The sequence below is a fragment of the Emticicia soli genome (genome assembly GCF_037860775.1).
GTDB lineage: Bacteria > Bacteroidota > Bacteroidia > Cytophagales > Spirosomataceae > Emticicia > Emticicia soli.
Genome location: NZ_JBBEWC010000002.1, coordinates 1 through 57,671 on the forward strand (window position 1 = coordinate 1; position 57,671 = coordinate 57,671).

A 57,671-nucleotide genomic window follows, 5' to 3' on the forward strand; every position below is an offset into this window, starting at 1 on the left:
AAGTTATTTGACATGATGGAAGAGAGAATAAAAGAGATAATGTAGGAGCTACATAAGGGCGTACGGAGGATGCCTAGGGTCTCAGAGGCGAAGAAGGACGTGATAAGCTGCGATAAGCTACGGGGAGAAGCACATTTTCTGTGATCCGTAGATTTCCGAATGGGGCAACCCAATAGTTTGAAGAACTATTACCATGCCAAGCATGGAGCTAACTCGGTGAACTGAAACATCTAAGTAACCGAAGGAAAATAAAACAACAGTGATTCCGCAAGTAGTGGCGAGCGAACGCGGAGAAGCCCAAACCATTTTTGTTACGGCAAAAGTGGGGTTATAGGACTGCATTTAGGATTTGTATTTAAGTTGAATGATTTGGGAAAGTCATCCATAGAGTGTGAGAGACACGTAAACGTACCGATACAATGACGAGCAGTATCCTGAGTAGGTGGGGACCGGTGGAATCCCCTCTGAATTAAGCGGCACCATCCGCTAAGGCTAAATACTCCTGAGACACCGATAGTGAACGAGTACTGTGAAGGAAAGGTGAAAAGCACGGGGAGTACCCGGGTGAAATAGAACCTGAAACCGTACGCTTACAAGCGGTCGGAGCAACTTTATGTTGTGACGGCGTGCCTTTTGCATAATGACCCTACGAGTTACGGTCACCGGCAAGATTAAGTATTTCAGATACGAAGTCGAAGCGAAAGCAAGTCTGAATAGGGCGAATAGTCGGTGGCTGTAGACGCGAAACCTTGTGATCTACCCATGGTCAGGTTGAAGGTTGGGTAAAACCAACTGGAGGACCGAACCAGTTAACGTTGAAAAGTTTTTGGATGAACTGTGGGTAGGGGTGAAAGGCTAATCAAACTGGGAAATAGCTCGTACTCTCCGAAATGTATTTAGGTACAGCGTCGAGGTTGAGTTATGTCGAGGTAGAGCTACCAATAGGATGCGGGGGAGTCAAATCCTACCAAATTCTGATAAACTCCGAATGCGACATAATATACTCGGCAGTGAGGGCTTGGGTGCTAAGGTCCGAGTCCAAAAGGGAAAGAACCCAGAACTACAACTAAGGTCTCTAAATCTATACTAAGTTGAACTAAGGAGGTCTGATTGCAGAGACAGCCAGGATGTTTGCTTGGAAGCAGCAATCATTTAAAGAGTGCGTAACAGCTCACTGGTCGAGCGAGGCGGGCATCGATAATAAACGGGCATCAAGTATAGTACCGAAGTTTAGTCAAGAGATAATCTTGGGTAGGAGAGCATTCTATTTGCGGTGAATGTGTGCTGTGAGGCATGCTGGAGCGGATAGAAAAGCAAATGTAGGGATAAGTAGCGATAATGTATGTGAGAACCATACACACCGAAAGACTAAGGATTCCTCAGCTACGTCAATCAACTGAGGGTTAGTCGGGTCCTAAGGATAATGCGAAAGCAGAAGCCGATGGCAAACAGGTTAATATTCCTGTACTGGTGATGGTGCGATGCGGGGACGGAGTGTCGGAGTGAATACGTCCTGACGGAATAGGGCGTTGAGAGGAGGCTTAGGCTGAATCGAATTCGTGAAGAGACTTCCAAGAAAAGCCGCTAAGCTTCAGCCATTAACCACCCGTACCGTAAACCGACACAGGTAGTCGAGGCGAGAAGCCTAAGGTGCTCGAGTGAGTCACAGCTAAGGAACTCGGCAAATTAACCCTGTAACTTCGGGAGAAGGGGAGCCTACAGCGATGTAGGCCGCAGAGAAATGGCCCAGGCGACTGTTTAACAAAAACACATGGCTTTGCTAAGTTTAATGACAAAGTATAAGGCCTGACACCTGCCCGGTGCTGGAAGGTTAAGAGGGGATGTCATCGCAAGAGAAGCATTGAATCGAAGCCCCAGTAAACGGCGGCCGTAACTATAACGGTCCTAAGGTAGCGAAATTCCTTGTCGGGTAAGTTCCGACCTGCACGAATGGTGTAACGATCTGGGCACTGTCTCAGCTGTGAGCTCGGCGAAATTGTAGTAGCGGTGAAGATGCCGCTTACCCGCCACGGGACGGAAAGACCCCGTGAACCTTTACTATAGCTTAACGTTGAATTCGGGTAACTGATGTGTAGGATAGGTGGGAGGCTGTGAGACGGTGTCGCTAGGCATCGTGGAGCCAACGTTGAAATACCACCCTTTGGTTATTTGGATTCTAACTCGCGAAGCGAGGACACCGTTTGGTGGGTAGTTTGACTGGGGTGGTCGCCTCCAAAAGAGTAACGGAGGCTTCCAAAGGTAGTCTCAGCACGCTTGGTAACCGTGCGTTGAGTGCAATAGCAAAAGACTGCTTGACAGTGAGACCAACAAGTCGAGCTGGCTGGAAACAGGGGTATAGTGATCCGGTGGTTCTGTATGGAAGGGCCATCGCTCAAAGGATAAAAGGTACTCCGGGGATAACAGGCTGATCTCCCCCAAGAGCTCACATCGACGGGGAGGTTTGGCACCTCGATGTCGGCTCGTCACATCCTGGGGCTGGAGAAGGTCCCAAGGGTTCGGCTGTTCGCCGATTAAAGTGGCACGCGAGCTGGGTTCAGAACGTCGTGAGACAGTTCGGTCCCTATCTGTGGTGGGCGTTGGAAGATTGAGAGGGTCTGACTTTAGTACGAGAGGACCGAGTTGGACGTACCGCTGGTGCATCTGTTGTCCTGCCAAGGGCATGGCAGAGTAGCCAAGTACGGACGGGATAAACGCTGAAAGCATCTAAGTGTGAAACCCTCCTCAAGATGAGTCTTCCATTGAGATTCGTTATAGACGATAACGTTGATAGGCTACAGGTCTAAAAGTGGTAACACCCAGCCGAGTAGTACTAATGAATCGAGGGCTCCTATTTTTTTCAATCTCTTTTGTTCTCTCTCCATTTAAGTCATAACATAACTTGAAGATATTGGCAAGACAATCAAAGATTGTTAAGCTAGAAAAGCTTCATGGCGTCCATTGGGCGGGTGTTCACCTCTTCCCATCTCGAACAGAGCAGTTAAGCCCCGCACCGCTGATGGTACTGAGTTCATCCTCGGGAGAGTAAGTAGATGCCAGGATTTTATTGTAAAGCCTCTAAGAGCAATCTTAGAGGCTTTTTTTATGTACAAAAAGCAAGAAAATGACGCCAAAAATCGCTCGAACTGGTCCGTGCAAGGTCATTTTAAAAATTTTGATGATAAAATAATTGCGAATCAAGCCTAAACGTTGTGGATTTAAGCCGGGTTTTGATGGCTCAAGCGAAAAGCTGGGGACTACGCATAAATCTTAGCGAGTCTGAATAAGAAGAAAGTAATATATCTCCCCTTCTAAACAGATTCTTCGCCCTTTTACCCTGGAATTAATGGATTTTAGAATCCTCAGTATTCTGAGAGTGATTTGCTACAACGAAGCATTATCTGCCCAAAGACTTTTAAATCATATTTTTTGCTTTTTCATTCCATTTAGGTACTATAATTGCTAATAGAAAAGTTCGTTTTACTTGCTGAATTCTGCCTATTCTAACTTTAAGTGCTTAAAGTTGAAAAACAACCAATCTTCCCCTGCTTTCTTCTAAACATCGAAAACTCTGCCCGTACTTACGATAATATTTACACTTTTGTACGAATTAAGTTTAGAAGCAATCATTCGCTTGAAAAGTATTTTTTTTAATATTTCTTTTTAAGGAATTTCTAATAACTGGCGCAATATTTGTTCGATCTAAGTTAAAGTCAGGTGTTTTTCAAACTACAAACGATGAATATTTATCTATCACTATTATGAAGAAAACAAACAATTACCATTTTTTCTTATTTCAATTAACACTTGTTGTCATATTTTGTGCAAGTTGCTTCAAAATGGACATCCCCAAAGATACAGATACAGAGAAACCTTCACCAACATTATTTACTGACGGAGCAACAATCCCTTCTGATTTTAAATGGTCATCGGTTAAGACTATAGATTTTATGGTAACTGTTGATGATAAATTTGACGGAAAGTATTTTTATAAAGTAGAGTTGTTCGACAATGACCCAAAACTTGGTACTAAAGCTACGCTCTTAGGTTCAGGTATGGCTAAAAGAGGACAGAATTATACAGGCAAAATTGTGATGCCAGCATTACTAGAGTATGTATATTTAAGACGTACATCTCCGGTTGGAATCGTTTCTGTTACGATGGTAAAAGTCTCTGGCCCTTCTGTAATTGTTTCTCAGAACATGACCAGTGACGGTAACATGCTTGCAACAACTAGTGAATTTTCGGCTGCAAGAGTTGCCTCAGCTACTTCGGTTGTTGTACCCGCTGATGCTATTCCGATTTCGGGCAGTGTAACAGTTGTGGTAGAGTCTAATAAATCTTATGTGGTTAAGTCAGGAGTGACTTTTACAGGGCAAATCAATGCTAATAATGGTACAAGTGGCGCAAAAATATATATTGAAGGAGCTTGGGTTAATAAAGGTTACACTTTTCAACTAGGAAGTAACAACATGCTTTATACTACAACTGTTGGCAGACTTGAATTGAACAATGTGATTCAGAACACCGAGGGTGGGTTCTCAAATTATGGTACAGCTACACTTGTTGATTTGAGTACTTCTAATGCGGCATTATACGTAAACTACGGTACTTTAAATGCTGATAAAGCTACTTTCTCTAACGGAAGTTTTACAAATTTTGGTACTGCTAAATTTGAAACGCTCACTAGTACTACTGCTTCAACAAAGATTCGTAATGAGGGGAACCTGACTGTAACAACAACTGATCTTACAAATGCTACTTTAGAGGCGGCATGTTATACAAGTATTGGTACGCTTACTACTAACAATGCCATTGTAAATGTTACAGATAAAGCATTATTGACAGTTGGCACTATAAACGCAGGCGGAACAAGATTTAATCTTATATCGGCTGCTATTCTGGAAGTAACAGGTACTGCTAAATTTAACAGTAATAGAAACTATATGGCTGGAACCGGAACGAGCAGATCGGTGGCTAGAATGAAAAAAGTAGATGTGCAAAACCAATGGCAGGCCATTACTTACTCAGGTAACCTGGAAATTGCTTGTTCAGACCATACGGCTAATGAGCAATGGAGTACATTTTACATCATTGAAAGCCCGGCAACGTTGGTGGCTTATGATAAATCTTCTGTTGTAATTGCCTCTACTACTTGTAATGCAGGTGGTAATAAAGATGCAGGTGCAGGTACTACGCCAACTGACCAAACTGTATCTGAAATTAATATTGGTACATTCTCATACGCATTTGAAGATAACTGGCCAGAAATTGGTGATTATGATATGAATGATGTTGTGGTTGATATGAACATTGTTAAGTTCCAAAATACTGCAAATAAGGTTACTAAGGTTGTATTAAAAGGCAAGTTGCTATCTGTAGGTGCTTCTAAGCGCAATGCAGTTGCTGTACAATTAGATGGTATATCTGCCGGAAGTGTAAAATCAGTTACTTATTCTCGTTCGAATTTAGTAGGCTCTGTTCTAAAATTAGGTTCTAATGGTGTAGAATCTGGGCAAACAAATGCTGTTGTAACTATTGTTGACGATGCACATAAAGCTTTTGGGGTATCTGATACACCATTTATATCAACACAAGATGGTAAATATAATCCGGTAGAAGTTGTGGTTACGATAGAGTTTACTACACCGTTAGATAACTTTACTTCTCAAAACCTTGATATGTTTATTATTAATTCAGCCGAAGGTACTAATGGTAGAAGCGAAGTGCATTTAGTTGGTTATAAAGGCACAGATAAAATAGATAAAAAACTGATAGAAAGTGTGTCGGGAACTAAATTGTCAACAACAGACCCATTCAAGTCGACTTATAATGAGCCTTGGGCTTTAAGCATTCCGGTAACATTTATCTATCCGTTGGAGTCAAAAAATATCAAAGATGTATATCCTAAGTTTGCAAGCTGGGCTGTAAGCGGAGGCACTAAAGATACAAATTGGTACCTGGAGAGAAAATAAGAATTAAGTAAATCAGTCAGGGTACATCGAAAAAATCAATACGATCGTACCCTGATTTTTTTTGCCATTTATAAACTTCCTATACATAAAAAGGCCGCACAATTGTGCGGCCTTCATGTTTATTATCTATCAAAGCTATTACTTTACTGCTTCTTTCGCCCAGGTATCTTTTAAGCCTACTGTACGATTGAAAACCAGTTTATCTTCGCTCGAATCTTTGTCTAAACAGAAATAACCTTTGCGTAAGAATTGGTAATTGGTTCCTAAAGATGCCTCTTTCAAAGATGGTTCAACATAAGCCGTAATAACTTGTAAAGAGTCGCTGTTGATATAATCTTTAAAATTACCGTCTTCGCTACTTGGGTCTTCGACCTTAAAAAGTCTGTCATAAATCCTTACTTCTGCCTGTAAAGCATCGGCTATCGATACCCAGTGAATAGTGCCTTTTACCGATATACCCGATGTATCTTGTCCGCTTTTTGAGTTTTCAATGTAAGAGCAATGTATTTCTGTAATTTCGCCGTTTTCATCCTTAAGCACATCGTCACAACGGATAATATAGGCACTTTTCAAACGTACCATTTGACCTGGTGCGAGGCGGAAATATTTTTTAGGAGGATTCTCCATAAAATCTTCTTTCTCGATATAAATCTCACGGCTGAATGGCATATTACGAGTACCACCTTCAGGGTCTTCGGGGTTATTCTCGGTAGTTAATATTTCCGATGCTCCCTCAGGATAATTCGTAATCACTACTTTGATAGGGTCAAGCACAGCCATTACCCTACTGGTAGTTTTATTCAATTGCTCTCTTATGCAAAACTCAAGCAAACCTACACTTATCAGGTTATCACGTTTGGCTACGCCAATTCTATCACAAAAATCACGGATAGCCTCTGGTGTATAACCTCTGCGGCGTAGGCCCGAAAGCGTAGGCATACGTGGGTCGTCCCAGCCACTTACATAGCCTTCATTTACCAATTGTAAAAGTTTGCGCTTGCTCATAACAGTATATGTCAGGTTCAGGCGGGCAAACTCATATTGTTTCGATGGAAATATCTCTAAACTGTCAATACACCAATCGTATAACTCACGGTGCGGCACAAATTCTAATGTACAGATAGAATGCGTAATGCCTTCGATAGAGTCGGATTGACCATGAGCAAAATCGTACATCGGATAAATACACCATTTATCGCCTGTGCGATGATGTTTTGCAAATTTTATTCGGTAAAGAATAGGGTCACGCATCAACATATTGGGTGATGCCATATCTATTTTTGCTCTTAGTACTCGTGAGCCTTCTGCAAATTCACCGTTTTTCATTTGTTCAAACAGTGTCATGTTTTCTTCAATGCTTCTGCTTCTGTACGAGCTATTTATACCAGGTTCTACAGGGGTTCCTTTCATAGCTGCCATCTCTTCTGAAGTGCTATCATCAACATAGGCTAAGCCTTTATTGATAAGTTTTTTTGCAAATTCATAGAGTTGATCAAAATAATCTGACGCATAAAATTCATTTGCCCAGTTGAAACCTAGCCATTGCACATCATTTTTAATAGACTCAACATATTCTGTATCTTCTGTAACCGGATTTGTATCGTCGAAGCGTAGGTTTGTTTGTCCACCATATTTCTGGGCAACGCCAAAATTCAAACAAATAGATTTTGCATGCCCAATGTGTAAATAGCCATTAGGTTCAGGAGGGAAACGAGTTAGTACTCGCCCGTTATTTTTTCCTGATTCGAGGTCATTTTCAATGATTTGCTCGATAAAGTTCAAAGATTTTTCAGTCGCTTCTGCCATGAGTCAATGGTGGTATTGTTGCTATGTCTGCGAATTTAATATTTTTTTATTGTAAAGAATTTGAGTCTTATCGCTAAAAATGTATTTTATTCATTAAATGTTAAAAAAAATTGGAATACTTATATTTTATTTTCAGCTTTCTCTTTTACCATATAATTTGTTTTAGTTTATCAACCGGCTAATTATATAAAAACAAGTTTTAGGATATACTTCTAGTTATTTGCAGTAATTTTAAAGCCAGATTTAACCTTGCCTCATAATGAGCTTTAAAACAACTATAAACCGTATTCTCTCTAATAAGTATCTGGCTTTTGCTGTCACGCTTATTATTTTTGGATTGTGTACTATGCCAAGTAAAAAATTGCCTCTTGGGCATGATTTTAATGATAAAACAGCGCATTTTCTTGCCTTTGCTGCATGGGCTTTTTGCTGGCAGGCAGCATTTGGTAAATATACGCAAACAATTATTTTAGGGTTTGTTTATGGCGTTCTGATTGAATTCTGGCAAGGTATATTGCCTGAGGAATTTCATAGAAGTTTTGATTGGTACGATGCCCTGGCCGACGGCATTGGTGTAGTAATTGGTGTTGTTTTATGGAAAGTAAAAGAACTGCTTAAACTATAAATTATCTGCTTTTGATGGCTGGGGTATTAATTCCTCACTGCCTGTAAACATCTGCTAAAAACTGCTTTGGAATAGTTTTTTTGTAATTATTAAAGATTGAACCCCCATAAAAACTTTAATATTATGAGAAATTTCATTAGCAGTATGATGCTATTGATACTATTTTTTACAGTAGCAGCATCTTATTCGCAAGAAGCCTCAACGAGGCGTTTTAATCAGAACTTCGCACTACAAAGTACTGCATCGGCTTCAACGCCTATGTTTCATGTTTTTACCAACCACAAGCAGATGAATTATTTCTTTAAGCCTGCTATTATTAATGAGGCAAATGCTGCTCCGATAATTGGTAGTAAAGATTTTGTAAATCAGTTTGTAGTAGCTATATCAGGCTCAACAGCAGCTAATAAAACACCTGTTATTTCTACAGTACATGCAAAAAACAACAACTTGTATGTGTATTATGAAGAAGTAGAATCATCAGATACTGAGAAATCGGCTGTAATGGCTATCTCGAAAGATAACTTTAAAGATGTTGTTTTTATAGACAGAAACTCAGGCAAGCAGAAGAAAATCTATTATACTGATGTGCCACCAACAATTGCCAAAATTGTGTTGTCTTATTTAGATATGCCCGCTTCTGAAAGCTACAAAAACGAATACCAGATTTCGATTGATGAAATGGGAGAGGTGATTGTGGTAAAAGATGAAAATGGCGAGATAACCAACCGACTTGATTTTACTGTATCGGAGAAAACCTTCAACAACTTGAAAGCAAGTACGGTTAATCTTGATAATGGCGGAGAAAAAATAAACCGTAACCTAGTGTATGGTAAAAAATACAAAGAGATTTTGTTGCTTGATGAGTTTAATCGGGTTGTTTATTCACTAACTTGGGATAACAAAAATCAGGTAAATGAATTTACGCAGAAATTTGTACAAATGATAGAAAACATAGTGCCCGAAAAGTCTATCAGTTTCAGAAAAACCAGTGAAACAGAAGTGGCTAAGAATTAGAAGAATTAGCTTTTAAAGATTAAAGCATTTTGCTATTTAATTTAACAGATACTAATCATGGAAACCGAGAAAATAGTAAGAGAGGTAAATTATATCATTATTCATAACCTCGATGCACAGGAGGCATACAACGATGCCGCCAGCAATGTAGATAATGATGAACTACGCAATGCCATGCTTGAAGAAGCAGAACGCAGAGGTGTTTACGCAAGAGAACTACAAAGAGAAATTAAAGATTTAGGCGAAGACATAGCTAACGATACAAGTATGGAAGCAGAGTGGCGCAGAATTTGGCTCGAACTCAAAGGTATATTTACCACAAAAGATGATGCTGATATTATAGAAGAATGTAAAAAAGCTGATGATGAAACTATTATTGCCTATGATACAGTATTGCAGATAGGGGAGCCTTTTTTGCCTTCAAGAATCTACAATATTATAACGAAGCAGAGAAAAGAAATAGGCTTGACGTATCAAGCCCATTTGAAATTCCATGAAGCTAAAGTAGTACATTAATCAGGGTTTAAGCAAGGTTTTTCCTGTTTGTACTTTTTCAATATCGGTGCGGTTCATTAATTCGCCACGTGAGCCGCCCTCAACAAACATACGGGCCTGGTCGTTGTAATGCTTACTCATTACATTACCCGACTGCCCCGTAGGAAGCACGCTTCTGCCTTGCTCTGGATTTGCAAAGTCAAGAATACGACGCAAGGCAGGGCCATAACTTACCTGATAGATACCGGTGGAGTCAATCGGGAAGTCAAGGTTATTAATTGTTTCACGCCCACCCGGTACCGGAAAAGGCCCAACGTTGAAGAAACTCCCCACCACAGGCAAAATACCTAAAGGGTGTTTGTGTGTAAGCGTGTGTACTTTTTCCCATTGCCATTTATCAATATCTCCCCCTAATTGCTTTTCAAGGCTTGCTGCGGCTTCATTCAATGATTTAGTCAATATTTGTCGACGAGTCTCTTTTTCTGGTGTATGGATATTATCCCACCACGGAGAATCCTCTTTTTTAATCATCGAAATCATATTTCTTTTGAAATTGGTATTGTGTTCAAAAGATAAGAAAACTTCGTTGCCTAGTTCATCTTTTACAGTATTTACAAAAATATAGTAGAGAAACCTGTAAAAAATAGTAGGCTCAACTTCTTCCAGATTATGCGTGCCATTCCAGGGAATGAGTTTTTCGATAGATTTTTTTGCCAATGGCGATAGTTCTTCGGCAAATATAATAGGGATAATATCTTTCAATAAACCTTTATAATTGGGCGATGTAACATCGTTGATTACTGTTCGCACTTGGTCGGTTGTCCAGTCTTTTTTATCTGTAAATAACAATTGCTCTATGCGTTTGGCTCTGTCGGCCGGTACATAGTAGCCTGGTACAAAGCCCGTTCCCATATCAGCAGGTTGGTTATTTGCAGTGTATAGTACACCTCGTTGTGGGTTTAAAATCTGCGGGTTTTCAGAGAAATCATACCAGCCCATTGGGTCGTCGTTACCAGTAGAGCCATCTAAAATCAACATCGGATTCACATGCTTAGGGCGTTTGGGTAGTTTTGCTGCTGCCCACCACGCAATGTTACCTTCGGTATCGCCCCACATAAAGTTAAGGCCAGGTGCCGATAAATTGCTTACAGCCTTGGCCGCTTGGGTAGCGTTTTTAGCATGAGATATATCATAGAAAACTTCTAACATATGGCTCGGAAACTGATGAAACACCCACCACATAGCAATTGGGTCTTTCTGGTCGGCCATTTTATCAAAGCTCTCGTTCATAATTATTCCGTGTCTTGAGCTTTTAATTGCCAGTTTTACATCTGCCGCATCTTTTACCTTTATGGTTTCTTCATACACTTTCAAATCTTCCCAGTGGTCTTTGTACCATACTTGGTTCTGATTTTGAGGATTAGCTTTTTCTCTGAAAAAATCAACATCATCGTTTTCAAACATCGTCAGTCCCCAGCCGCCATATTGCGAATGCCCCAATGCTGCCAGCGGAGTACCTGCCAGAAAATTACCATAGAATTTAAAGCCCGGGCATTCAAGATGTGCTTCATACCATACCGAAGGCTGAGAGAACGCAATGTGCGTATCGTTAGATAAAATTGGTTTGCCTGATTTGGTTTTAGAACCACTAATTACCCAACCATTAGAACCATGAAAAGGCGGAAACGGCGCTGTTGCTTCAATAACAGCTAACTGATTGGCCATAGAGGCAAGGTTTCTGGCTACTTTTGAGGTAGAGTCTTTCCCTTTTACAGGTATTGTTGGCCCACCCTTAGGCCACTGCGACCACACATCTTGCAGGTAGGCTTCGCCGTATTTATCATGTATAAAAGTAGCAATAGCCTCAGCCCTGAATGCCTCAGCAAAAGTAAAACCCATATAGCCCGAAATAATATAAGAGTCTTCTAAGGTAAAAGGCTTTTTCGGGATACCGGCCAGCGTAAATTCAAGCGGCATTTTGCCTTGTTCAATATAGGCATTTATGCCTTTAATATAGGCTTGTGAGGCTTTTACAAATGGTGCGTCAGGGTTTTTACTTACCAATGAATCAAGCGTCCACTTGGCATGTTTGCGAAAGCCTAATGTACGGAAAAACTTATCAGATGCTACTGCTTTTTCTCCAAAGAGTTCAGCTAGTCGGCCATCAGCCAAACGGCGGAGCAGTTCCATCTGGAATAATCGGTCTTGTGCATGGGCGTAGCCGAAAGCATAGAATAAGTCTTCTTCGTTTTGGGCATAAATATGCGGAACCCCATAATCGTCATACAATATTTCTACTTCATTTTTAAGCCCTTTTAGGTGGAGCTCGGCGTTAAGGTCGGGTTTAAAACTATTGAGCCATAAAAACACACTTATGCCTATTAGTATAATAAGTATGAATAAACCAATCAGTATTTTTTTGAAGAGTTTCATAGTATTTAGGGAAATTTTGCTGTACTAGCATTTTGTCAGAACAGATACACAGAATGGCAAGTTAAAAAAAACTTTCAGAAAGTACCTTATGCTAATAAGATATAAATCAGCCTAATCGCTTTAGTAATTACATGAGAATATCAGATAAGCTCCCAACGATGGGCGAAGTTAACAATACTGGCTACATTGCGAGCATTGAGTTTGCGGGTAATATTTTTGCGATAGGTATCAACTGTAAATTCGCTTACACAAAGTTTGTGGGCAATTTCTATCGATGAAAATTCGAGAGCTATTAATTTTATTACTTCCAATTCACGATTTGTGAGCCTATATTTGCTGATGAGCTCTTGCTGAAGTGGCGTTAATGAATAAACGTATTTGTTTCTGGTTGAGGATTTTATTTTTTTACCCTGAAAAATTTCCTGAATTTTATGGTGAAGGTCAGTACTATTCGATACTTTTGATAAAAAACCGTCGACATCGGTTTGTATTTTTTTTAACTGAGCAAGGCTGATAGAATCGTGTAAAATCAGTATTTTATTTGGGTAATTACGCTTTAAATCTTGTATCAAGGGGATACCCCCTTGATACAACAGATTGTAGTCTACCAGCAAAATATCACACAGATTTATTTTCAGGCCAGCCAAGAGTTCTTGTTGGTTATTAGCATAGCCAACGATTTCAAACTTTTCGGATGAGGTAAGGATAATAGATAGCCCTTCCATAAATAAGGAATAGCTATCTGCAAGAAAAAGTTTGATTTTTAGTGTCATAGCAAGGGCCATTTTGGAACCTTCGGGAATGATGATACAAAGTTCATACATACCAAAGATTTGTTCAATACTGCTTTGGAGGTATTTTATCTACTGTCTGGACAGTAGATATTTGAAAAATATTAAAGAATATAAGCTATTGACTAAATGAAAAAAAGAATTCTTCTAAGCTTTTTCTGTTTATTTACTCTTCATTCGTTTGCTCAATCCAAAACAAGCCGCGATAGTTTGCATGTGCTTATGGCAGAGTTATTATCGAAAAAAAAAACATTTAGTACAGACACCTCTCTTATAAACGTATATTGTGAGTTAGGCGCAAAGTATACTATCTTAAAAAATGATTCTGCAATATACTATCTTAAAAAAGCCCTTGTAACAGGCGGAAAAATTAACCATGTTGAGGGTTTGTTGAAAGCTAATGTACAAATGGGTCGATATTATTTTATGCAGTTTTGGCCTAACAGAGCTATTGAATATTGGTTTAAAGCCTTGTTGATTGCAGAAGAATTGAAACTGCCCGAAGACATAAAGTATTTGCATGGCAGAGTAGCCACCTGCTATATGCTTATCGGAAATTATAAAGATGCACTTGACTATTTTCAGAAATACTCTGATTTGTGTAAAAAATCAGGTATTACAGAAGAATACCTCATGAGTCTGAATAATATTGGGGTGTTACATTTCAATAATAAAAATTATACCAGTGCTATGCATTATTATAACTTGTGTGATAGCCTGAATTATAAATTAAAAAGCCCAAAGGCGCAAACCGCTGTTTTAATTAACAAGGGTAAAATGCACGTAGAACTAAAGAAATATGACGAAGCATTGCAAGGATTTAATGAGGCTATCAAGATTGAAGACGAGTACGACGACCGCCTGGCTTTTGTGAACAATGAAATAGCCAGGGTTTATTTACTGAAAAATAAACCTGACGAAGCCTTGAAGTATGCTAAGAAGGCTTTTGCTAACGTAATTAAAGCCAATGCTGAAATGACAGGTGAAATTGCTAAGACGTTTTCGGATGTATATGAAAAACTTGGTATGGTTGGCTTAGCATATAAATTTTATAGAGATTATGCAGAAATTAGGCTAAGTGAAGATTCTACTAAAAACTCAAGGCTTCATAAGCTTGTGCAGGTAGATTATGACAATGAAAAAAGTATCGCAAAAATAGCCAATTTGAATGCAGATTTAGAAAAAAAACAAGCTAACGCAAATTTAATGCTAGTTGGGTTATTGGCGTTGTTGATATTGGTTATAGTGATTGCCATTTATTCTCAATACGTTGCTAATAAAAACAAGGTAATTGAAAAACAAAAGACTGAGATTCAGAAATTGAATGAGTCTTTAGAGAACAAAGTAGCCGAGCGAACAGCCGAACTGACTACTGCCAATCAGGAACTAACCATGAAAAACCAAGAAATAAGCGAAGCATTATTAAAAGGGCAAACAATGGAGCGAGAGAGGGTTGCGTCAGAGTTACACGATAGTATAGCAGGCACTATCTCAGCTTTAAAGTGGCGTTTTGAAGCCTTAGATAGAGATAAGTTATCAGTTAAAGAACAAGAGATTTATGATGGAATATTGAGTAACCTTCATAAAGCTTATGCCGAAGTAAGGTTGTTTTCGCATAATATGCTTCCAACCGAGTTTGGCGAGAAAGGACTGGTAGCAGCTTTAAACAGGCTTTTGGGAGATATGAGTATTATCTCGTTGCAAACGAGGTTTGAGCTTGATACTACGCAATTGCACACAAATGTAAGGCAAGAGGTGGCATTTGAGGTTTACACGTGCTGTTTTGAAACCATAAACAATATAATGAAACATGCCAAGGCTACAAAAGTAATGCTTACTGTGAAGGAAACTGAAAATCACGACTTGGAAGTGATTATTGAAGATAATGGAGAGGGATTTGATACTAAACTGGCGAACAGAGGCAAAGGACTTAAAAATATTGCCAGTAGGGTAAGCAGAATCAATGGTAAGCAGGAAATTATGAGTGAAAAACATAAAGGTTCTAAGTTAATTATAACAGTGCCTGAGTCGTTTTGGGAAGCATAGAAAATAGCTCAGAATAGGGTATGATTCATTAATTTTAAAAGAGCATCTTTAGAGTAATAGGGTTTTAAATTTGCACCTTCGCAAGCATTGTTTTCGAAAAGAGCCAGTAAAAACAGACCAATAGCAGCATAACCTTTATTGATAATTGGCTGTGGGGCATCATTACTAACAAAAAAATAGGTAGTTGTATTATTTAGTAGTATGTCAATCTCGTCTTTCAATGAAATTAAATCTTTAGTAAGCCAAAATTCTTTATTTTGTTTTTTGTTTAATACTTTCTTCTTTGGCTTCAAATAAGTGCTTATTTGTTTTATATATTCTGCTGTCTTGTTATCTGGGTACTCTTTAGCTATATTAGCCATTACTATTTTGCATATATCTTTAAATATATACTCTTGTGGAAAATAGCTATAAAGCTTGGCTAAAAAATAGATAATGCCGAGGCGACCCTCATAAAAGCTATCATCTATACGACGATATTCTGTTTGCTGAACTTCATCTTCAATAAGGCTCCACCAGAAACAATTGGGTTTATTTGCTTGGTTGATAACAATGGCTTGTTTACAGATAAGCTTTCCGGCGTTTAAAGCCCACACAAGGTATTTGTCTGGGAAATTGTTTACTTGAGATACTGTAGTTTGTGATTTTTGATTGAAAACCGAAAAATGGTAGGGATAATAGGTGTTTGGATTCCTGAAAAAATCTTTCATGCTGAACCCTATTTGTAGTAATTTTTGTAACAAGAAACTCTCAAGCCTTTTTGTGTTTTTGTTTGTGCTCTGGCACTTATAGTAATCAATGTAAATGTCTGCCATAATATCAGCTCTGTATCTGCCAAAGCTAGAGCTTCTTATCGGTGGTTCTTCGCCGAAACTTATACCTCGTAGATTTATTCTTTTGGTAAATGAAAGAATATCTTCTCCAAATAAATCGGTATACTGGGCGTCTGCACTTAATCGTCTAATAATATGAAAAACAATGTAATAATGCTCACGTGTAGTGTAGAGCACGCCCTTATCGTATCGCTCAGTTTTTTTTGTAGCAAATTTATATTCAAATGGTATTCCCCAATTATTTAAAGCATTGTACAAATCCTTTGAAAACGAAACAATTTTTTCGAAATCATAATTGAAGTTAAAGTAGATACGAGTCAGAAATGCAGTGCCCAGATACTTATTACCCCTGAAATAAAACCACGCATTATTGCTTATTTCTACTCGCTTTATTCTCAGGTCAACATATTTATGATGAGTGTTGCTGTCTGAAGATGAAATAAATTCTTCAGGTGAAACTAATTTATATTCACCACTTTTAGAGATACAAAATTTACCAAAACGTTTAGCATATACGGTTGAGTTTTCATCAAATGTCCAGTTTTTATCCCAATAAGCAATATTGTCTTTCGATTCATAAAATTGTTCCATCAGCCATTCGAGCGAGCCTTTATAATCAGTATTGTTGTGGTCAGTTTTGTGTTCATTGGCATATAAGCAATAAATCCAGTCGCTAATGGCATATTTCTTCTCATATAAATCTTCGTCTCTTTTTGCACTTGTCATTATAGCATTAAAGGCAGCATCCAAATCGGCAATAATATGCCGAATTTCTTGTTTGGCTTTCGGAGTCATAGCAATTGGGGTTATTTAATCAGAACTCAAAAATTTCAAATCTTCTTTCGCTAGAATCGTAGATTTGTTCGATGTAGAAATTTGTTTTGGTAAACAGGTTTTTAATCACATCAAGGCTTTTCAGTAAATAGTTGAAATTGCCATCATACAATCTGAATTTCTCTAGTTTGCGGATAGCCCAGAATTTTAGTACTCTATACAGAAAATCACGATGTTCGGTTTCATTGACGTCGAGTTGCTCGCAATAAGTGTTCAGATATACGGCAAAGAAAAAGAATCTTTTCATCAGCGATTCCTTACGTTTTTCGGCAGTGGCATCTCTTCGTAATGGGAGCTGGTAAAGTACCGATTCTAAAAAACAGGCAAAATCCCATGCGTTATCGCCTTGTGTTACATTTTCAAAGTCGATAAACTTAAGCAAATCATCATCTTGCTCCTGCAGTAGGTTTTCAATCTTTAAATCTCCGTGTATCAGGTGGTTTTCTGACCACTTATTAGATAAATCGTTAATAGATTGAAACAGCGTTTCGTTGTTTAGGAAATTATGAAGAATAGCTCTTGTGGGAGCAATACTAGCAAATGCAGGAAAAACCACTTCATCAAGCAACTGCGGACGTTTGTAGCCTCTTTGTAAAAGACTTATAAAATTACCATAACTAGAAACTGAATAGGCACAATTAGCCTGAATAAACTTCTTTACGTTTGGATTGTCTTTAATATTTAAAGATTGATGCAAAAGTGCTAGCGAGGTAGCCGCCTGCCTAGCATAAGTTTGTAATTTTGTAGCGCAACCGATTACCTCGTCTAAAGCCGTAAGGCTATGTAAATAAGGTAATACCAGCACTTTGTAGTGTTCGTCGAACGAATATTGTTGAGCTTTCACTTTTAGTTTCGGGAAAGCCTCATAAAACAAATATTCATTAGTTATCAGCCAGGTGCCACCATTTGTGAGATACTTGGGTTGCTTAAATACAAACGATTGTTCTCCTGCCGTGCATTTCAGTAAAATATTTCGGGGATTATTCTGGTCTACATTTTCTATCAGGCACAAATTACCGCTTGAAAAGAAATTACTCAATGCACTGAATCTTTTATCTGCACTTTTTTGCAGAATATAATTAGGCAGATTGTAGGCAGTGAGTAACATCTTTCAGAGAGTAAAATAAGGATTAATATTCGTGACCACTAGGAGTATACGTAGGCATATATTCCCTGAAATTGCGGGCCTCTTTAATAGGCATTTTGTGGTACTCGTCATGTCTCTTTTTTACAGAGCATTGAGCTTCCTCAAAAACATCAACATAAAGTGCCGGATACTTGCCATCTGAGTCGGCTTGTGGTTGAGTAAAGTTTACTAAGGCTTCGCTTTCCATGAAATAAGTCTTTGCTTTACCTACCGAATCATTGATTTCGATAAGGGCATAAGGGTTCTCCATACCTAAAGATTTTTTCAGGCTCTCTTTAGTAATAGGTTTAAGCTGGCCAAATAGGGTAGTAACTTTGCTTTTGTCGATACCGATTGACGACATAAAATGAGGGCCGGGGTTAATTGTTTTAGTCATTGCATTGTAAATAAAATAGTGAAAGGTTTATTTAACTAAACCATGCCTTAAAGCATATTTCATTAAGCCAAGTGCAGAACTTACGCCAAGTTTCTTCATCAGATTCCTGCGATGTGTATCTACAGTTGTAGGGCTAATAAAAATCCTTTCGGCAATCTCTGCGCTGGTCAATTCTTGTATGATTAATTGCATGATTTCTATTTCACGAGGCGTGAGTGGTATATGCTCACCTATTTCATCTTTCCCGCTTGCCGTAGCCGGATTCGGCACTTCTGCCAAGCGCATAACCACTGCCTGGCTGTAATATTTCTGCCCATTTGCTACTTGTCTTAGGGCATTTTGTAATTCCTTTTTCTCTATGTTTTTCATCATATAACCATCGATTCCGGCAACCAATGCCTCTTTAATAATGGCTGCTTCTTCTGACATTGTGAGAAGCATAATTTTTATATGTGGAAACTTCTCCCGAAGGCGAATAGTTGTTTCTATTCCATTCATTACAGGCATGTGTAAATCGCTCAGAACGAGGTCAACCTCATTCGTCTCCACAAAAGATAACACCTCCCAGCCGTTGTTTACTGTACCAATCACCTCAAAATCATCCATCATGTTTATAAGAATTGCCAGGCTTTCGGCAACAATCGGATGGTCGTCGGCTAGTAAAATTCTAGTTTTTTTCATTTTAGTATAAAAAGAGTAAGTATTGAGAGTTGTATTTTTTGACTAACTATATCCTCATTAAATCCTGAGAGTACAGATTAATAAATGTCTTAAAACTTATCTTCTTTACCAAATTGGTAGTATGTGAATATTAATAAAATACCTACTAGTAGTGAATTTTTGCGTTTTGTGCGGCAGATATTTTTATTATCAGTTAAAACCCATAATATTTATGTCAGATGGTTCTATCTTCTTTTTTAATCAACTTGTGTTTTGTTGATACAAATGTACAGCATATATATAACCATAATCCACGGTAAAAGTACGGTATTGTATTAGGTGTTTTTCTCTTTTGCAATGGGGAGAATGGCGGAATTTTTATGTTTTTGTATTTATAATATGTTGATAATGAATTAGTTGTGTTATTTGTTTTCTTTTTGCTATTGAACGTATATATATAAAAGAACACCTTTGTTTAATTAAAATATTTCTTAACCCTTTAATTTAAAAAAAATGAAAAATAATATCCTATTCTTAATTTTATCATTCTCGATTTTAATATTTTCCTGCAGAGATAAAGAAAAGCCTGAAGATGATAAACCAAAGAAACTCTCAGAAGAGGAAGTTATAAGTATTCTGAAAAAAAATAACTTAAAAGATGATACTGAAGAGTATAAAAAAATAAATAGTACGCCTGATACTATAAGACTTGAAAGAAGATTTTCTAAGTCATTAAGCAAAAATGATGCGATAAGAAGAATACAACGTTTTTATGAGACAATAATAAAACATATTATTGATAATAAAGATGCTTCTGTAATTGATTTAGTACAAAATTCTTATGGATTTGATTATGGCCCAATTGCAAAGATTATAAAAAAGCATAATATTAATCCTGATAGTACGCTTATAAGATTATATCCAGCTTTATCTCAAGATGGATTTATGACCATGATAGTAACCTTAGAAGATTTAGAAAGTAATGAAACAGTTACAGCCGAGTATCCTGTGAAATTGTCTCGCAGGGCTCCTAACGACAATGCCATTCAGGATGAGATATCGGATGATATTTGTCCTTCAGCTCCAAGTTGCCCAAAAACTAATAATCCGCTTATGTCAGATGAAAAAATTGGTTTTTATAAGTCAGCTATAAGGGATCTTATTAAAGCGAAAACTGCTAACAGATAAGCAATGTATATTTATATTTACTATGGTATTTTATTTATAGGAGTTATAGTTGGGATTTCGAAAATCCCAATTTTGAACAGGAGTAATAAAGCTTTTTTATTACTCCTGTTGATTACTTTTATCCATGAAATTTTTTCATATTTTTTAAGAGAATATAAACTGCAAAAAAACTTTTTACATTCTCACATATTTCACCCGATACAATTCATATTAATAGGCTATGCTTATTTTCAAGAATTACGTTATCCGTTAATAAAGAGAATTATCCCTATAATGGTGCTATTAGCATTAGTTTTAACTTTATTTGTTCAGCCAATTTCTCAATACGATACTTACTTTATCAATATAGAGCTATTAATATTCTCTTTTTTCTGTATTCTATATTTCCGTAAACTTTTGCTAATAAGGACAGAATATGCTCTATTTAGTTTCTCTCTTTTTTGGATAAGCTGTGGCTTACTATTATTTTGTGTATCAAATCTTTTTTACTTTGGCACGTTTAATACGTTTTTTAATGAAAAAAATGATTGGCAAATAGTATTCATGTATGTGAGGCTATTTACAAACTATATATTATATACTATGCTCATTATAGCTTTTTCTGTAAAACAACATACTTTAAATGATAATGAGAGGTAATGAAGAAGTAATTTTTACTTTTATTATAATCACATTTATACTAATTGTATTAGTTGCTTTTATTCTTTCTTTTGCCGTGATTTTTGAACGAAATCGCCAAAAACACCGTCAAGAAAAAGCCATTTTAAAAACCCAATATGAAAAAGAAATTCTTCAATCGCAGATAGAAATGCAGAACTCGACTTTAAAATATATCGGACAAGAATTACATGATAATATTGGGCAATTACTTTCTGTGGCTAAGATTAATATGGGTGTAATGGAAGAGAGCATCGAACAGAGGAACCTGGAAGAATTTTCTTTTAATTTCCATCAGGCAAATGATTTAATAAGCGAAATAATAAGCGAGGTACGAGGATTAACCAAAAGCCTTGATGATAGCTTTGTGCAGGAGTTCGGCCTTGCAGAAAGTATTGCGCATGAATTACAAAGGATACAAAAAACAAAAAGATTTATCACCGATTTAATTATTCATGGTGAGAAGTATATTCTGGGGTATGAACGAGAAATTATACTTTTCAGGATTGTGCAAGAGATACTGAATAATACATTGAAGCATTCGGGTGCAAAAAAAATAAGTATAGCACTCAAGTATTATATAGACAAATTTGTGCTCGTAGTAAGTGACAATGGACGAGGATTTAACTATGAGAGCACAATTGACCGAGATTTATCAGAAGCTGGTGCAGGGCTAAGGAATATTAACCGTCGGGCTGCTTTAATTCATTTTGACTGTGAACTGATTACTCAAAAAGATGCAGGTACTAAATTTACTTTAACAACTACTAGAATTTCCTCTGAAAAACAATAAGCATTTATAAGTATGATTCAAGTAGCTATTGTAGACGACCATCAATTAGTAGCTAAGGCTCTTTCAAGTTTAATTCAAAAACTTGAAAACTATGATGTTATGTATGAAGTTAGCAATGGTAAAGAGTTAATAAGGTATTTTAAATTAAAAATGATACCTGATATTGTTTTGCTAGACATAAATATGCCTGAAATGGACGGGTACGAAACTTCACTTTGGCTCAAAAATAATTATCCGGAAGTAAGAGTATTGGCGCTTTCAATGCATGACAGAGAAGAGTCTATAATTGGAATGTTGCGTAATGGCGTACGCGGCTATTTACTAAAAGGCTGCCGTCCGGCCGAGCTAAAAGAGGCAATTGATTCTATTATGAATAAGGGTTTTTACTATACAGAGTACGTTACCGACCGCCTTATCAAAAGCCTGACTCCGGAGAAAATACTTAATCCTGTTGAGCGTTTTGGGCTCAATGGCAGAGAAACGCAGTTTATAGAGTTTGCTTGTAGTGAACTTACTTATAACGAGATTGCCGATAAAATGTGTGTGAGCCCACGCACAGTAGATGGCTATCGGGAGCAGGTTTTTCAGAAAATGAATGTTAAGTCGAGGGTTGGTATTGTGATAGAGGCTATAAAAACTGGCTTGGTAAAAGTCTGATTCGGTACAATATTAATCTTAAGAATATTTTGCTTGCGTTTCAAAATTCATTTACTATCTTTGGTTGTCATCAATAAAAACCAAAGAAAATTATGTTGAGCCGTGTTGCCAATTCTATCTATTGGATAAATCGCTATATAGAGAGAGCAGAAAACTATTCTCGTTTTGTGAGCGTTAATCTGAATCTTGCCCTTGATGCTCCGGGTATTCTGACCGAACAATGGGAACCGCTATTGATTGCTACTGCTGATAATTATGGTTTTTATGAGCATCATAATCGAGCCAATCGGGACAACGTGATTGATTATATGACTTTTGATAAGCGTAATCCGAACTCAATCTACAGTTGTTTGGCTGCAGCGCGTGAAAACGCACGTACCATACGAGAAAGTATTACAAAAGATATGTGGGAGCATATCAATATCTTTTATCTAAAAATCAAAGAAACACAATCGGCAAAGAACTGGGACGTAGAACAATTACAGCAGTTTTTTACCGAGATAAGAGATGGATGTCAGCTTTTCTGGGGTATTGTTGATGCAACCGTAACTCGTAATGAAGCCTATCATTTTGGCCGCATGGGGCGTTTTCTGGAGCGAGCTGACAAAACTTCACGCTTTTTAGATGTACGCTATTTTACACTCTTGCCCGATGATGAAGCCTTTGGTTCTCCACAAGAATTGCTAATCTGGACATCGGTTCTGAAATCTGTAGGGGCCTTTAATATGTACCGTCAGGAACATCGGGTTATTAACCCATCGCACATAGTTGAGTTTCTGGTACTTGATAAGAGCTTCCCTCGCTCTGTTTTTTATTGTATTCGCCAGGCAGAGCTTTCGCTTTACGAAATTTCAGGTCATAAAATAACTGAAGGATACTCAAATCTGGCAGAGAAGACATTAAGTAAACTACGCCATGAAATAGAATTTACCGAGGTAGAAGATATTTTCGAGAAAGCACTACACCCTTATCTCGATGAGTTTCAGATCAAAAATAACAATGTAGCTAAGGGTATTTTTGATGTTTATTTTGGTTTAAAACCTGTAGAACAATAAATTTCGTAAATAAGATTAGTACTTAGTAGGTAGGTTTTCATACTTTTGTGTTTGTTTTTTCAACACAGCTAATGAATGCTGCTTTCATTGCTGATAATCGAGGCGGCGATCCGCTCAACATTATAATATGACTTTCTGTCTTGGAGTAAAAGTAGCCAAAGGGCTTATTGCCATAGCTGATACACGTATCACTTCCGGTAGCGAGGTTTCTACGAATAAAAAAGTATTTATTCATCAGTCAGGCCAGCATTCAATGTTTATCATGACGGCCGGGTTGCGCTCTGTACGTGACAAAGCGATTACCTATTTTAAGGAAGCATTGGAACAAGAAGACCACAAGTTTGATAAAATGTATAAGGCCGTAAATGCCTTTGGCGAACAGGTAAAACGAGTAGCAGTGGAAGACAAGGTCTCGCTGAGAGAAGCAGGTTTATCTTTCAATTTGTCGGCTCTTATAGGCGGGCAGCTCGAAAATGACGACGAACACAAACTATATATGCTTTACCCTGAAGGTAACTGGATAGAGGTTACTGAGGGGTCTCCTTTTATAATAATAGGGCAATCTAATTATGGCAAGCCTATATTGTATCGCAATCTGAAATACAATACATCTTTACAAGAGGTATTAAAACTTGGATTTCTGGCTTTTGACTCAACACGTGTGAGTGCCAATGACGTAGATTTTCCGATTGATGTGATTCTTTGTGAAAAAGATAGTTTTAATATGGTGGAGCATCGCTATGAAAAACAAGACCTTGAGCAAATATCGTATCAGTGGAATGCGCTCCTGAATGCATCGGTAAAGAAGTTATCTACCGATTGGATGGAGCCTATCTTTAGCAAATCATTAGAAGTAGGCAAATAGCCTACTTCTCAATCCATATATTTCTTGATTCCGAAAACTTGCTATTCTGTAGCCGGACTATGTATTTACCACTTGATAGAAAACTCAAGTCTATCTTTCTACGCTCTGTTAATGAAGGTACAAGTGTAGAGTACATAAACTTTCCTCCTAAGTCATAAACAGATAGTACAAGGTCGCTTAAATCGTCACGAGCTTCAATATAAACATAACCATTTGGTACCGGGTTCGGATACACAATCAGGTTGTCAATTGTAACACTCGGAACAAAAGAAAAAGCATCTGACTGTAATGACCTACAGCCTATAATCTGATTATTGTCAGTTGTATAGTTTTTAATAGCTGTAGCGGTAAAGAAACCAGGTTTAGAAGATTTTATGACCGACGACCTTGTTGTAAGAAAAGCTTCATCTCTTTTCCATTCGTAACCATCAACTTTATCTACCATTTGTTCTGCTTCTAAGCTAAATGCGCCAACCTGTGCAATAGTAGGTTTTTCAGGGCGAGGTTTAATACTGATTTTGGTTATATCAGAGCTAGGAGATATACAGCCGTTATCGTCTCTTACTTTTACTGACACACTATAGCTGCCGGGTTGGGTAAAAGAAAGGCTGCCGGTGCTATCGTTAGTACTCCAGAAACTTTTGCCAAACCCGGAAGCATAAAGAATAATAGATGTGCCTTCGCACACTGTTGGGCCATTATTTACGATAATATTAGGCTTTGGTGGGAGTGCCAACGAGCGAGTAATTATTTCGTTAGATGGTGGCGAAAAACAATCTAAAGAATTAATGCCACGTACGGTAAATACGCCCGAAGTATTAATGCTGATTCCTCGATCTGTTTGGCCAGTACTCCAGCGGAATCTTGTGTAATGAGTATCATTAGTTATTAATTCTGTATTACCACCTTCACAAAAGTTAGGGTTCTTTTTGGTTGTAGCAAAAGGAACCGTAGTAGGAGCCAGGCCTTTTACATTAATAGTATTTGAAAAATAATAATTGCCTGTATTATCTCTTGCAATGGCACTGAAACTACCATCGCTTGCAGTGATAGAAGTACTACTTTGGTTGTTTGACCAACGTTGAGACGCAAAATTACCCGGAACCGTTAATTTGGCTGTTTCAGAGAACTGGCAGCTAGCTTGCAAAGTAATAAGGGGTGATGAAAGATAAGGGATAGAATTACTGAAGAAATTATCATTCAGTTTCACGTTCCATGCTTTTGCTAGGTCAGAGATACCATCGTTGTTACCTCCAAGATTTTTAAAGTGCACACCTTCTACTCGGGGTATCTGAATAGAGTCTGTATAAGGGCCTTCAAATACATTATTGATGCTTCTGATAAGGCGGTCTTGTGCTCGTATAACAGCAGGATTTATATGTTTAGTAGCAAAGTCATTAAGAGACGAACGGCATATTACCCAGCTAAGATTCTTGTTAGACTCAACACGGCTTTTTTCAATAATTGTTTTAATATTATTATAATAAGTGTCTTCGGTTGTTTCAGAATCATCTTCTCCTTGTTCCCACAAGATTGCTCGCACCCCTAAATAAGATACATAAAATTGAAGTGATATTCTGAGTGCAGAGTAGGGTGCTCCACCTATATAAGGCACATGAAATGCATTTTGAGTAGGGAGGCCAAGCGCACTGCTATACCAGTTTTCAGAAGAACTGCCACCATAGGCAGTATTGAGAAACAATATTGGTACATTCAGGCGTTGTGCAAGATAATCGCCTAGCTCGCCCCAGCACCAAGCCCCTTGGCCACGTGGGCCTATCATGGTATTGGCTTCAATATGAGAAAAACTGCTAAAATATGGATAGTCCCAAAGGTTATCGGCTACTCTGAAATTAAAGCAGTTAACACGGTCGTCGAATGATGGCTTTGCGCCATAATCTAATACACCCTCGGCATTTGATTGCCCTGAAACCACAAAAACTTCTCCGATACCTACCTTATTTACTACGGCCTGAGAAACAATACCATCGTTTAGCCAACCTCTCATCTGCAAGGTGTACCAGCCACCTTGCCCTTGTATAGTGCCTACAAAATAACCTCCCTCGGGTTTTGTTGCAATAGTTATCCAGTTTGTTGCAGTTCCTTGACCAGCCGCAACAGGTACCAACCTTGCTTCCACCTTATCCAATTCTCCATCAAAATTCCCTGAAATATTTATCGATGAAGTGTTTTGTTTATCTCTCTGAAATACACTTCTTTCTAAAGGGTAGGTAATTTGTAATTGACTAAAACAAACAGATGTTACAGTAAAAAAAATAGCAATTAAACTCAGGCTTCGCATTTCAACAGGGCTTCATATTTAAGTTTATATAGTGCAAAAATAAAAAGGAAAAATTGAATAAAAAAATCCTTACTTAATTAGCTGTAAGTAAGGATTTTATCGTTTGTATTTGCTGTTGCGGTATAGAATCGTGAATATACGTTTTATTCAACTTTTCTGAAGTCTACTCTTACGGCTCCATGGCATGGCCGATAGTAAGGGAATACCCCCGGTTGTGCCTGTAGATGAGCCGGGAAGTTGTTGATTCGGCCTACTATTCCTTTTTCGGTTCTTGATATTATTGATACGTTTTCATTGTACCATTCCAGGGTCTGGTTAGGAATCAACTGCCCGGTCCATTCTGCAACAAATATATCGCCTACATTGTAATAATCTTTGTCAAGTATAACCGTATTTGTATTTTCAGGACAATCAATAGGAGCGCCGTCATGCTCACAAGTACTGGTATATCCTTGTACTACAAAATCTTTGTAGCCATTACGTGAGACAGTGAGCAAATAATAAGCATTACGGTTATCAGGGATATTATTTTTGGTAATCAGGGTATTACCAGAGAAATTAAACTCTATAGAAGGGTCAAGGTTCTGAACCGACATACGGAATTGTGATAAATCAGAATCTGGGGTAAACGGATGAAAGGTAAACTTCATGCCCCCTTCTCTACATTCGTTATTAGTTTTTAACTGAATCGGTAATCCACTAAGACCAGATGTGCCATTAGCACAGCCAAAAAGATTTACTTCAAGCACGCTGCCTAGCTCTATATTGAAACCGTCACTAAGGTCAACATTTTTGCTAGCCGAGTAGCGTACAGAAGAGTTCTGGCTGATTCTGTCAGAAGAGTGAATACTTTCAGATGCTAATACATCAGTATTTGTGGCAACTAGGTCAGTACTGGTTATGATTTCGCTCTCGCAAGGATAACCAAGTTTTACCAACCAAATATCTCGTGAGTCTTGAGAACCTCCATGATTATCTTTCACATCACCATCGTATGACCTCGTAGTGCCAAGAGTAACAAGGGTTTCGCCTTGTGCTTCTACTAGGCTTGTTCCTTCGTCATCATCAGAGCCTCCCATTGTCTTCGACCAAATAATATCAAGGTTTGTATTTACTTTTGTTACAAATACGTCAAATTTGCCATTATTGTTGCTCGGAATTCGGTCTCTATCGGTAACAGTTCCGTTATTAGAAGTAGTAGAACCTATAAAGGCAAAGCTGCCATCACGAGTAAGTATAATATCATTTATTAAGTCTCTTCCTGAGCCACCAAATACCTTTTTGGTTATTAAATCGCCAGAAGAATTCAGTTTAAGCAGCCATACATTTTCTTGAAAATTATTCGGAAAATCATTTGAATTTTCTCTATAAAAGTCATCGGTCATTGATTTAGAAACAATACCTACTACCACCTCTCCGTTTGGAAGAGCAATAACACTGTGTGCTTCGTCGTCTACATTGCCTCCATAAGTTTTCTGCCAGATAGTATTAAGCGATTCATCAAATTTAATCACAAATGTATCATAGCCTCCTTTTGCTGAGCCCAGAATACCATCGTTTGAATTGGTACTACCTACAATCACGTAGTTGCCATCAGGAGTCCGTTTCATATCGAACGCAAACTCATCATTATTGCCACCAAAGCACTTTTTTGTGATAATATTGCCTGATTGGTCTACTTTGCTTACCCATACATCACGCCCACCGGCTCTGTTGGCATTTAGCAGGTCTCCATCATAAGAATTGGTATGACCTAATAACATAAGGTTATTATCAGGAGTAAGTAATACTCTTGCTACCATGTCTTCGCCCGAGCCCCCCAGTAATTTAAACCATTCTCTACGCCCTTGAGCGTTTAGCTTTGCTAACAATATATCAAAGTGGCCTTTTGCACCTGTATTAAATTCTACGTTTCGTAAATCGGTGCTTACAAAGTTAAGCTTCTGTACATTTACGACTTTAGCTACAAGAAAGTATCCACCATCAGAATTAGGAATAATATCCATACCTCTGAATCCGGTATAAGCTTTGTCGTCAAAAATGATTGTTTCCCATAATAATTCTCCTTTGTGATTTAACTTAGAAGCTACCACTGTCTCATAACCTTGTAAGGTTTTTTTATTGACAGTTATGAAATTCCCATCTTGCATGGGGGTTATCCGACCGCCTTCGTCACCATACCAACTATCCCATCCATAGCATCTTTGCCATTCTATAGATGTTGAAGTTGTTTGGGCATTTGTTTTTGAAAAAACGCAAATAACAAGAAGGCACGTAATGATTTGTAGAGCTGTTTTTTTTCCTGACATAACAATAATAACTTCTAAAATTGATTCTATGAACTTTATTGGTAAGGTGAACGCAAACTTTTTTAATTATTGCTTACCTCTGCAATGTAAAATTCTGAGGAATAAGCTAATTCCTTTTGTATTATATTTTATCTGACAAAAATTATGGTTTTATTGATTAAGCCTTTGTGTTGGCTTAGAGCACGTTTTATTTTGTAATGATACTATTTCTAAAATTATTAAACTTTAAATATTGGATAAAACCAATAATCGTAATATAAGTTTTTTTGTATTTATAAAACGAGTAAAAATACCTGTTTAATCTACTCCGACAAAATTGATGCCAAAATTAAAAGGTTGGTTATGAAGAAATAGCTGCTAGAAAAATTGAGGAATATAATAGCAAAAATGTGGGTGCAAAATTACGTAAAAAAATGTAGAATAGCTTTAAAATAGGGTTAAAATATGGCAATACCAGTAAAATAAATTGGTATTGCCATTGTTAAATAACTAAACTCTTTGAGAAATTAACTCTTTTATGTCTCTAATGATTTTATCGGCAAGATTTGAGGCAGTAGTTTCAAACTCTGACTCGGCATAAATACGAATAATGGGCTCTGTATTTGACTTCCGTAAATGCACCCATTCTTTTTCGAAATTAATCTTTACGCCATCTTCTGTATTTATCGGATAACGGTCATACTTTTCTTTTATGTCTTCTAAGATTTCGTCTACGTTAATCTCTGGGGTAAGTTCTATTTTCTTTTTTGCAATATGGTAGTTAGGGTAAGTTTTTCTTAAAAATCCTACCGGTTTTCCAAACTTGGCCAGATGGCTCAAGAATAAAGCAATACCAACCAATGCATCACGTCCGTAGTGTAACTCAGGATAAATGATACCCCCGTTGCCTTCGCCGCCAATTATAGCACCAACTTCTTTCATTTTCACAACTACGTTTACTTCGCCTACGGCAGCGGTTGCATACTCGCCACCTGCTTTTTCGGTAACATCTTTAAGCGCAAGCGTTGACGATAGATTCGAAACAGTTCTTAAGCCTGTTTTCTGGGTAGTATTAGATAAAATATAGTCGGCTACTGCCACAAGTGTATATTCTTCACCAAAGGGTTCTCCGTCTTCACAAATAAAAGCTAATCTGTCTACATCGGGGTCAACTACAATACCTAAATCATAATTTCCTTTGCGGGTTTCGGCCGAAATTTCTCTCAGGTTTTCAGGCAATGGCTCTGGGTTGTGTGCAAATATACCGGTAGGCTCACAGTTGATTAATTTTATTTGGTTAACGCCCAAAGCCTCTAATAACATTGGTACAGCAATACCGCCCGACGAATTAACAGCATCAATAACTACCTTAAAATTGGCACTTTCAATAGCCTTTTTGTCTACTAATGGCAAAGCCAGAATTAAGTCAATGTGTTTTTTCAGATAAGAATCATCAAAACTTACTTTGCCTAAACTCTTTACATCACAAAATTCAACAGAGCCATCTTCGGCAATAGCCAATAATTCGGCACCATCGCTCCCTGATATGAACTCACCTTTTTCGTTAAGTAATTTAAGTGCATTCCATTGAATAGGGTTGTGGCTAGCTGTAAGAATAATGCCCCCAAGTGCTTTTTCTAAAGGAACAGCAACTTCTACCGTAGGAGTAGTAGAAAGCCCAAGGTCAATAACATGAAAACCAAGACCAACTAAGGTTGAACAAACAAGGTCGGAAACCATTTTACCTGACAAACGTGCGTCTCTCCCAAGAACTACTTTAAGTTCGGCATCAGGATTCTTTTTTTTGAGCCATGAGCCGTAAGCAGCAGCAAACTTTACGATATCTAGCGGAGTTAAGGCATCACCACTTTTACCGCCGATTGTTCCACGGATACCTGAAATAGATTTAATAAGGGTCACTTTGAATGCGTGTTTTGGGAATTTTAGGAATATAGGTATAATATTAATTGAGGCCAATCCAGAATTAATATGCTTAATGATTAAGATTAATCACGGACAAAGATAAAAAAAAACTGTATTTTTTCTATTTCTTTTATTTGCACCAAATTAAAATCTCATTTAGCAAACGAAAAATCAGATGCGTTTAATATTCACATAGGCATTTAATTCTGATTTGGCACTGCCTCTGAATCCCCCCGTGATTGGGTTTATTAGCTCAGGTTGTGCCGATGATGCTAATGTAATATAATGATTATCAACTATTTTGCCCTCAGTAGGGTCGAAACCCCGCCAGCCAGCTCCGGGCAAATAAACTTCTACCCATGCGTGTAATTCGTGCGCTTGCAATAAACTTCCATAACAATATCCACTTACAAATCGTGCTGCAATTCCGAGAGCTTTGCAACAGGCAATCATCAAAACAGCATAATCTCTGCAAGTCCCTTTTCGGTTCAATAAAGTTTTTTCAGGTGCATTGGCAGGGCCTTCAAGGCGTTTCTCATAAGTAAAACTTTGTTTGATATATTGTGAGATACGGGCCAGAAAATCGGTTGTTTTCCAGTTGGCCTCAGCCGCGATCTGGCGTGCAAACTGATGTATCAGGGTTGTTACACTAGTTTGGTTCAGATACGGATGCAACAGTAATGCTTCTTTCTCGGGGTAATCGAAAGGAAGCTTTTCGGCATTAAACGGAAAATATATAAAATGGTAGGGCTTATTAGGTGCTGAATCTATCTCGAAAGACGCTTTAAAAGTGAGTTCTTCGCATGATGAATTAATATACGCTACATATTGCGCATTGCCTTCTACATCAATATTTTTATATAGAATATTGGCTGATGGGGTAATTTCTAATTCAAAATTGCTGACCTCCTGATGAGGGGAGGCTTTGGGCGACAAATAAATATAATGAGGTGTCAGAAAAACAGGATGAGAATATTTATAATGTAAAGTATGTTCAACGTTTAGAGTCATAAAATGCTTGTTAAGTATTTTAAAGCATATTTAAAATGAAAGTTCTCAGACCAAAAATGCCTTTTTTGAGCGATATTTAGTTTAAATATACTCATAGAGTATGTTTAAAATTACCTGGCAATTTGCCATATGAAAATTTAAACATACTCTCAATCTAAACAACTCAACAAAAAACTATTCTTCATCAGTTCCGCTCATGCCTGATAAAAAGTGCGCTTTGTTAATAACTACTGATACTACATTCCCTGCATTACCGGGTAATTCTACCTCAATATTGGCTCCTTGGGTAGTACCTAGTTTTACCGGTATTTTCTTGAAAACTACTTCTTTATCGTTTTGGTTTTCTAGTGCTATAATAAAGTTTCCGATAGATTCTCTTAGTATTGCACTTTCAGGCAATGCCTTAGCTACATGAGTACCTGTAAATATTCGGGCATTGATAAACATACCCGGAGTAAGCTTTTGTTCAAGCTGGCGATTATCGAGATGAGCATGGATATTAAGAGCCTTGGTTTCATCTTCAAATGCTTGCCCAACCAAAAATACCGTTGCGTATGCGTTGTCACCCAGACGCTTGTCTTCAATCAATATTTTTTGTCCTTTCTGAATCTTGGAAGCGTCTTTTTCTAATACTTTTAATTGAATATGCAGGTCGTCTCTATTGATTAACTCAAATAATATATCGTTTGGTGTAACTGATTTGCCAATGTTAATAGGGGCATTTTTAACAAAGCCTGTAATAGGCGAAACCACATTTATCACTGGCGAAATATCGCCCCTTTTTAAGGTAGAAGCCGTAATGCCCAATACCTTAAGTTTAGCCTCAAGTGCCTTTATTAATGCCTGATTGCTGTTAAATTCGGCATCGGCTTGTTGCAGCTTTTTCTTTACTCCTATATCCTCGGCACTTAATGTTTGCTGACGCTCTAGTTCTTTTTCAAGAAAAACTGAGTGAGCTACCGCCTGAAAATAATCTTGTTGTAATTGTATAAACTCAATAGATTCAATTGTAGCCAAAACCGTACCTTTTTTTACAAACCAGCCTTGTAAAGCATTATTCGGAAGAATAGTTTTTACAAAACCTGTAATAGGAATACTCAAAGAAACCTGATTCTCGGGTGGTACTTCTACAGTTCCGGCAACTTTGATTTCGTTATTCATCGGAATCTCTGTAAAGTTCCCCAACTCAACACCCAGATTCTTAAACTGCTCGGCAGTTATTTTTATCTGTTGTGTTTGTGTATTTACAGTACTTGTGCTATCGGCAGAAGCCGATACGGTATTGTTACTTTCCGCTTTTTTTGAGCAAGATACAAGTATTGATACCGATAATATAGATATAAAAAAATATATTTTCATGATATTTTTATTTATTCGATTCCTAAAAGTGTTTCTATCTGAATGATAGTCTGGTTAAAATTTAAAATTGTTAATAAGTAATTATCTTTGATTTGCCAGGCTTGCTGGTTGTTTTGTATCAGCTCTACATAATCAATCTCTCCGGTTTGGTACCCTCTTACTGCGCTTTTTATCATTAATTCGGATTGTGGTAGCGCAAATGACTCGTAATAATTAAGCGAGTTTTTGTGTTTCTGGTAAGTGGTTTTCAGTACACTCAACTGAATATTAAGCTGAAAATCAATGCTTTGTAGGTTCGACTCCGCAATTTTCTCATTTACTTTAGCCGCTTCTACTCGTGCTTTTTGTGCTTTTGTAAAAATGGGTAATCCAATACCTGCCGAAACCACCATTTGATTAAGCCTATGTTCAATACTCTGATTGATGAGACCTACTCTGAAATCGGGTTTTAGCTTTTGTTTTTCAACATTTGTCTGTTTCTGGCTCACAACAGATTGTTGTTCAAATACAGATAGGAGGGGGTTCTCTGAAAACAAATGGGCGTTACTAATAAATGCTGTATCTTTTTTTAGCGGAATAGTAAAGTCCAGTTTAAAATCCTGTGTACTATTAAGTAATAGTTTAAAGTTTTTGTAAGCTGTTTCTTCGTCTTTATCTAAAACCCTCATCCGGTTGCTGATTTCTTGCAGTCGCAATTCTGCATTTGTTTTTTCTAATGCATTGCTTTCGCCGGTTTTGTATCTTGCCTCGGCAATCTGTTGAGTACTCCGGTATACACTATCTTGTTGTGTTAGTATACGGCGCTGTTGTTGGTAATAAAACAATTCGTAATAAATTTGCTTTATTCGGCCTATAAGCTCGTTTTTATTTAAAGCTTCATTTTTCAGACTTGCTTCAACATGACTTTTTTGTAAATCAGCCTGAGCTTGATAGAGTTTAGGGTGCGAAAACTGTTGTGTCAAGCCTACAATGTAGTCGTTGGTATAATAAGTTTGTGTTCGCCCTAGCTGTACATCAAGATTGGTCTTCGGTAATTCTCTAGCTGTTTTTATCAACAATCGTTGCCCTTCAGTTTCTAATCTGTTTATTTTTAGCTGGTAATTATTTTTATTGGCCAACTCTATGCTTTGTTGTAGGCTCAATGTCTGGGCAAATACTTTGGGGCTTATCAATAAAATAAGCAGTAGTAATTTGCTATGGCGTTTTAAGATATTCACTTTCATCGAACTTTGTTTTTTGTAAATAAGGTGTAGATAACAGGTAGCACAACCAACGTAAGCAAGGTGGCTGAAATAAGCCCGCCTATTACCACCGTAGCCAAAGGCTTTTGTACTTCGGCACCTGCCGAGTGCGAAATAGCCATCGGTAAAAAGCCTAATGATGCAACTGCGGCGGTCATCAATACCGGACGGAAACGGTTTTTTACGCCTTGGAATGTTCGTTCATAAATATTCTGGTACCCTTCTTCTTCCAATTGGTTAAGGTGGCTTATCAATACTATACCGTTAAGTACGGCTACACCAAACAAGGCAATAAAGCCAACACCTGCCGAAATACTGAATGGCATATCCCGAACCCATAGTGCTACAATGCCACCAATGGCCGAAAGTGGAATAGCCGTGAAAATCATAGATGCCTGCCTGAAAGAACGGAAAGTAAAATACAAGAGCATAAAAATGAGCAATAGTGCAACAGGTACTGCAATACTTAGGCGGTCTTTGGCTTTTTGAAGATTCTCGAAAGCACCACCATATACAAAATAGTAACCTGCTGGCAATTTTATCTGTGCGTCAAGTTTTTGTTGAATCTCATGTACCAGACTTTCTACGTCACGGTTTTGTGGGCTTACACCAATGGTAATACGCCGACGGGTATTTTCGTGGGATATTTGCGCCGGAGCCGTTATGTAAGAAATATCGGCCACTTCTTCAAAATTGATATAAGAGCCATTGGCTAGTTTTACATAGAGTGCTTTTACACCGTCAATATCGTTGCGAGAGGTAGAATCTAGTCTCAATACCATATCGAAACGTTTTTCTTCTTCAAATACAGTTCCGGCTTTTTCTCCGGCAAATGCTGTTTTTAGTATGAGATTCAACTCTTCAATGTTTAGCCCATACTGTGCTAGTTTTTCACGGTTATAGACTACCGAAATCTGAGGTAGCCCCACAAGCCGTTCTATCTTTATACTTGCTACTCCTTCAATTTTTTCAATTATGCGTGCACAGGCATTGGCTCGCTCGGCTAGTTTTTCTAGGTCATTTCCAAAAATCTTTACCACAATCTCCGACCTTGACCCCGCTATCATTTCGTTGAAACGCATCTGTATAGGTTGTGTAAACTCTACACTCATGCCGGGTACTTCCCGGTCTATTACATCGGCCATTTTCTCAAACATTTCTTCTTTCGATTTAGCCGAAACCCACTCTGATTTATCTTTCAGAGAAATCATAAGGTCTGACATCTCAACAGGCATAGGGTCGGTTGGTACTTCTGATGCACCTATACGCCCTACAATCTGTTCTATTTCAGGGAAGTGTTTTCTTAATGCATTTTGCGCTTTGGTAGTAGCCTCGATGGTAGCCGTTAGAGATGTACCCGGAGGAGTCTGGAAATCAACGGCTATATCTCCTTCTTCTAAGCTCGGAATAAACTCACCACCCAAAGTAGAAAACACACCAAGACTTACCACAAACAGCCCAAATGCGATACCTACTACAATTTTCTTTTTAGCCATTGCCCACTTAAACAAAGGACTGTAAGCATTAAAAATCGAATTAACGATGGTGTCAGACAGTTTGAAATGTTTATTGCCTTCGTTTTTAAGAAGTAGTGCCGAAACCGCAGGTACATAAGTAAGTGATAATACCAATGCCGATACAATAGCCAAACTCACAGTAATGGCCATCGGTTGGAACATTTTCCCTTCAACACCCGAAAGTGTGAGTAGTGGAAGATAAACCGTTAGAATAATAATTACACCAAAAATAGCTGAGTTAAGAATCTTAGATGTGGCCTTGAAAACAAGACTGTCCATTTCGGGCTGGGTGAGTTTTGCTTTAGCATTTTCGTGGCTCTTATCTTGCAAATAGTGTAGGATACCCTCAACTACTATAATAGAGCCATCAATAATAAGCCCGAAATCAATAGCGCCAAGGCTCATCAGATTGGCTGAAATCCCAATGGTATTCATTAAGCTCAAGGTTACGAGCATAGACAACGGAATAACCGATGCTACCAATAAACCGGCTCTGATACTCCCCATTAATAGCACCAATACAAAAACTACAATCAAACCACCCTCAATCAGGTTGGTTTCTACCGTCCTGATAGCCTTGTCGATTAGCTTGGTGCGGTCTATAAACGCACTTATTTGCAGTCCTTCGGGCAATGTTTTCTGAATCCGGTCAATGCGTTCTTTTACACCTTTAATGGTTTTCTCAGAATCGGCCCCTTTTAGCATCAATACTACTGCACCTACGGTTTCGCCTTTTCCGTTCTGAGTCATGGCACCAAAGCGATTGGCATGCCCAAATTGCACCGTTGCTACTTCTCGCACCAGTAGAGGCGTTCCTGCTACGTTTTTGATAACAATGTTCTCAATGTCCGACAAAGTTTTGGTTGTTCCTTCGCCTCTGATAAAATATGCCTGGTTATTTTTTTCGATATAGCTACCGCCAGTATTGGCATTGTTGCGGGCCAAAGCATCATACAGTTCACTAAGACTGATGTTATTGGCACGCAAACGCTCAGGGTTAGCACTCACTTCGTATTGTTTTACAAAGCCCCCGAAACTACTGATTTCAATAACTCCTTTTACCCCTGCTAACTGGCGCTTGATAATCCAGTCCTGAATTGTACGCAGGTCGGTCAGTGAATATTTATCTTCATATCCTTTCTTCGGAATGATTGTGTATTGGTAGATTTCTCCAAGACCTGTAGTAATAGGAGCTAGTTCGGGTTTCCCAAATTGTGTCGGAATTTTGTCTTCGGTTGCTTTTAATTGCTCTGCTACCAGTTGCCTTGCCTGTAGCATAGGAATCGATTCATCGAAAACAATGGTAATAACCGATAAGCCTAAACGGGAAGTAGAACGTATTTCTTCTACACCTTGCAGATTAGCCATTTGTTGCTCAATAGGAGATGTAATATACTGTTCTACCTCTTGAGCGGCTAGTGTAGGGGTTTGAGACAAGATAACAACCTGATTATTGGTTACATCCGGTATGGCATCAATCGGCAATTGGGTAAGTGAATAACCTCCCCAGCCAATAAGACCCAATACCATCATACCAATAATCATTTTATTATTGATACTAAATTTTATAATGGCATCAAACATGATAATATTAAAATATGTATAAGCAATTGGAAAGAGTAAATAGAACAGCCAGCTCTAAATCTGTGCATACAGACTCAGAAGCGATTGTTTCTAAGAAAGAAATGAAGGTAACTTATGCTCGAGGAGGATTGAGTAGGTTTTTCTCGGCAGAGAAAAAATAATTATTTAACCAATTAAAATGGTCTTCTTTTTCGATAAATGAAAACGTAGTATCATTGGCGAAAGAGATAAAAGAAGGAATAACATACAGATAACTTACACCATTGATATCAAATGATGGTAGACTTGGATGCTTTGTTTTGGCGTGAGCCGAATTGGCCGAATAGTGCATAACCAGAAAATCCCAAAGGTTGAAATCTTTAGGGGCCTCTCTTTTATGCTGGTAGTAATGCGTAACAAGTTCCGAAAGTTTAATGGATTGACTCCAGTTAACTTTCGGAACCAGACTACCGAAAAAGATAGTTATAAACAGTATGACAGCTATGGCGCGTCGCAATTATTTATAGATGTTTTGGACAAATATATATAATGTTTGCACATATATGCTATTAAAATCGACGAACTACGGGTTTTGATGGATTTTTTGCATAATTCATAACCATTATAAATAATACGGTAATTATTTAACTTTGCTTTGTTCTACTCCTTCCTTAGTAATTATTACAGGTTTAATAAATCCTTGTTCATCAAAATACATTTTTTCGATACAAGTTTCTCTTGAATTACGATCGGTTTCGTTTAAAGGTCTTCTATGATAAACAATATACCAGTCTTTACTTTTTTTATCATGAATAACAGAATGATGGCCTGCACCTCTGGCTATATCAGGATTCTGCTGTAATATTTTATCAACACGCTTAAAAGGCCCGAACGGAGAATCGGCAATGGCATAGGCTACGCTATAATTGGGGCCTGTCCAGCCACCTTCCGACCACATGAAGTAGTATTTACCATCTTTTACAAACATAAACGGGCCTTCTACATAGCTTTCAGGCGTAATTTCTTTGAAAATGCTACCATCTTCAAACGGAATAAAACCTGTAAAATCTTTTTTCAGGTGGGCAATGTTACAATGCTTCCAGCCGCCATAAATCAGGTAATACTCGCCTTTGTCATGAAACACAAACTGGTCGATAGGTTGTGCACCATTATGGAATTTATCAACCAAGGGTCTATTCAAAAGGTCTTTGTAAGGGCCTTCGGGTTTATCGGCTACTGCTACACCTATACCTCCTAGCTCGTTGTCGCTCTGAATATCGTTTGCGCCAAAAAACAGGTAATACTTTTTGTCTTTTTCAATAATTGATGGTGCCCACATGGCACGTTTTGCCCATTTTACACTGGCAGTATCTAGTATTCTTTCGTGCTTAGTCCAGTTTACTAAATCAGGCGACGAGAAAGCATCAAAAAAGACCTGTTTCTCATAAGGTGCCGAAAACGTAGGATATATCCAGTATTTTTTGCCAAAAATGATACCTTCGGGGTCGGCATACCAACCAGGGAAAACAGGATTGCCTGATGTTTTTTTATTTTGGGCATCTGCTTGCCCATAAGAGACTAATAGTAATACGCAGAAAAATAAAGTTTTTAGGCTAAGATTAAAAGAACCGCTGATTGTCATGATTTATAAGAGTTGATATTAATTTAAGGTGGTAAATATACCAGCCTTTAGAATACAGTACCAAAAAATGACAAATATTATTAATAGCTACTAAGCCTGAACCCTTAAAAGTTAATTCACAATTTCTGGATTTTTGGACTATATTTACTTTTTTTTCGACCCTGTCGCTTAGATATAGCCAATGTTTAAAACACTTATAACTTTTATGAAAAAAAGAATTTTGCTTTTTGGGCTTTCAATCTGTTTTTTTTCCACATTACAAACCATCGCTCAAAGTTGGAGTGTGTACTCACCTGATAATAAAATCAGAGCCACGGTTGAGCTCAAACAGCCTAATGGAAACCTGGTTTATTATGTCGATTATATTGAAAATAGCGTAACGGAACGCGTTATTAATGAATCGGAACTGGGCGTGAGAAGAATGGATGAGTTTTTTGCAAATAACTTTAGCTTTGAAGGCATTAGTACCAGAAGCATTGATGAAAATTATCAGAAAGCCACCGGTAAGAAACTTAGCCTTAGAAACAATGCCAATGAAATGAAACTAAGTTTCAAATTGAATAATAAACTGATGGACGTGGTTTTTCGTGCCTATAACGATGGTGTTGGTTTTAGGTATGTGTTTCCGGAAACATCAGGTGCTGAATATTATGTAACAGGAGAAAATACAACTTTTCAGTTGCCAACCAATGGTACCTCATGGCTCCAGGAATATTCAAATTTTCATCCTGTTTATGAAAGGTTTTTTAATAGTGCGCCAATGAATCAAGGGGTATGGAACCCCTCGGTTTTTCCTGCGCTGTTTAAAACTTCAAAATTCTGGATTCTTATAACAGAGTCTGACTTACAGGATAATTTCTTTGCCAGCCATATTGATACTTATGCAGGCAACGGAACTTACAGGCTCGCCCCTCCTGCACAAGAAGATGGTAATGGTTTTTCCAGCTTTGCTAAATCGACTTTGCCTTGGGTAATGCCTTGGCGTGTGATAGTAATAGGTACACAAAATAAAACAATAGTAGAATCAGATTTAGTAAGCCATTTAAGTTCACCTTCAACCATTGCTGATATGTCGTGGATACAACCGGGTTTATCGGCCTGGAGTTGGTGGTCGAACCTTTTTAGCCCAACTGATTTTATTGCACTAAGAAACTTTATTGACTTTACATCAACATTTAACCTGCCTTATTTTTTAGTTGACCTTAAATGGAATAATATGGGTAATGGGGGTAATATTGATGATATTATTAGCCATGCTAATTCAAAAAATGTGAAATTATGGCTTTGGTATAATTCAGGTGGGCCAACCAACGATTTTTATGAAGATCAACCAAGAGACCTGATGCATGTAAGAGAGATTAGAAGAAACGAGTTTCAGCGGATAAAAAATCTAGGTATAAAAGGTGTAAAAATAGATTTTTTCCAAAGCGATAAACAAGAAGTAATTAAGCAATATATTGATATATTTAAAGATGCAGCCGACTACCAGCTAATGGTAAATGTGCATGGGAGTACAGTTCCAAAAGGGTGGGAGAGAACTTACCCGAATCTGGTAGCAATGGAAGCTGTTAAGGGTGCTGAGGCTTATTTGTTTGATGGTGATAATTTCAGACCCAAGGCGGCGATTCATCATACCATTTTACCCTTTACCCGTAATGCCATCGGAGCGATGGACTATACGCCTGTAATTATAGGCGAAGGGCGTGGCGTGGTACATTATACAACCGATGTACACGAAATAGCCTTGTTGAATACATTTGAGTCGGGCCAAACTCATCTTGTAGACAGAGCAGAAAGTTATTTGGGTTTACCGCCTATTGCACAGAAAATGATTCAGCAGTTTCCGACAACATGGGACGAAACCCATCTGATAGATGGATTTCCGGGTACACACGTGATAATGGCTAGGCGTAAAGGCGAAAACTGGTATATATCGGGGATTAACGGAGAAGATAGTGTTAGGACTGTAAACTTGAACTTCCCTCTTATAGCCAATGGCGATTACACAAAATTAGTTTTAAAAGATGGGAATACCCCAAGAGATATTGTGCCGTCAGAAACAGATGCTGTTGTTCAGTCAAATTTCAATATTAATGAAGTAATGAAACCAAATGGTGGTTTTCTGATAATTTTAAATAGAAAAGCCTGTCAATCATCATATATCCTCTCAAATAATACTTTAGATGTAAAAGACGACTATAAGGTGTCTGATAAAATAGAATCGTCGGTGAAAATAGCACCCAATAGAAAAGTAAACTATGATGCAGGTAAATCAATTGATTTAAAATCAGGATTTGAAGTAAAACCCGGTGCCACTTTTACTGCCAAAATGGGTGGGTGTACTGACTAATTACAGCCGTTGTTTTAAGTTATATCAGCAATATTTATGTGCATCAGCATAAAATATTGAAATTAATACTGAGCCTATCAAACCATTTACCGCAAAACACAGTCATACCTTTAACACAAGGTAATAAGACTCGTATGCGTTATAATAAAAGACTAAAAAAAGAACTCGGTAATTTGTTACATTCACAACAACCAATTATGAAAACACGATTGTATTTTCTTCTTTGTTTATTCTGCTTGTTTTTCCGTGAGAGCTATGCACAACCAACAGGTTTTGTTGACGAGCAAGTATCAAATAACTGGACAGTTCCGGTTGGGCTTACGTTTGATAAACAGGGAAGAATGTATGTATGGGAAAAAGCAGGTAAGATTTTTATGGTTGAAAACGGCCAGAAAAACCCTGTACCAATTATTGACATAAGCCAGGAAGTATTAGACTTTAACGACCACGGCTTGAATGGTGTAGCACTTGACCCTGATTTTTTGAATAATGGTTATATCTATCTGCTCTATGCTGTAAAACGGCATCATGTGTTGTACTTCGGAACACCCGCTTATGACTCTACCAATGCCGATAATTTTAAAACTACCATCGGGCGTATTACCCGTTATACACTTAACAAGGGCGCAGGTTTTAAGAGCGTTGACCTGAGTAGTAGAAAGGTATTGTTAGGAGAAAGTATTTCAACAGGAATTCCGATTCTGGTCGATAACCACGGAGTAGGCTCATTGGTATTTGCCAAAGATGGTACATTGCTGGCATCAACAGGTGATGCTGCCCTGGCAAGTGAACCTCCTGCCGATGACAGACAAAATCCTTGGTTTCAGGAGGCTATCTCTGTCGGCATTATTACCGAAGACCAGAATATAAATGCTTATAGAAGCCAGTCATTAAACTCGTTGAATGGTAAAATACTAAGGATTGACCCACTTACAGGAAATGGCATAGCTTCAAATCCATTTTACGAAAATAATACACCTCGTTCTGCTAAGTCTCGTATATGGGCTTATGGGTTGCGTAATCCTTTCCGTTTTGAGGTGCAGCCTAATACGGGTAGTACTAACCCTGCTGATGGGAATCCGGGTAATATCTTTGCAGGTGATGTGGGTTGGAGCCACAGAGAAGAAATTAACATTATAAGTAAAGGCGGGCAAAATTTTGGCTGGCCTACTTACGAAGGCTTGAGTTATATTAATGCTTCTTATGCCGATGCAGCCTATAAACCCGAAAACCCTGTAATGCCTGTGATTGAATGGAGAGGCCCGTTGGCACAAGGCTTAGTAAATGGAGAAGCCTATGGGGTTGGTTCGGCTGAGTTTAAGGGGAAGCCATTTACGGGTAATTCTTCTATCGGAGGGGTTTTCTATACCATGAGTGTTTTTCCTGAACCATACAGAAACCTGTATTTTCAGGGAGATTATGAAGGATGGGTAAAAGCTTTTCGTTTCGATGAAAAAAATAATCCGGTAGAGGTAATTGATTTTACAGATAGAGTGAACCCAACCTGTTTTGCTGTAAACCCAATTGATGGTGCTATTTATTATGTTAGTTTCTTATATCCTAATATCAGCGAGGTAAGAAAGCTAGCCTTTGACCCTAACGCAAATCTGCGTCCTGTACTTGTGGCAGAAGCATCGCCTATGTATGGTGCAAGTCCGCTGACAGTGAACTTCAAGGCAAGTGACTCAAAAGACCCTGAAAATGGACCTTTGACTTTTGTATGGGATTTTGGCGATGGCAAAACATCTGATTTGGCGAATCCTACGCATACTTATGTGGCTGTATCAACAGCGCCGCAAATCTTTACGGCTACACTAAAGGTAATAGATAATATAGGTAAATCAGATACCAAAACTTTTAAGATTCATCTGAATAATACCCCGCCAACTATTGTAAACACAAGTATTGATAAGATTAATTCATTTGTGAATAACCATGACCTTACGGTTAATCTTTCGGCCACTGTTACCGACAAAGAACAAACCGATTTGACGTATCAATGGATTGTCGTGCTGCATCATGAAGAGCATACACACTTTGTGAGTATGTTGCGAAGGCCGGAGGGGCAGATTGTTTTAGGACAAGTGCCGTGTGATAGTCAGACCTATTTTTATAGAATAAGTTTAGTGGTTTCAGATGCTTCAGATGGTACAGGTTTATCTACAACTTACGAGAAAGATATTAAACCAATATGTGAAGGTGATCCAGACCCCGATCCTGACCCTGACCCAGATCCCGAGCCTGTAATATTAAGTGTTTATCCAAATCCTACTAAAAATACGATTGAGCTATTGGCAAGTGATGATATGGACAGCCATCTGATTCAGCTTAAATTATTCAGAAATACCGGGCAGATGGTGAGTGAACAGGAAGGGTACTGGAGAGATTTGAAAGCGCAAGTTAACCGAGAGTTATCAAGTCAGAGCTTCGGCGTTTATATTCTGAGCCTGAAATACGGAAATAAAACCAAGGTTTTCAGGATTTATAAGGAGTAAAAAAAGAAAGCCAGATAGTTTTTCGCTATCTGGCTTTCTTTAGTTTTATAAATAAACCACCTGCCCGGTTCTTACCGATTCGTCGCAAGCGAAGGCTATTTTTAAGCTATTGACAGCGTCTTGTACGTGGTCTGTCAGGTCAACATCTTCCTGAATAGCTTTCAGGAAATAGCGTTGCTCTCTGTTACAAAGCTCCTGATGGTCTGGCTCATCTGTCAGATTAATCCAGGTATCTTCTTTTGTAAACTGATTATTTTCATCAATATCAGCATGGTGAAAACGTAATGACTCTGTTTTGGTATGTGAGTCTACATTATCTGATTTTCCGCTAGCACCTGCTTCTTTGGCAACAATAGATACACAGCCTTTAGGGCCAATTACATCTTTAACAAAGAATGCAGTTTCGCTTATCATCGGGCCCCAACCTGCTTCATACCAACCTACCGAACCATCTTCAAATCTGATTTGCAGCTGGCCATAGTTGTAGTTATTGGCTGCAATATCGTCTGTTAAGCGAGCACCGATGGCAGTAACCTGTAATGGTTTCGAGCGGGTCATCTGGCACATCACATCAATATAATGCACGCCACAATCAACAATCGGGCTCAGGCTTTTCATTAAGTTACGGTGTACATCCCACATATTGCCGTGGCTTTGTTGGTTCAGGTTCATACGCATTACCAAAGGCTTACCCAATTGGTGCGATAATTCTACGAACTTCTCCCACGATGGATGGTGGCGTAGAATATAACCTACCACTACTTTTTTACCTGTTTGTTTAGCAACGGCAGCTACTCTTTCGGCTCCTTCTACGGTATCGGCCAATGGTTTTTCGATAAACACGTGTGCACCGCTTTCAAGTGCTTTTATGGCAAATGCTTCGTGAGTATCGGGGTATGTCGAAATACAAACGGCATCTGGTTTAGTTGTTGCGAGTGCTTCGTCATAATCTGAAAACAATTCGTAACCACCGCCAAGGCGTTCGTTTAGTACTTCTTTACTTTTTCCGGTTGAAACAATACCGCAAATTTCAAAACCATCATTGGTGTGATAAGCTATGGCATGAGAAGCACCCATGTTGCCGCAGCCAACTACTAATACTCTAATTTTACTCATAAGTTTTGTCATACTATTTTTTAGGGTTGTTCAAAATTCAATAGAGCCCTCTCTGATTAAATATTTAATTGGTGATTATTCTCTCACAATTTTTCGTGCCACATTCCCTCTGGAGGTTTTTATCTGTACTACATACACGCCTTTGGCCAATTGGCTGATATTGACCGAATTATTGGCCGAAAGTTTATTAACTTGCTTGGCGTTAATGCCCGTTGGAGTATAAAACGATGCTTCTTTAAAAACAATTCCCGCAGGAAGTTCTATCTTTAGTTCGTCGCTGGTAGGATTCGGATAGAGCCTTACTTGAATATCTTCGTCTAATTCAGCAGCTAATATTACTGCCGTTGCTTTTACTTCAATAGCATTAGAAACTGCACTGCTACAACCATCATCAGTAAGTGCTCTTACTGTATAAATACCTCCACTACTGCTTGGTGTAATAGTACTCTGTGTAAGATTATTTACGGCTGAACCATTCCGATACCACTGATATTTTGTACCACCCGAAGCTACAAGAGTATTCCCGCTCGAAGTAATTCTCGGCGTTGCCGGAATAATACAGAATATTTGTCGGGCACTAGCCGAGTTAAACTGATTATTACCTACCTGAAATGCCTGAATAGTTACTTTACCAGGTTTACTACCTAAAATTACTCTGCTACCATTTACAGTAGCATCACCGGCTTCAACTGCATATTGCACTGGTAGTTTTGAACTTGCAGTGGCTGTCAATGTAAAAGCTGTACCAGGGTTTTTGTCGGTAATAGCACCAAAGGTAATGCTTTGGTCTGTTTTAGTTGGTAAGGCTCTTGTGCCTTGTGCGTACCAAACTGCCCACTTTGCATCGGTAAACAATTCTTGCGCATTACCCGACGGCGAAATCTTATTTTGTTGCATGTTAATAATCTTAACCGTTGACTGGCTGCCTTTTTTTGAATTAAAGAGCATCTTGTCATCCAGACGAGAATATCCCGGGTATCCGATGTCGTTATTTTCGTTGATAAGGTCAAGGTCATTATTCTCAATATCAACGCCAATCTGGTAATACACATCGGGTTCATCAGTTGTAAAGTAGTCGAAGGCTATTACATTCTGGGAATTTTTTGATAATGACGGGTTTCCGATACTTTCGCCTTCTTCAAGATCGGTAAATAGTTTTTCGATTTTTCCGTCGCCAAAAGCTTTTTTACTGGCATCCCATACTCTAATAAGGCCCACATCCCAATACTCAATAGTACCCGAAACACTACTTAAACGATTAAATGCATCATAAATGATAAGTTCACCCGAATAATCCCATTCGAATGAATCGGCAAATAGTGCTTCTCCAGTGCTTACTCCCGACGAATACGTAGGGTTGTACAATTTAAATTTTGCTCCTTTAGCATTGTTTTCAAGGTCAAATACATATATGTAAGGCTCTTCTTCAAGCGTTAAGCCTGCCACTCTTTTTCCGTCTTTCGATACCGCCACGTTGTCCCAAACTGCATCTTCGGTTAGTTGGTCTTCTTTGTAGTTTCCAGTAAGCGCAATACGGCGTATATTTTTGTCTTTTCCTACAAAATAAGCATATTGGCCGTCGTCAGTAATACTTGGTTTGTTTAAACAACCACTTTCTGAAATAGGTTTAAAATTAGTGTCAGTAGCTTTTGCTGTATATAAACGGTCATCTGTGGGGTCGAAAACTAATATAAAATCACCACCATTGTTTACAGGAATATTCTGCTGTGTTGGGTTAGGAGTAGGGTTTCCATTACCCGATGGGTCGGCAATACCTACGCCATCAAAGGCAGCTTTAGCTGCATTTACAACTGCCGAATTATCACCGTATAAATCAGTAGCAGCTTTTACTACCGCCAAACGTGCATCTACAAAATTAGACGTACGTGTAAGATACTTGGTTAAGGCTCTGTAATATACTTGTTCGGCACGGTCTTTACCTACGCTGCCATGAGAAGCAAACAGATAAAAAGCATGGTTCGGAATACCGCTGTTAATATGTACTCCACCGTTATCTTCTTCTTCTGTATTTTTCAAAAACATGTACTGCGACATATTTTTAGGCTGATACCCAGCGTTTCGGATACTTGTTCCGCCTTGATTAGGGTTTTGCAAATCACGCAAAGCACCAGATGGAAACGAGCCTGCTTTTACTACATCTTCACCCATTTTCCAGTCGTCACGGTCAATCATTGCACCAAAAATATCGGCAAAAGATTCATTCAAGGCTCCTGATTGGTTCTGATATTCTAAACGTGCTGATGCTTCTACTACGCCGTGTGTCATTTCATGGCCTGCTACATCGAGTGCTCCAGCCAAAGGTTTGAATGATGTATTTCCATTACCATAACCCATAAAAGCACCATTCCAATAGGCATTGTCCATTCCTTTGCCGTCTTCATCGGTTATGTTAATAACCGAAATAATACTGCTGCCTTTGCCATCTAATGAATTACGGTTGAATTTAGTTCGGAAATAATCATAACAGATACCGGCATTGTAATGTGCCGACACAGCAGTGGCGTTCCAGCTAGTGTTATTGCTCGTTACAATATGAGAATATTTAGTATCATTAGACGGTGTATTTCGTGCATCAATTGTCAGAATCCCACCTACCGGATTATCAGGTAGCTTAGAACTGGTTTTGTTATACATCGGCCTTTGGGTATCAATCATGTAATAGGTACCATTGTGCTGCTGGATATTAACGGTACGGTTAACATTGTTGAGGTCACGGGCTGAGGCAGTAAATGGACCATCAAGGGCGCAAGTATGGTTAAATTTCTTTAGTACCTCGCCAGTATTGGCATCTACAAAATATACCCATCGCTCAAGCATATTAGGTCTGATGCTCAGGTGGTAGGTAAGTCGTGCATCCAGTCCTTTTTCGTCGGTATGATAAATCAAAAGCTCGGCAGAGTTATCTTGTTTGATAAGCGCATTGCTGATGCCTTTTTGCACAATTGATTTCTTAGCAACATCGGCCATTGCTAGGTCAATAGCTTTTTCTTGCGTTAGTTTAGGCTGTACAGAGGTAAGTTTTGGCGTAGGGAAGTTGCGACCATTGAGTGTCTCAATTTTATTGTTTCTTGAGTGTAGCCATACTTCACCGCCATAAATAGGTATATTTTTATATTTTTGTTGCAATTGCATGTGTGTCATGCCAATTTCGTCAGTCTCAGTTTTCTGAATCTGCAATTCTGCATCAGGGTCTTGAATCTGCAAGGTTGCTTTTACTTCTCCCAGAAAATCGGTGGCTAACGCTTGCGCACTTACCCGGGCTTTGTTGCTTGGTTTCGAAAAGTTTTCAATCATTAGCACCCTTCCGGTTGTGGGGTCTTTTGTAACTTTATATTTACTTATAAACTTGGTAGTGAGCCCTTTGGTATTCAGTTGTCGGGCATTTTTATCGCTTTTGCTGCCTTCAATCTCTAAGAATTGACCTTTAGGCGTATGGCTTTTGTCTGCTGTTGGTTTGCGCTTCTGTTCGAATCCTTTTTGAGCAAAGGTTACACTTGTAAAGAAAAGTAGTAAGATAAAGATTAGTCTCATAATAGGTTAAATTTACTAGTTCAAAGGTACTAAATTCATTAGGTGCTTATGCAAATCTTTTGCTTTTTCAGGTGCCTCTGTATTTGGCCTGCCCCATACAACCGATTGTATCTGATTATCTTTCTGTAAGCGTACAAAATAGTACATATTGCCAGGTTCGTTAAAGGTCATTGTCTCTTGAAAAAGTACGTCTGATTCTTTAAAAAGACCCTTCACTATTTTGGCCTTTTGCCGGCCAAGTGAAGTAAAAGTAGAATCATTGTTTTTTCTGAAATACAAGCGTTTGTTTTCAAGTAAACGATACTCATTTACCTGATTGGCGAAACCACCACCACTTCCAAAAATCAACTGCTTTTGCGTATAATCTAAGGGGTTGGCATGCTTTGTACAAGAACTAAACGTTAGAGCCGCTAGTCCGTAAAGTGTAAAGGATAGTATAGTTTTTATTTTCAATTTTTTTTGAAATTTTAGTTTTATCTATAAAATTAGAATAACCTAAATAAATTGTTTATTTTGTCTGGATTGGTTGTTTTGAATGTTTAGTTTTCATTATTTATTGATTTTATTTTCTATAAGATGGCTATAAAACAGTATTTTTATCAATCAATATGACGTAATTTAATCAAATAGTAACATATCAGTTCTTGGCTTGCTGGGTGTATTCTCGCTTTAAATTCTTTGCAAAACCTAATAATTTGATGAATGAAATAAGAAGAACCAAGCCAAACAAAAGCGCAGTATATTCAGGTTTATAGGGATTTAGCCCAAAATATTTATTCATGCCATCAACATTGGCAAGGTGCGCTACCGAAACCAAGGCAAAGAGTGAATATTGTCCGCTAATAAGTGCATAAGCAAAATATAGCGCAATAGCAGGGTAGGAGTATCGCTCGTGCATTTGCGTATTTACAAAAAAGAATAGCGTTGCTATGGTTGCGGCAGTAAGCCATAATAAGGCATAATAATCGGCATCGGCTATTTTTTTGAATCTTGCAAAAATGTATGTTCTGAACAAAAGCGGTATAAATACAAGGGCTGACGAGCCAAAAAACAATAAGAAGCCCCATTTTTTATAGGTTAGCCCTGCAAAAGGTAGGGTATCGTTCAATAAAGTGGGGTCTTGTTTCACTACCAGATACCAAAAGTTATAGGCATGCCATGAGACTCTCGGGAAAAAACCCACTGATTCTCTTACAACCTTAATGAAGTTCCAGAAAGTGCCACCTGTTATGAAAGGAATCAACAAGAAGAATTGGGTAAGTAAAGAGATACCAAGCATTTTTAACAGTATCCATCTATCAAATTTTTGAAATAGCTGATATACCAGAATAATCACAAAAAACGGAACAAATATGATGGCTTGTAGTTTTACATAAATAGAAAGTGTACAGAAAAAAGCAGCCCAAAGCATTTTTCGTTCAAAAAGGCATATAATACCCAATACTACCATTGTAGTAGGCATGCTATCTAGCTGGCCCCAGATAACCGTACAATAAAGATATCCTAAATTGAACAGCAACAGGTACTCGGCAAATTTGATAGAATAGTATTTGCGTAAGGCCCAGGCAAGTGCAAGTGCACAGCCAAAATCGAACAATAAAAAGAAATATTTGAGCTGATAGCTATTGGCATAGATTAGTTCTTTGCTACCTTGTAGTTTGCCAAACCAATAAAGCCCATGCAAGTAGAAGGGCATATAGTTGGTATCAGAATTATAGATTTGACTTAAGCCATTTTCGAAAGCGTAGTACGACCACCTAGGCCAATCGTTATTTAGATCAAAATAAAAGCCTGTGTGAGGTATAATAGCAACTAATAAACTGAAAAATAAAAGATGATGCCATTGGATGGGTAATGAGTTGTCGCTTAATCTTTGAAAGATTTTCATTCTGTGGTATTTGTTTATACTAGCAATGTAATTTTGACTTAAGAGTCCTCAAATTTCAGCATTTTGTTTTACATAATAATTAGCAAGATTAAAGAAACCTTTATATTTGACAAACAAACCGCATATAAATGAAAAGAATAATTTACTTAATGGTTGTAGTTGGGGCTATATGGGCCTGTAAATCTGGTAATGAATCGGGCAATAACAAAGAGTTGGCAGCTATTGCAGTTGATAGTGTTAGTTTTAAACAAGAGAGTGCACCGCATTTTACTAAAGAAGGCGATACGCTTATATCATCAATAGATATTGTTTATCCTAAACTCACAGGCGGTGATGAAGCCGTGATTACCAAGATTAACAACTACATGGCTAATTTACCTATTCAAGGCTTGAATTCGGTGGTTGACCCAGAGGGAAGCCCAGAGGCTAATACTTCTAAAAGTCTGGACAATGCCGCAAAAGCATTTTTTGCCAGCGTGACAGATGCACAGAAAGAAATGCCCGATGCACCAAATATGGTTTATACTTATGAGGCGCTTGGCGATACTATGCTAATTTCGCCGAGTGTTATATCTTTATATTATAATGAAGCTACCTATACAGGCGGAGCTCACGGAAATTATAATACTTTCTTCTATAATTTTGATGCTACTACGGGCAACCTTCTGACGCACGCAGATTTTATAAAAGATACCCTTGCGCTGAATAAACTAGCCGAAATAAAGTTTAAAGAAGAAGAAACAAGCATGGCTAAAGAAAACGGAATGGAATTTAAGATGGAAGATTACTTTTTTCCGGGGGGTAAGTTTATATTGCCAAATAATATAGGCATTACTAAACAGGGTTTGCGCTTGTTGTATAATCCTTATGAGGTGGCTTCGTATGCACGAGGGATGATTATATTAGATATTCCTTGGCGAGAACTGAAAGGTATTGTTGTTGAGAAATACATAGGACAATGAAAGAAAAAATAAGGTGCGGGAAACGCACCTTATTTTTTTGCTTTGATTTTTTCTATAAAATCAGTCAGATTAGCGATAAGTAAATAGGCGATTCCGAAAACAATAATAGGTAAACAACTAAAGAAAATAGCTCTTTTAGGATACCCGCCTATTAAGTTTGTCCACGACCACCAGTAACTACTACCCATAATGAACGGATAAGAAAAAATAGCCACAATCAAAAGCCAGGGTATGTGTTTTCTAAGTGATTTGGCAGGATTTAAAACAATAAATGATAACCCAGCCATCGAAAACCACGGAAAAATAGTTATCGCCCCCAACACTTGTAAGAGAATAATTAAAATTTTCATAAACTTTACTATTACAGTTGATAAAGTAAATAGAAGCAGTTTAAGGGCATAATTTTATATACGAGCAAAAGTTTATAAACAAAAGTTATATGGTTAGAGTATTAAATAACTCCAGATAGTTATTGTTTGACCAATTCACGGATTGCTAACCATGACATAAGCCCGGGACCAATTTCTAATGCAGTTTCGTCAATATCAAAAGTTGGTGTATGTACACCCGAAATAATACCACGCGCTTCGTTGCGTGTACCTAATCTATAAAAACAAGAATCTACTACTTGCGAATAAAAGGCAAAGTCTTCGCCTGCCATCCACAAGTCAAGGTCAATTACATTTTCGGCACCCATGTAAGCAATCGCCTCGTTTTTCATGCGACGTGTAAGCTCAGGGTGATTTTTCAGAAACGGATAACCTTTCACAACTTCAAAATCGCACACACCGCCCATCGCTTCTGTAATACCCTCGGCCATTTTTTTCATGCGGCGCAGGCCATCTTCTCTCCATTCTTCGTCCATACAACGGAATGTGCCCTGAATAGTTACCTCATTCGGAATCACGTTAGTTACGCCGTCAGCAATGAATCGTCCGAAAGATAATACTGATGGATTAGCCGGTTTACGATTACGAGAGATAATCTGTTGAAGTGATACAATCACGTGTGAGGCTATTAAAACAGGGTCTATCAGTTGGTCGGGCATAGCACCGTGCCCACCTTTTCCTTTTATTGTCAGGTATAGTTCGTCAGTACTCGCCATATACATTCCTTCACGGAACCCGATTTTACCAACAGGCACATTAGGTGCAACATGCTGGCCTAGCATACTTGCAGGGGCCGGATTTTCCAGTACCCCTTCTTTTATCATAATTGAAGCACCACCGGGCGCTTTTTCTTCGGCCGGCTGAAAAACCAGTTTGATGCTTCCTTCAAATTCGTCACGTAGTTGGTGCAAGATTTTTGCTGTACCCAATAACGACGACGTGTGTACATCGTGCCCACAGGCGTGCATAACACCCTCATTGATAGATTTATAAGGCACATCGTTTTTCTCAAAAATAGGCAATGCATCCATATCGGCTCTTAAACCTATTACTTTACTTTCGGGATTTTTGCCCTCAATAATAGCTACTACACCAGTATCAGCAACACCTTCTTGAGGGGTTAGCCCAATATCTTTGAGTTTTTGAGCTACAAAACGGGCAGTATTATACTCCTGAAAAGAAAGTTCAGGGTTAGTATGCAAATAACGACGGTTAGCAATGGTTTCTGAGGCATACTCTTTGGCTAACTGTTTTATTTTAGAATCGATTGACATACGCAAATTATCTTTGGTAATCGGAACTCAAAACTACCGCTTTTCAATGAAAAATAGTAAGCTTCCGAAAAAATTAATATTTTTTTAAAAAGATTGCGAAGATACGTATAGATTAATTTGGTTACCACACATTTCAACAAAAAGTGCTACTGCCCATTTCTGAACAGTAGCACTCTGGTTAGATTTTAATAAATAAAACCTTATTATTTTTTTGTTTTAGGCTCTTCTTTAGCCTCATCTTTAGGTGCTTCAGATTTCTCGTCACCTTTCAGATAAGTTGGTAAATTAAGCCCGGCCATATTAAATAAATCATTAAGTGGCGGAACGGTCTTCATCATGCCTGATACAAAATTAGCAGTAGAAGAATTGCCATTTTCGGCTGTACCATTGCCCGAATCCCACACTGTGATTTTATCAATCTTGATGTTTTTAACAGCTTCCACCTGCGTTTTAACCAATTCGGGTAATTTTTCAATTAATAATAGCTGGAACGCCTTGGTTGGGTCTCCACCTGCGGCAGCTACTACTTCTCTGTAACCTTCGGCTTGTTTGGTTAGTATCTCATACAAACCTTTGGCTTCGGCTTCCATTTTGGCATAAATAGCGTCGGCTTCTCCTTTTGCATTTTCTCTTATCCTTTCTGCATCAGCTTGAGCTTCTATAATGGCTCTTTGTTTGGCTATTTCCGCCGGAATCACAATGTTTGCAATCTGGGTAGAGCGTTCTCTTTCCGAACGAGCCAATTCGGCTTTTTGCTCGGCCATATAGGCTTCTTCCAGGGCTTTGGCCTGTTGTACTTTTTCGGCCGAAATAGCCACACGAAGTGCTTCGGCTTCTTTCTCTCGTCTGAGTGCTTCTGAGTTTGCAATGGCAATTTTGGCTTCGTTTTCTCCTTTTACCGCAATGGCATTTGCCTCTGATGTTTTTACACGGGTATCTCTGGCCGCTTCGGCTTTACCGATAGCTTCATCTTTTCCAGCCGATGCAATACTAATTTCACGGTCTTTTTGTGTGATTGCAATTTTTACGTCACGGTCTCTGTGGGTTTCGGCAATCTGCGTATCTCTTTCACGGTCTGCCATTGCTTTTCCGGTTTCCCCGATTTTCTCTTGTTCGGCAACACTCACCTTCGCTTCGTTAATAGCCTTTGCTGCGGCTTCTTTCCCTAATGCTTCAATGTAGCCCGATTCATCTTTAATATCGGTTACGTTTACGTTTATCAGTTTCAGACCGATTTTCTTTAATTCGGTATCTACGTTTTTCGAGATATTATCCAGAAACTTATCTCTGTCAGAATTGATTTCTTCAATTGTCATGGTCGCAATCACCAGACGTAGCTGTCCGAAAAGTATATCTTTCGATAATTCTTGAATCTGGTCGGCCGAAAGTCCTAATAATCTTTCAGCAGCGTTGTTCATGCTATCAGCTTCAGTCGAAATCGCAATAGTAAATCTACAAGGCACATCAACACGGATATTCTGGCGGCTTAGGGCGTTGGTAAGGTTGGCTTCAATCGAAATAGGTTTCAGGTCCAGAAAGGCGTAGTCCTGAATAACAGGCCAGATAAACTCACCACCGCCATGAATACATTTGGCAGAGGAACCACCTGTTTTACCATAAATAACCAGAATTTTGTCAGAGGGACATCTTTTGTACCTTGATATAAGGGCCGTGATTGTTACAAACAGTACAATAGCAGCCACAACAATAATAATGAGTGGAGAAGACATTTCGAGCATGTGTTTATTGGATGGTTAAATTTTTTCTACAACCAAGGTGTTGTTTTCTACACCTATGATTTTCACGGTTTCGTTGGTTCTGATTCGGTCGTTTGCCGTAATGGCATCTAATTCATAAAAAGCACCTTTGATACTTATTTGCACTTTGCCTTTGCCACTTTTATGCTCAGGAATACTGAGGTAAACCGAGCCAATACGGTCAATGGTGCTACTAATCTGAAAAGAATTGTTTTCAGAGAATTTGCGAAGTTGCAAAATGATAAAGAAGAATACAGCCACAAATGCTACCCCAATGAGCATAGCAACAACCGACAGTATAATAGGATTACTGATGAGTTTATAGAAAGAAATACCCGACCAACTGAAACCTAATAGGAAATTGATGAGATTTCGGAACGAGAAAAGCTGGAAGGGTTCATCAGCGCCACCTAAGTCTCCGTCAAAGTCAGGTTCAAGGCCGTCGGCAGCATCTACACCTACAAATGTCATGATTGTCTGGATAAGAAAAATCAAACTTGTAGGAATGGCAACGTACCAGAAAGTACGTAATAGAGGGTCTAAACTATCGAAAAATTCCATAGGGTTTCATATTTATGTTATGTGAAGGATAAAAAAGTTTACTCCCCAAGATACTCATTTTTTACGTATATTGCTAATTAATTTTTGATAAACTCACGGATTTTCCTAGAAAAAGCCTAATAAAATCTTGACTTTATTATATAACTATAAAAGTAATATTTGTAGAAAGGGCATAGCAAAGAATTGCTCTGAAAAGAGGTAATTATTTATTAAATGAAAGCTAAAGGCTGAGAAATCAAGTTTTTCGTTTCTTTTTCTTGGCCGATGGAAATAGTACATTATTGAGAATAAGCCTATATCCCGGCGAATGCGGAAATAAGTTGAGGTCGGTAGGGGTGCGGTGAAACCCTCGACGGCCTTCGGGGTCGTGACCGCCATAAAACACCCATTGACCTAAGCCCATTTCGCCGTATATATAGCGGTGAGAATCTTTTCCTTCGCCCATTACAAGTGCGCTCGATTTAACTGTCTTTTTGTTGAAAGCAGAAGTTTGCCCCATAAACTCCCTGATGAGGTGCTCATGGTTTTGCCCCAGCATAGCCGGTATTACATCCCATTTAGCCGAAAAATCGAATAAATTAAAATAAGAAGTTTGTTCGTCGTCAAATCTACCCGACCAAACGTTTATATCTGAAAAAGACATTGAGCCGTAGCCTTCGCCATCACTTAGGTATAAGTGAAAGTTTTCAAAAGCCAGTGTTTTTCCAAAATCAAGCTTTGCTTGTGCATTTACGTCAATATCGTCGCCATCAAAGCGGCTGCTTACAATATCTGTTCCCTCGGCCGATAGGGCAATATCGAGTGTTTCAGCGCCTGAACACATGGCAAATAAATAGCCACCACCCATGCAGAAGAGCTTAATCATTTTGGCAACATCGAGCTTAAGAGCCGAAACTTTAGAATATTGTAATCGGCGAGCTATGTCTTCCTGTGCTTTCATATCCGAGCCTGACATTCGGCGCATATTACGGCCATATTGCCCCGTAAAATCTTCGTGGTGCAGGTGCAGCCAATCGTATTTGGCCAAATCGCCTCTTATTATTTCTTCATCATAAATTACTTCGTAGGGTATTTCGGCATATTTCAATACCAAAAGTACTGCATCGGTATCTTCAAATGTTGAAACACTTACTTTGATAGGGGAGTACACGGCTATTTTTGCAGCTTTGTAGAGCCGCACTATTTCCATGTTTATATCGGGGTCGGCAATTTCTTTCAGCATTGCCTGTACATTTGCTGTTGATATTACCTCAAAAGATACGCCTCGCACAAGGCATTCGCGCTCTAAGGCTGTGGTGTATTCAAACAAAAAGCTACCGCCACGATAATTGAGAAGCCAGTCAAGTTCGGTATTCGATTGAAGAGTGTTATAGGCAATACCATAGGCTTTCAGATGATTTTTCTGGGTATCGTCCATTGGTATCAGAATCGAGTTGGCAAAAACTTGCCACGAACTCAACAAGAAGAGCAGAATGAATAAGTTTTTTGCCATGACTCAATCTGTTTTTTAATCAAATATACTAATCAATCGTCAGGTTTTATCTTTAGGTTTGATATTTTTATGGCCTGATAACCAATATTTTAGCTTTAATTTCAGGTAAGTTAACTTTCCTGAAATTAAAGCCTTACGATTTGTAGTCGATTAGTATTATATGTAGTATTGGATTAAAATAAGAAAATAGTCATGGACAGTAGAAACTGAGCTAAAAATTATGCATTTTTCTTAGATTCAATAAAGTCCCATAGATTGCCGTATAAATCTTCAAATACTGCAACCGTGCCGTATTCTTCTTCCGATGGGTCTCTTACAAATTTTATGTCGTTAGCTACCATGTTTTTATAATCACGCCAGAAATCATCGGTAAACAAGAATAAAAATACTCGCCCGCCGGTCTGATTGCCGACTCTGCTTTTTTGCTCTTCGGTAGATGCCTTTGCCAATAGCAAATTACAACCCGACGTACTACCCGGTGGAGCTACAATCACCCAACGCTTAACATCGCTTAATTGAGTATCTTCTATTAGTTTAAAATTCAGCTTTTGGGTATAAAACTGTATGGCTTCGTCGTAATCATCGACTACCAGAGAGATGTGTGCTATTTGTTGTTTCATGGGTTTTTAGAATTGAGTGATTTTTTATTTCTTGAACTTTGATTTACCTGATTAATCTGATTTCACTGATTAACAAGTTTAGAGACAGATCTTTGTACTTTAATTGTCAGATAGATAGCTTT

General features: G+C 38.3%; 39 protein-coding genes and 2 rRNA genes. 15 read left to right on the top strand and 26 right to left on the bottom strand.

The window, feature by feature from the left end:
- Positions 1-41: 41 nt before the first annotated feature.
- The 3 genes from WAE64_RS02810 to WAE64_RS02820 all read left to right on the top strand — a co-directional run bounded on the left by WAE64_RS02810 (position 42) and on the right by WAE64_RS02820 (position 5,972).
- A 23S ribosomal RNA gene (locus WAE64_RS02810) occupies positions 42-2,854 on the top strand.
- A gap of 93 nt (positions 2,855-2,947) precedes the next feature.
- Positions 2,948-3,059: ribosomal RNA gene (rrf, locus tag WAE64_RS02815) — 5S ribosomal RNA — on the top strand.
- Between the two features lie 777 nt (positions 3,060-3,836).
- Positions 3,837-5,972 carry an LruC domain-containing protein gene (locus WAE64_RS02820; RefSeq protein WP_340234332.1) on the top strand — a complete coding sequence of 712 codons (2,136 nt, stop codon included), beginning with the start codon at positions 3,837-3,839 and terminating at the stop codon, positions 5,970-5,972.
- A gap of 138 nt (positions 5,973-6,110) precedes the next feature.
- Here the strand turns inward: WAE64_RS02820 and WAE64_RS02825 are convergent, their stop codons facing one another.
- Positions 6,111-7,778: a glutamine--tRNA ligase/YqeY domain fusion protein gene (locus WAE64_RS02825; RefSeq protein WP_340234333.1), complete on the bottom strand. Its 1,668-nt coding sequence runs from the start codon at positions 7,776-7,778 to the stop codon at positions 6,111-6,113.
- Between the two features lie 259 nt (positions 7,779-8,037).
- Between WAE64_RS02825 and WAE64_RS02830 the strand changes: the two genes are divergently transcribed.
- From WAE64_RS02830 to WAE64_RS02840, 3 genes are all read left to right on the top strand, one after another.
- Complete coding sequence (locus tag WAE64_RS02830) at positions 8,038-8,403, top strand: VanZ family protein (RefSeq protein ID WP_340234335.1); 366 nt, start codon at positions 8,038-8,040, stop codon at positions 8,401-8,403.
- Between the two features lie 123 nt (positions 8,404-8,526).
- Complete coding sequence (locus WAE64_RS02835) at positions 8,527-9,417, top strand: hypothetical protein (RefSeq protein WP_340234337.1); 891 nt, start codon at positions 8,527-8,529, stop codon at positions 9,415-9,417.
- A 57-nt stretch (positions 9,418-9,474) separates the two neighbouring features.
- Positions 9,475-9,933, top strand: coding sequence for a PA2169 family four-helix-bundle protein (locus tag WAE64_RS02840; protein ID WP_340234340.1), 459 nt, complete (start codon positions 9,475-9,477; stop codon positions 9,931-9,933).
- Here WAE64_RS02840 and WAE64_RS02845 read toward each other — a convergent pair whose 3' ends face one another.
- Entirely contained in the window at positions 9,934-12,345 is a 2,412-nt protein-coding gene (locus WAE64_RS02845; RefSeq protein ID WP_340234342.1) for a penicillin acylase family protein, read from the bottom strand.
- A gap of 140 nt (positions 12,346-12,485) precedes the next feature.
- Positions 12,486-13,118: a response regulator transcription factor gene (locus WAE64_RS02850; RefSeq protein ID WP_340234344.1), complete on the bottom strand. Its 633-nt coding sequence runs from the start codon at positions 13,116-13,118 to the stop codon at positions 12,486-12,488.
- Between the two features lie 240 nt (positions 13,119-13,358).
- Between WAE64_RS02850 and WAE64_RS02855 the strand changes: the two genes are divergently transcribed.
- Entirely contained in the window at positions 13,359-15,182 is a 1,824-nt protein-coding gene (locus WAE64_RS02855; protein WP_340234346.1) for a tetratricopeptide repeat-containing sensor histidine kinase, read from the top strand.
- 8 nt (positions 15,183-15,190) lie between these two features.
- Here WAE64_RS02855 and WAE64_RS02860 read toward each other — a convergent pair whose 3' ends face one another.
- The 4 genes from WAE64_RS02860 to WAE64_RS02875 are packed head-to-tail and all read right to left on the bottom strand — an operon-like array spanning position 15,191 to position 19,053.
- The gene (locus WAE64_RS02860; protein ID WP_340234351.1) at positions 15,191-16,810 is read right to left on the bottom strand and encodes a T3SS effector HopA1 family protein; all 1,620 of its coding nucleotides are present in this window, start codon (positions 16,808-16,810) and stop codon (positions 15,191-15,193) included.
- Between the two features lie 19 nt (positions 16,811-16,829).
- The gene (locus tag WAE64_RS02865) at positions 16,830-17,957 is read right to left on the bottom strand and encodes a phosphotransferase (protein ID WP_340234360.1); all 1,128 of its coding nucleotides are present in this window, start codon (positions 17,955-17,957) and stop codon (positions 16,830-16,832) included.
- 22 nt (positions 17,958-17,979) lie between these two features.
- Positions 17,980-18,372 (bottom strand): hypothetical protein, encoded by a 393-nt coding sequence (locus tag WAE64_RS02870; protein WP_340234362.1) that lies wholly within the window; start codon positions 18,370-18,372, stop codon positions 17,980-17,982.
- Between the two features lie 27 nt (positions 18,373-18,399).
- Positions 18,400-19,053, bottom strand: coding sequence for a response regulator (locus WAE64_RS02875; protein ID WP_340234366.1), 654 nt, complete (start codon positions 19,051-19,053; stop codon positions 18,400-18,402).
- A gap of 492 nt (positions 19,054-19,545) precedes the next feature.
- On the opposite strand from WAE64_RS02875, the gene WAE64_RS02880 reads away from it, so the two are divergent.
- The 5 genes from WAE64_RS02880 to WAE64_RS02900 all read left to right on the top strand — a co-directional run bounded on the left by WAE64_RS02880 (position 19,546) and on the right by WAE64_RS02900 (position 24,247).
- Positions 19,546-20,220, top strand: coding sequence for a hypothetical protein (locus WAE64_RS02880; RefSeq protein WP_340234368.1), 675 nt, complete (start codon positions 19,546-19,548; stop codon positions 20,218-20,220).
- A 622-nt stretch (positions 20,221-20,842) separates the two neighbouring features.
- Positions 20,843-21,670: a sensor histidine kinase gene (locus WAE64_RS02885; protein ID WP_340234371.1), complete on the top strand. Its 828-nt coding sequence runs from the start codon at positions 20,843-20,845 to the stop codon at positions 21,668-21,670.
- 12 nt (positions 21,671-21,682) lie between these two features.
- The gene (locus tag WAE64_RS02890) at positions 21,683-22,327 is read left to right on the top strand and encodes a response regulator transcription factor (protein WP_340234373.1); all 645 of its coding nucleotides are present in this window, start codon (positions 21,683-21,685) and stop codon (positions 22,325-22,327) included.
- A gap of 92 nt (positions 22,328-22,419) precedes the next feature.
- Entirely contained in the window at positions 22,420-23,382 is a 963-nt protein-coding gene (locus tag WAE64_RS02895; RefSeq protein ID WP_340234375.1) for an alpha-E domain-containing protein, read from the top strand.
- A 127-nt stretch (positions 23,383-23,509) separates the two neighbouring features.
- Positions 23,510-24,247 carry a proteasome-type protease gene (locus tag WAE64_RS02900; protein WP_340234377.1) on the top strand — a complete coding sequence of 246 codons (738 nt, stop codon included), beginning with the start codon at positions 23,510-23,512 and terminating at the stop codon, positions 24,245-24,247.
- Between the two features lies 1 nt (position 24,248).
- On the opposite strand, the gene WAE64_RS02905 is transcribed toward WAE64_RS02900, so the two are convergent.
- The 9 genes from WAE64_RS02905 to WAE64_RS02945 form a co-directional block, all read right to left on the bottom strand.
- Complete coding sequence (locus tag WAE64_RS02905) at positions 24,249-26,549, bottom strand: sialate O-acetylesterase (protein ID WP_340234379.1); 2,301 nt, start codon at positions 26,547-26,549, stop codon at positions 24,249-24,251.
- A gap of 143 nt (positions 26,550-26,692) precedes the next feature.
- Positions 26,693-28,858 carry a 3-coathanger stack domain-containing protein gene (locus tag WAE64_RS02910; RefSeq protein ID WP_340234381.1) on the bottom strand — a complete coding sequence of 722 codons (2,166 nt, stop codon included), beginning with the start codon at positions 28,856-28,858 and terminating at the stop codon, positions 26,693-26,695.
- A 489-nt stretch (positions 28,859-29,347) separates the two neighbouring features.
- Positions 29,348-30,757, bottom strand: coding sequence for a phosphoglucosamine mutase (gene glmM / locus WAE64_RS02915; protein ID WP_340234385.1), 1,410 nt, complete (start codon positions 30,755-30,757; stop codon positions 29,348-29,350).
- A 174-nt stretch (positions 30,758-30,931) separates the two neighbouring features.
- Positions 30,932-31,771, bottom strand: a complete 840-nt coding sequence (locus WAE64_RS02920) for a transglutaminase family protein (protein WP_340234387.1) — start codon at positions 31,769-31,771, stop codon at positions 30,932-30,934.
- 174 nt (positions 31,772-31,945) lie between these two features.
- Positions 31,946-33,130 (bottom strand): efflux RND transporter periplasmic adaptor subunit, encoded by a 1,185-nt coding sequence (locus WAE64_RS02925; protein WP_340234389.1) that lies wholly within the window; start codon positions 33,128-33,130, stop codon positions 31,946-31,948.
- Between the two features lie 11 nt (positions 33,131-33,141).
- Positions 33,142-34,353: a TolC family protein gene (locus WAE64_RS02930; protein WP_340234391.1), complete on the bottom strand. Its 1,212-nt coding sequence runs from the start codon at positions 34,351-34,353 to the stop codon at positions 33,142-33,144.
- On the bottom strand, positions 34,350-37,472 hold the full coding sequence (locus WAE64_RS02935; RefSeq protein ID WP_340234394.1) for an efflux RND transporter permease subunit: 3,123 nt from the start codon (positions 37,470-37,472) through the stop codon (positions 34,350-34,352). Before WAE64_RS02935 ends, WAE64_RS02930 begins: the two co-directional genes overlap by 4 nt.
- Before the next feature lie 112 nt (positions 37,473-37,584).
- The gene (locus WAE64_RS02940) at positions 37,585-37,968 is read right to left on the bottom strand and encodes a hypothetical protein (RefSeq protein WP_340234396.1); all 384 of its coding nucleotides are present in this window, start codon (positions 37,966-37,968) and stop codon (positions 37,585-37,587) included.
- A gap of 123 nt (positions 37,969-38,091) precedes the next feature.
- The gene (locus WAE64_RS02945) at positions 38,092-39,093 is read right to left on the bottom strand and encodes a glycoside hydrolase family 43 protein (RefSeq protein ID WP_340234398.1); all 1,002 of its coding nucleotides are present in this window, start codon (positions 39,091-39,093) and stop codon (positions 38,092-38,094) included.
- A 205-nt stretch (positions 39,094-39,298) separates the two neighbouring features.
- Here WAE64_RS02945 and WAE64_RS02950 point away from each other — a divergent pair, with 205 nt between their 5' ends.
- Together WAE64_RS02950 and WAE64_RS02955 are read left to right on the top strand one after the other, a co-directional pair.
- Entirely contained in the window at positions 39,299-41,443 is a 2,145-nt protein-coding gene (locus tag WAE64_RS02950) for a glycoside hydrolase family 97 protein (RefSeq protein ID WP_340234400.1), read from the top strand.
- A 197-nt stretch (positions 41,444-41,640) separates the two neighbouring features.
- Positions 41,641-43,938, top strand: a complete 2,298-nt coding sequence (locus tag WAE64_RS02955) for a PQQ-dependent sugar dehydrogenase (RefSeq protein WP_340234404.1) — start codon at positions 41,641-41,643, stop codon at positions 43,936-43,938.
- 45 nt (positions 43,939-43,983) lie between these two features.
- Here the strand turns inward: WAE64_RS02955 and WAE64_RS02960 are convergent, their stop codons facing one another.
- From WAE64_RS02960 to WAE64_RS02975, 4 genes are all read right to left on the bottom strand, one after another.
- Positions 43,984-45,054, bottom strand: a complete 1,071-nt coding sequence (locus WAE64_RS02960; RefSeq protein ID WP_340234407.1) for a Gfo/Idh/MocA family protein — start codon at positions 45,052-45,054, stop codon at positions 43,984-43,986.
- Between the two features lie 75 nt (positions 45,055-45,129).
- A complete protein-coding gene (locus tag WAE64_RS02965; RefSeq protein ID WP_340234409.1) occupies positions 45,130-48,606 on the bottom strand; it encodes an LpqB family beta-propeller domain-containing protein in 3,477 nt (1,158 codons plus the stop codon).
- Between the two features lie 15 nt (positions 48,607-48,621).
- Complete coding sequence (locus WAE64_RS02970; protein ID WP_340234411.1) at positions 48,622-49,059, bottom strand: hypothetical protein; 438 nt, start codon at positions 49,057-49,059, stop codon at positions 48,622-48,624.
- Positions 49,060-49,243: 184 nt separating this feature from the next.
- The gene (locus WAE64_RS02975) at positions 49,244-50,494 is read right to left on the bottom strand and encodes a hypothetical protein (RefSeq protein ID WP_340234413.1); all 1,251 of its coding nucleotides are present in this window, start codon (positions 50,492-50,494) and stop codon (positions 49,244-49,246) included.
- A gap of 128 nt (positions 50,495-50,622) precedes the next feature.
- On the opposite strand from WAE64_RS02975, the gene WAE64_RS02980 reads away from it, so the two are divergent.
- On the top strand, positions 50,623-51,456 hold the full coding sequence (locus WAE64_RS02980) for a DUF3298 and DUF4163 domain-containing protein (protein ID WP_340234415.1): 834 nt from the start codon (positions 50,623-50,625) through the stop codon (positions 51,454-51,456).
- Positions 51,457-51,485: 29 nt separating this feature from the next.
- Here WAE64_RS02980 and WAE64_RS02985 read toward each other — a convergent pair whose 3' ends face one another.
- From WAE64_RS02985 to WAE64_RS03010, 6 genes are all read right to left on the bottom strand, one after another.
- Complete coding sequence (locus WAE64_RS02985; RefSeq protein ID WP_340234417.1) at positions 51,486-51,806, bottom strand: hypothetical protein; 321 nt, start codon at positions 51,804-51,806, stop codon at positions 51,486-51,488.
- A 119-nt stretch (positions 51,807-51,925) separates the two neighbouring features.
- On the bottom strand, positions 51,926-53,119 hold the full coding sequence (locus WAE64_RS02990) for a M20 metallopeptidase family protein (protein ID WP_340234419.1): 1,194 nt from the start codon (positions 53,117-53,119) through the stop codon (positions 51,926-51,928).
- Between the two features lie 203 nt (positions 53,120-53,322).
- Positions 53,323-54,849, bottom strand: a complete 1,527-nt coding sequence (locus WAE64_RS02995) for a flotillin family protein (RefSeq protein WP_340234421.1) — start codon at positions 54,847-54,849, stop codon at positions 53,323-53,325.
- Between the two features lie 24 nt (positions 54,850-54,873).
- Entirely contained in the window at positions 54,874-55,437 is a 564-nt protein-coding gene (locus WAE64_RS03000; RefSeq protein ID WP_340234423.1) for an NfeD family protein, read from the bottom strand.
- A 235-nt stretch (positions 55,438-55,672) separates the two neighbouring features.
- Positions 55,673-56,929 carry an asparagine synthetase B gene (locus tag WAE64_RS03005; RefSeq protein ID WP_340234425.1) on the bottom strand — a complete coding sequence of 419 codons (1,257 nt, stop codon included), beginning with the start codon at positions 56,927-56,929 and terminating at the stop codon, positions 55,673-55,675.
- Between the two features lie 218 nt (positions 56,930-57,147).
- Entirely contained in the window at positions 57,148-57,549 is a 402-nt protein-coding gene (locus WAE64_RS03010) for a VOC family protein (protein ID WP_340234427.1), read from the bottom strand.
- Between the last annotated feature and the right edge of the window lie 122 nt (positions 57,550-57,671).

Coding starts and splice junctions, on each gene's coding strand:
- WAE64_RS02820 (WP_340234332.1), top strand. CDS start 3,837: ATGGACATCCCCAAAGATACAGATACAGAGAAACCTTCACCAACATTA.
- WAE64_RS02825 (WP_340234333.1), bottom strand. CDS start 7,778: ATGGCAGAAGCGACTGAAAAATCTTTGAACTTTATCGAGCAAATCATT.
- WAE64_RS02830 (WP_340234335.1), top strand. CDS start 8,038: ATGAGCTTTAAAACAACTATAAACCGTATTCTCTCTAATAAGTATCTG.
- WAE64_RS02835 (WP_340234337.1), top strand. CDS start 8,527: ATGAGAAATTTCATTAGCAGTATGATGCTATTGATACTATTTTTTACA.
- WAE64_RS02840 (WP_340234340.1), top strand. CDS start 9,475: ATGGAAACCGAGAAAATAGTAAGAGAGGTAAATTATATCATTATTCAT.
- WAE64_RS02845 (WP_340234342.1), bottom strand. CDS start 12,345: ATGAAACTCTTCAAAAAAATACTGATTGGTTTATTCATACTTATTATA.
- WAE64_RS02850 (WP_340234344.1), bottom strand. CDS start 13,118: ATGACACTAAAAATCAAACTTTTTCTTGCAGATAGCTATTCCTTATTT.
- WAE64_RS02855 (WP_340234346.1), top strand. CDS start 13,359: ATGGCAGAGTTATTATCGAAAAAAAAAACATTTAGTACAGACACCTCT.
- WAE64_RS02860 (WP_340234351.1), bottom strand. CDS start 16,810: ATGACTCCGAAAGCCAAACAAGAAATTCGGCATATTATTGCCGATTTG.
- WAE64_RS02865 (WP_340234360.1), bottom strand. CDS start 17,957: ATGTTACTCACTGCCTACAATCTGCCTAATTATATTCTGCAAAAAAGT.
- WAE64_RS02870 (WP_340234362.1), bottom strand. CDS start 18,372: ATGACTAAAACAATTAACCCCGGCCCTCATTTTATGTCGTCAATCGGT.
- WAE64_RS02875 (WP_340234366.1), bottom strand. CDS start 19,053: ATGAAAAAAACTAGAATTTTACTAGCCGACGACCATCCGATTGTTGCC.
- WAE64_RS02880 (WP_340234368.1), top strand. CDS start 19,546: ATGAAAAATAATATCCTATTCTTAATTTTATCATTCTCGATTTTAATA.
- WAE64_RS02885 (WP_340234371.1), top strand. CDS start 20,843: ATGATAATGAGAGGTAATGAAGAAGTAATTTTTACTTTTATTATAATC.
- WAE64_RS02890 (WP_340234373.1), top strand. CDS start 21,683: ATGATTCAAGTAGCTATTGTAGACGACCATCAATTAGTAGCTAAGGCT.
- WAE64_RS02895 (WP_340234375.1), top strand. CDS start 22,420: ATGTTGAGCCGTGTTGCCAATTCTATCTATTGGATAAATCGCTATATA.
- WAE64_RS02900 (WP_340234377.1), top strand. CDS start 23,510: ATGACTTTCTGTCTTGGAGTAAAAGTAGCCAAAGGGCTTATTGCCATA.
- WAE64_RS02905 (WP_340234379.1), bottom strand. CDS start 26,549: ATGCGAAGCCTGAGTTTAATTGCTATTTTTTTTACTGTAACATCTGTT.
- WAE64_RS02910 (WP_340234381.1), bottom strand. CDS start 28,858: ATGTCAGGAAAAAAAACAGCTCTACAAATCATTACGTGCCTTCTTGTT.
- WAE64_RS02920 (WP_340234387.1), bottom strand. CDS start 31,771: ATGACTCTAAACGTTGAACATACTTTACATTATAAATATTCTCATCCT.
- WAE64_RS02925 (WP_340234389.1), bottom strand. CDS start 33,130: ATGAAAATATATTTTTTTATATCTATATTATCGGTATCAATACTTGTA.
- WAE64_RS02930 (WP_340234391.1), bottom strand. CDS start 34,353: ATGAAAGTGAATATCTTAAAACGCCATAGCAAATTACTACTGCTTATT.
- WAE64_RS02935 (WP_340234394.1), bottom strand. CDS start 37,472: ATGTTTGATGCCATTATAAAATTTAGTATCAATAATAAAATGATTATT.
- WAE64_RS02945 (WP_340234398.1), bottom strand. CDS start 39,093: ATGACAATCAGCGGTTCTTTTAATCTTAGCCTAAAAACTTTATTTTTC.
- WAE64_RS02950 (WP_340234400.1), top strand. CDS start 39,299: ATGAAAAAAAGAATTTTGCTTTTTGGGCTTTCAATCTGTTTTTTTTCC.
- WAE64_RS02955 (WP_340234404.1), top strand. CDS start 41,641: ATGAAAACACGATTGTATTTTCTTCTTTGTTTATTCTGCTTGTTTTTC.
- WAE64_RS02960 (WP_340234407.1), bottom strand. CDS start 45,054: ATGAGTAAAATTAGAGTATTAGTAGTTGGCTGCGGCAACATGGGTGCT.
- WAE64_RS02965 (WP_340234409.1), bottom strand. CDS start 48,606: ATGAGACTAATCTTTATCTTACTACTTTTCTTTACAAGTGTAACCTTT.
- WAE64_RS02975 (WP_340234413.1), bottom strand. CDS start 50,494: ATGAAAATCTTTCAAAGATTAAGCGACAACTCATTACCCATCCAATGG.
- WAE64_RS02980 (WP_340234415.1), top strand. CDS start 50,623: ATGAAAAGAATAATTTACTTAATGGTTGTAGTTGGGGCTATATGGGCC.
- WAE64_RS02985 (WP_340234417.1), bottom strand. CDS start 51,806: ATGAAAATTTTAATTATTCTCTTACAAGTGTTGGGGGCGATAACTATT.
- WAE64_RS02990 (WP_340234419.1), bottom strand. CDS start 53,119: ATGTCAATCGATTCTAAAATAAAACAGTTAGCCAAAGAGTATGCCTCA.
- WAE64_RS02995 (WP_340234421.1), bottom strand. CDS start 54,849: ATGTCTTCTCCACTCATTATTATTGTTGTGGCTGCTATTGTACTGTTT.
- WAE64_RS03000 (WP_340234423.1), bottom strand. CDS start 55,437: ATGGAATTTTTCGATAGTTTAGACCCTCTATTACGTACTTTCTGGTAC.
- WAE64_RS03005 (WP_340234425.1), bottom strand. CDS start 56,929: ATGGCAAAAAACTTATTCATTCTGCTCTTCTTGTTGAGTTCGTGGCAA.
- WAE64_RS03010 (WP_340234427.1), bottom strand. CDS start 57,549: ATGAAACAACAAATAGCACACATCTCTCTGGTAGTCGATGATTACGAC.